General features: G+C 59.8%; 52 protein-coding genes (1 of these 52 running past the window's edge). 44 read left to right on the top strand and 8 right to left on the bottom strand.

Annotated features, from left to right (window positions below; translation table 11 throughout):
- Both J7E24_RS09390 and J7E24_RS09385 read left to right on the top strand, forming a co-directional pair.
- Window positions 1–2,311: the 3' end of an ATP-binding protein gene (locus tag J7E24_RS09390; RefSeq protein ID WP_215137445.1), read on the top strand. It extends 3,797 nt beyond the left edge of the window; only the last 2,311 of its 6,108 coding nucleotides appear in the window; its start codon lies off the left edge, out of view; its stop codon occupies window positions 2,309–2,311.
- Between the two features lie 61 nt (window positions 2,312–2,372).
- Window positions 2,373–5,738: a hypothetical protein gene (locus J7E24_RS09385; protein ID WP_215137443.1), complete on the top strand. Its 3,366-nt coding sequence runs from the start codon at window positions 2,373–2,375 to the stop codon at window positions 5,736–5,738.
- A gap of 143 nt (window positions 5,739–5,881) precedes the next feature.
- Here J7E24_RS09385 and J7E24_RS09380 read toward each other — a convergent pair whose 3' ends face one another.
- A complete protein-coding gene (locus J7E24_RS09380; RefSeq protein WP_215137441.1) occupies window positions 5,882–6,592 on the bottom strand; it encodes a hypothetical protein in 711 nt (236 codons plus the stop codon).
- A 44-nt stretch (window positions 6,593–6,636) separates the two neighbouring features.
- Complete coding sequence (locus tag J7E24_RS09375) at window positions 6,637–7,191, bottom strand: Tn3 family transposase (RefSeq protein WP_215137439.1); 555 nt, start codon at window positions 7,189–7,191, stop codon at window positions 6,637–6,639.
- 12 nt (window positions 7,192–7,203) lie between these two features.
- Between J7E24_RS09375 and J7E24_RS09370 the strand changes: the two genes are divergently transcribed.
- The 34 genes from J7E24_RS09370 (at window position 7,204) to J7E24_RS09205 (ending at window position 44,822) form a co-directional block, all read left to right on the top strand.
- On the top strand, window positions 7,204–7,758 hold the full coding sequence (locus tag J7E24_RS09370) for a TolC family protein (RefSeq protein WP_215137437.1): 555 nt from the start codon (window positions 7,204–7,206) through the stop codon (window positions 7,756–7,758).
- Window position 7,759: 1 nt separating this feature from the next.
- On the top strand, window positions 7,760–8,374 hold the full coding sequence (locus J7E24_RS09365; protein WP_019949136.1) for a hypothetical protein: 615 nt from the start codon (window positions 7,760–7,762) through the stop codon (window positions 8,372–8,374).
- Complete coding sequence (locus J7E24_RS09360; protein ID WP_215137435.1) at window positions 8,358–9,503, top strand: efflux RND transporter periplasmic adaptor subunit; 1,146 nt, start codon at window positions 8,358–8,360, stop codon at window positions 9,501–9,503. The genes J7E24_RS09365 and J7E24_RS09360 overlap by 17 nt, the downstream gene beginning before the upstream one ends.
- 107 nt (window positions 9,504–9,610) lie before the next feature.
- Entirely contained in the window at window positions 9,611–12,832 is a 3,222-nt protein-coding gene (locus J7E24_RS09355; protein WP_215137428.1) for an efflux RND transporter permease subunit, read from the top strand.
- An 11-nt stretch (window positions 12,833–12,843) separates the two neighbouring features.
- A complete protein-coding gene (locus J7E24_RS09350) occupies window positions 12,844–13,473 on the top strand; it encodes a helix-turn-helix domain-containing protein (protein WP_215137427.1) in 630 nt (209 codons plus the stop codon).
- Between the two features lie 79 nt (window positions 13,474–13,552).
- Window positions 13,553–13,885 carry a four-helix bundle copper-binding protein gene (locus J7E24_RS09345; RefSeq protein ID WP_019949140.1) on the top strand — a complete coding sequence of 111 codons (333 nt, stop codon included), beginning with the start codon at window positions 13,553–13,555 and terminating at the stop codon, window positions 13,883–13,885.
- Between the two features lie 229 nt (window positions 13,886–14,114).
- Window positions 14,115–14,894, top strand: coding sequence for a succinate dehydrogenase/fumarate reductase iron-sulfur subunit (locus J7E24_RS09340; protein WP_019949141.1), 780 nt, complete (start codon window positions 14,115–14,117; stop codon window positions 14,892–14,894).
- Between the two features lie 46 nt (window positions 14,895–14,940).
- Window positions 14,941–15,291 carry a phosphoribosylpyrophosphate synthetase gene (locus tag J7E24_RS09335; protein ID WP_251047122.1) on the top strand — a complete coding sequence of 117 codons (351 nt, stop codon included), beginning with the start codon at window positions 14,941–14,943 and terminating at the stop codon, window positions 15,289–15,291.
- A 174-nt stretch (window positions 15,292–15,465) separates the two neighbouring features.
- Window positions 15,466–15,852, top strand: a complete 387-nt coding sequence (locus J7E24_RS09330) for a DUF6799 domain-containing protein (RefSeq protein WP_019949144.1) — start codon at window positions 15,466–15,468, stop codon at window positions 15,850–15,852.
- 198 nt (window positions 15,853–16,050) lie between these two features.
- Window positions 16,051–16,260, top strand: coding sequence for a heavy-metal-associated domain-containing protein (locus J7E24_RS09325; protein WP_019949145.1), 210 nt, complete (start codon window positions 16,051–16,053; stop codon window positions 16,258–16,260).
- Window positions 16,261–16,498: 238 nt separating this feature from the next.
- Window positions 16,499–19,015, top strand: coding sequence for a multicopper oxidase domain-containing protein (locus J7E24_RS09320; RefSeq protein ID WP_019949146.1), 2,517 nt, complete (start codon window positions 16,499–16,501; stop codon window positions 19,013–19,015).
- Between the two features lie 74 nt (window positions 19,016–19,089).
- Window positions 19,090–19,611: a hypothetical protein gene (locus J7E24_RS09315; RefSeq protein WP_019949147.1), complete on the top strand. Its 522-nt coding sequence runs from the start codon at window positions 19,090–19,092 to the stop codon at window positions 19,609–19,611.
- A 163-nt stretch (window positions 19,612–19,774) separates the two neighbouring features.
- Window positions 19,775–20,245 carry a DUF305 domain-containing protein gene (locus J7E24_RS09310; protein WP_019949148.1) on the top strand — a complete coding sequence of 157 codons (471 nt, stop codon included), beginning with the start codon at window positions 19,775–19,777 and terminating at the stop codon, window positions 20,243–20,245.
- A gap of 205 nt (window positions 20,246–20,450) precedes the next feature.
- On the top strand, window positions 20,451–20,777 hold the full coding sequence (locus tag J7E24_RS09305) for a DUF6660 family protein (RefSeq protein ID WP_215137426.1): 327 nt from the start codon (window positions 20,451–20,453) through the stop codon (window positions 20,775–20,777).
- Between the two features lie 182 nt (window positions 20,778–20,959).
- Entirely contained in the window at window positions 20,960–25,426 is a 4,467-nt protein-coding gene (locus J7E24_RS09300) for a CusA/CzcA family heavy metal efflux RND transporter (protein WP_019949149.1), read from the top strand.
- Window positions 25,427–25,453: 27 nt separating this feature from the next.
- Entirely contained in the window at window positions 25,454–26,650 is a 1,197-nt protein-coding gene (locus J7E24_RS09295) for an efflux RND transporter periplasmic adaptor subunit (RefSeq protein WP_083937814.1), read from the top strand.
- 58 nt (window positions 26,651–26,708) lie between these two features.
- A complete protein-coding gene (locus J7E24_RS09290; protein ID WP_215137425.1) occupies window positions 26,709–28,838 on the top strand; it encodes a heavy metal translocating P-type ATPase in 2,130 nt (709 codons plus the stop codon).
- Complete coding sequence (locus tag J7E24_RS09285; protein ID WP_019949152.1) at window positions 28,835–29,731, top strand: cation diffusion facilitator family transporter; 897 nt, start codon at window positions 28,835–28,837, stop codon at window positions 29,729–29,731. The genes J7E24_RS09290 and J7E24_RS09285 overlap by 4 nt, the downstream gene beginning before the upstream one ends.
- A 35-nt stretch (window positions 29,732–29,766) precedes the next feature.
- Entirely contained in the window at window positions 29,767–31,170 is a 1,404-nt protein-coding gene (gene lpdA, locus J7E24_RS09280; protein WP_019949153.1) for a dihydrolipoyl dehydrogenase, read from the top strand.
- A gap of 10 nt (window positions 31,171–31,180) precedes the next feature.
- On the top strand, window positions 31,181–32,011 hold the full coding sequence (locus tag J7E24_RS09275) for a ZIP family metal transporter (protein WP_071595219.1): 831 nt from the start codon (window positions 31,181–31,183) through the stop codon (window positions 32,009–32,011).
- Window positions 32,012–32,118: 107 nt separating this feature from the next.
- The gene (locus J7E24_RS09270) at window positions 32,119–32,385 is read left to right on the top strand and encodes a hypothetical protein (RefSeq protein ID WP_019949155.1); all 267 of its coding nucleotides are present in this window, start codon (window positions 32,119–32,121) and stop codon (window positions 32,383–32,385) included.
- Between the two features lie 71 nt (window positions 32,386–32,456).
- Complete coding sequence (locus J7E24_RS09265; RefSeq protein ID WP_019949156.1) at window positions 32,457–32,792, top strand: DUF4158 domain-containing protein; 336 nt, start codon at window positions 32,457–32,459, stop codon at window positions 32,790–32,792.
- Window positions 32,793–33,004: 212 nt separating this feature from the next.
- The gene (locus J7E24_RS09260) at window positions 33,005–33,412 is read left to right on the top strand and encodes an HYC_CC_PP family protein (protein ID WP_215137420.1); all 408 of its coding nucleotides are present in this window, start codon (window positions 33,005–33,007) and stop codon (window positions 33,410–33,412) included.
- Window positions 33,413–33,598: 186 nt separating this feature from the next.
- On the top strand, window positions 33,599–34,924 hold the full coding sequence (locus J7E24_RS09255; protein WP_019949158.1) for an efflux RND transporter permease subunit: 1,326 nt from the start codon (window positions 33,599–33,601) through the stop codon (window positions 34,922–34,924).
- A complete protein-coding gene (locus tag J7E24_RS09250) occupies window positions 34,921–36,813 on the top strand; it encodes an efflux RND transporter permease subunit (RefSeq protein WP_019949159.1) in 1,893 nt (630 codons plus the stop codon). Before J7E24_RS09255 ends, J7E24_RS09250 begins: the two co-directional genes overlap by 4 nt.
- Window positions 36,814–36,995: 182 nt before the next feature.
- Window positions 36,996–38,234, top strand: coding sequence for a TolC family protein (locus tag J7E24_RS09245; RefSeq protein ID WP_019949160.1), 1,239 nt, complete (start codon window positions 36,996–36,998; stop codon window positions 38,232–38,234).
- A gap of 136 nt (window positions 38,235–38,370) precedes the next feature.
- Entirely contained in the window at window positions 38,371–39,714 is a 1,344-nt protein-coding gene (locus J7E24_RS09240; RefSeq protein ID WP_019949161.1) for an efflux RND transporter periplasmic adaptor subunit, read from the top strand.
- Window positions 39,686–41,269, top strand: coding sequence for an efflux RND transporter periplasmic adaptor subunit (locus tag J7E24_RS09235; protein WP_083937816.1), 1,584 nt, complete (start codon window positions 39,686–39,688; stop codon window positions 41,267–41,269). The genes J7E24_RS09240 and J7E24_RS09235 overlap by 29 nt, the downstream gene beginning before the upstream one ends.
- 73 nt (window positions 41,270–41,342) lie before the next feature.
- Window positions 41,343–41,618 carry a heavy metal-binding domain-containing protein gene (locus tag J7E24_RS09230; RefSeq protein WP_026351565.1) on the top strand — a complete coding sequence of 92 codons (276 nt, stop codon included), beginning with the start codon at window positions 41,343–41,345 and terminating at the stop codon, window positions 41,616–41,618.
- Window positions 41,619–42,059: 441 nt separating this feature from the next.
- Entirely contained in the window at window positions 42,060–42,353 is a 294-nt protein-coding gene (locus J7E24_RS09225; protein ID WP_019949163.1) for a type II toxin-antitoxin system HigB family toxin, read from the top strand.
- 39 nt (window positions 42,354–42,392) lie between these two features.
- Window positions 42,393–42,740: a transcriptional regulator gene (locus J7E24_RS09220; protein ID WP_019949164.1), complete on the top strand. Its 348-nt coding sequence runs from the start codon at window positions 42,393–42,395 to the stop codon at window positions 42,738–42,740.
- Between the two features lie 495 nt (window positions 42,741–43,235).
- Window positions 43,236–43,409, top strand: coding sequence for a hypothetical protein (locus tag J7E24_RS09215; protein ID WP_215137417.1), 174 nt, complete (start codon window positions 43,236–43,238; stop codon window positions 43,407–43,409).
- A 365-nt stretch (window positions 43,410–43,774) separates the two neighbouring features.
- Window positions 43,775–44,431 carry an AAA family ATPase gene (locus tag J7E24_RS09210; RefSeq protein ID WP_215137415.1) on the top strand — a complete coding sequence of 219 codons (657 nt, stop codon included), beginning with the start codon at window positions 43,775–43,777 and terminating at the stop codon, window positions 44,429–44,431.
- A 79-nt stretch (window positions 44,432–44,510) separates the two neighbouring features.
- Window positions 44,511–44,822: a hypothetical protein gene (locus J7E24_RS09205; RefSeq protein WP_215137413.1), complete on the top strand. Its 312-nt coding sequence runs from the start codon at window positions 44,511–44,513 to the stop codon at window positions 44,820–44,822.
- Window positions 44,823–44,948: 126 nt separating this feature from the next.
- Here the strand turns inward: J7E24_RS09205 and J7E24_RS09200 are convergent, their stop codons facing one another.
- The 4 genes from J7E24_RS09200 to J7E24_RS17985 all read right to left on the bottom strand — a co-directional run bounded on the left by J7E24_RS09200 (window position 44,949) and on the right by J7E24_RS17985 (window position 48,396).
- Window positions 44,949–45,719 (bottom strand): Fic family protein, encoded by a 771-nt coding sequence (locus tag J7E24_RS09200; RefSeq protein ID WP_215137411.1) that lies wholly within the window; start codon window positions 45,717–45,719, stop codon window positions 44,949–44,951.
- Entirely contained in the window at window positions 45,716–45,949 is a 234-nt protein-coding gene (locus tag J7E24_RS09195) for a hypothetical protein (protein ID WP_251047121.1), read from the bottom strand. Before J7E24_RS09195 ends, J7E24_RS09200 begins: the two co-directional genes overlap by 4 nt.
- 83 nt (window positions 45,950–46,032) lie before the next feature.
- Window positions 46,033–46,971: a replication initiation protein gene (locus J7E24_RS09190; RefSeq protein WP_215137406.1), complete on the bottom strand. Its 939-nt coding sequence runs from the start codon at window positions 46,969–46,971 to the stop codon at window positions 46,033–46,035.
- Window positions 46,972–48,156: 1,185 nt separating this feature from the next.
- Window positions 48,157–48,396: a helix-turn-helix domain-containing protein gene (locus J7E24_RS17985; protein WP_215137404.1), complete on the bottom strand. Its 240-nt coding sequence runs from the start codon at window positions 48,394–48,396 to the stop codon at window positions 48,157–48,159.
- A 162-nt stretch (window positions 48,397–48,558) separates the two neighbouring features.
- Between J7E24_RS17985 and J7E24_RS09180 the strand changes: the two genes are divergently transcribed.
- The 5 genes from J7E24_RS09180 to J7E24_RS09160 all read left to right on the top strand — a co-directional run bounded on the left by J7E24_RS09180 (window position 48,559) and on the right by J7E24_RS09160 (window position 54,655).
- Window positions 48,559–49,644 carry a hypothetical protein gene (locus J7E24_RS09180; RefSeq protein WP_215137402.1) on the top strand — a complete coding sequence of 362 codons (1,086 nt, stop codon included), beginning with the start codon at window positions 48,559–48,561 and terminating at the stop codon, window positions 49,642–49,644.
- A 1,810-nt stretch (window positions 49,645–51,454) separates the two neighbouring features.
- Window positions 51,455–51,832 carry a plasmid mobilization protein gene (locus J7E24_RS09175; RefSeq protein WP_215137400.1) on the top strand — a complete coding sequence of 126 codons (378 nt, stop codon included), beginning with the start codon at window positions 51,455–51,457 and terminating at the stop codon, window positions 51,830–51,832.
- A complete protein-coding gene (locus J7E24_RS09170; protein WP_215137398.1) occupies window positions 51,829–53,379 on the top strand; it encodes a relaxase/mobilization nuclease domain-containing protein in 1,551 nt (516 codons plus the stop codon). The genes J7E24_RS09175 and J7E24_RS09170 overlap by 4 nt, the downstream gene beginning before the upstream one ends.
- An 89-nt stretch (window positions 53,380–53,468) precedes the next feature.
- Window positions 53,469–53,756 (top strand): transposase, encoded by a 288-nt coding sequence (locus J7E24_RS09165; protein ID WP_215137396.1) that lies wholly within the window; start codon window positions 53,469–53,471, stop codon window positions 53,754–53,756.
- The gene (locus J7E24_RS09160; RefSeq protein ID WP_215137394.1) at window positions 53,753–54,655 is read left to right on the top strand and encodes an IS3 family transposase; all 903 of its coding nucleotides are present in this window, start codon (window positions 53,753–53,755) and stop codon (window positions 54,653–54,655) included. Before J7E24_RS09165 ends, J7E24_RS09160 begins: the two co-directional genes overlap by 4 nt.
- Window positions 54,656–54,860: 205 nt before the next feature.
- Here J7E24_RS09160 and J7E24_RS09155 read toward each other — a convergent pair whose 3' ends face one another.
- Window positions 54,861–55,004: a hypothetical protein gene (locus J7E24_RS09155; protein WP_215137393.1), complete on the bottom strand. Its 144-nt coding sequence runs from the start codon at window positions 55,002–55,004 to the stop codon at window positions 54,861–54,863.
- 196 nt (window positions 55,005–55,200) lie between these two features.
- Complete coding sequence (locus J7E24_RS09150) at window positions 55,201–55,554, bottom strand: hypothetical protein (RefSeq protein ID WP_215137390.1); 354 nt, start codon at window positions 55,552–55,554, stop codon at window positions 55,201–55,203.
- A gap of 185 nt (window positions 55,555–55,739) precedes the next feature.
- Between J7E24_RS09150 and J7E24_RS09145 the strand changes: the two genes are divergently transcribed.
- The 3 genes from J7E24_RS09145 to J7E24_RS17770 all read left to right on the top strand — a co-directional run bounded on the left by J7E24_RS09145 (window position 55,740) and on the right by J7E24_RS17770 (window position 57,516).
- Window positions 55,740–56,411: a recombinase family protein gene (locus J7E24_RS09145; RefSeq protein WP_251047120.1), complete on the top strand. Its 672-nt coding sequence runs from the start codon at window positions 55,740–55,742 to the stop codon at window positions 56,409–56,411.
- 208 nt (window positions 56,412–56,619) lie between these two features.
- Window positions 56,620–57,108, top strand: coding sequence for an SMI1/KNR4 family protein (locus J7E24_RS09140; protein WP_215137386.1), 489 nt, complete (start codon window positions 56,620–56,622; stop codon window positions 57,106–57,108).
- A gap of 144 nt (window positions 57,109–57,252) precedes the next feature.
- Window positions 57,253–57,516: a recombinase family protein gene (locus J7E24_RS17770; protein ID WP_317195630.1), complete on the top strand. Its 264-nt coding sequence runs from the start codon at window positions 57,253–57,255 to the stop codon at window positions 57,514–57,516.
- Window positions 57,517–57,671: the final 155 nt, after the last annotated feature.

The raw sequence follows: 57,671 nt of genomic DNA, 5'->3' as shown, positions 1-57,671 counted from the left end.
AACCGAACTGCTGAGCCAGTTGCTAACCGCGGGCTGGTCCTTGCTGGGGGAGCGCCTGTTCAGCCAGCACCTGCCGGCCCTGCTGGAAACCATCGAGCGCCGCGCCCTCGAAGAGACGCGCCCGGACTTGTTGGGCGTACTGGATGATTTTGTGACCGGGCGCGGCCACCGCACCAGCGACTACTGCCCGGCTTTCGTGCGTCCCCCGGCCAAGGTTCCCGAGGGCCGCCCGGCGGGCAATGTGCTGGTCCGGCAAGGGCTGGTCCGGTTATCGGAAGCCGAGGTGCTGGCGCAAGCGGCTTCGGGTTACGAAGCGCTGGTCGAGCTGCTGGGGCAGGAAGACCGCCAGAACTCGTATTTCAAGTGGGCACCCGTCCTGCAGCAACAGGGGAGTCGCCTCACCCGGGAGCAGTGGGCCGCGGTGGCGGAACTACCCCCGCCGGTCAATCGGCAAGCCGAGTATTATAGTGCCCTGAGCGAGTGTGCACTGGCGGCCGGTGACCGGCCCCTGGCACAGCGGCTGGCCCACGCCGCTTTGCAGCTAGCCGGCGAGGGAGGCTGGCTTCGTCGCCACGACGGAGGCTCGCGCCTGCAGGCTGTAGCCGCCCTGCGGGCGCTCGACCCGGCCCAAGCGGCCAGCAAAGCGTTTGAGGTGTTTGCCCACGACGCCGTCAGCGGCGACTGGGCTGGGCTGTATGCGCAAGAGCTGGATACCATCCTGCCCTGCCTCACCCAAGAGTATCAGGTCGAGCACGTCTGGCCCGAAATATTCGCCTACCTGCAACGGCTGATGGCCACCAGCCAACCCCTTACCGACCTGCCGGACTTGGCCCCCGGGGACAGTAGCCCCGCCGTGGTGCTGGCCCGGCTGCTGAGCTACCTGACCCAGCACCCAGTGGCGCTGGTGCAGCAGCGGGCCCGGCACGTGCTGGCCGACCTCGTGGAGCTTGATGAGGCGGCCGGCACCGAGGCCGTGCGGGCGCTGGGCGAAGGGACAGTCCCGGCCGCCGAGGCGTTCAGTGAAGTTCTGGGGCTGCTGCCCGCGACGACCCGCCGGGCCCTGGCAACCCACGCCTTTCGGGAATTGCTGCTGGAACAGGCCGTCTCCGCCGATTACTGGCTGCGCCGACAGGCCCGGGGGATTCTTGCCGAGGCCGGCGTAGTGCTGCCCGATCCCCCCGTGCGGCGCCTGCCCGCTCTGTACACACTCTCGCTGCAGCCGCCCGGGTTACTGGGCCGAAGCCGGCCGGCCCCGGCGGTTTTGAGTGCGCCCTCCACCCGGGCCGATGCCGCGGCGCTCATCCGCCCATTTGGCTTCTGGATGCGAGCACTGGCCGAGCAAACCGGGTTCGACCAGGCCACGCTGACGCACCGGGCCGCGGCCCTGATGCTGGCCGCCGGGGATCCAACCCAGTGGACCAACGCCGCGGAGCGCGCGCTGCAGCAGCACCTAGAGGACCAGCGATTGAAGTATTCGCACCCCCGGCCCCGGGTGGAGGCCGCCCGCCGGGCCATCATGCAGCAGGTCACGGAGTTGCTGGACGCGGGGGCGCTGCCGGAAGCGCCCATTGCGCCCTTGCTCACCATGCGCGACTACCAGCCCTACGGGTTCCCGGAGCGGCCGCGGCCCGCGTTTATCGAGCGGCTGCGAGGCGCGGACGTCCCCCAGGACCGTCAGCAGTGGCTGGCTGCCGTCTCCCAGCACCCCCGCCGCGAGCAATGCTTGCTCGCCTACGGCCCGGACCAGTGGGTGATCGGCGAATACTCACTGCTACGCGGCATGACCCGGGAGCGGAGCACGGAAACCTACCAGTTCCAGCTCACGGTGGATGTGCCTCCTGACGACACAGATGGAGACGAGGACGAAGCCGATGGGATTTTCGGTTCTGTGTTCCACCGGTTAACCGAGCAGTACCACGCGCTCCCCTCGACTGGCCCGCACGTGATCGTGCTCCGCAACCACCGCTACCACCAGTTTGATTTCAAGTCGCGCTGGCTGGCGCTCAACCCAGCCCTGGCGCGGCACCTGGGCTGGCAGCCTGCCCCCGCCAAGCTGTTCGCCTGGCAGGATGAGCACGGGGCGCTGCTCGTGGAGTCGGTGTACTGGGTGGACGGCCAGCCGGAAGCGTGGTCCTACCACCCCGACAGCGAGGCCGGCGAAGGATGGCTGGTGCTGGCTTCCGCGGAGGCGTTGCGGCAGTTGGGGACGCTGGACGAAAGCTTGGTTCTGGAAAGGCACATTACGCGCGAACAACAGCACGACGGCGAAGCGATCCAGCAAGAAACCTACCACCGGAGCGCATTAAACTGATCGACATCGCCCTGTGCGAGCCGGTGCCAGCGTCGCACTTGTGGGCCACTTGCTGGCCGCTATGCGCAAGATTGCGCGTTCGGTCAGCTTAACCTTTTACTGCGCAATGAGCATTTCTAAACTCTTCCTGTTTGCAAAAAACTCCGATGCCAGCGCTTCCATGCGTGGTTATCAGTACCAAGTGTTCAAAACCGTTGAAACGTGGCTTGAAAACTATCTGGACCAAGTTGACGAAGCAATTTATTGCGACTATGAAGAGGATATTTTTCAGCACAACGAGTTAACGCAAGTTGCTACGTTTCGCCAACTGAAGCTGTACTCCACTCCTTTTTCCTTTCGTAGCGAGGAAATACAAAAGGCGGTAGCGCACTTCTTCATGCTGCACGTGAAGACGGATTATGCAGCTAAGGACAAAGAGTTTGTTTTTGAAGCCAGCAGCCGCATTGCTGAGCACCGCGAGGGCAATGAGTCGGATTTGCTGCGCCGCTGGGTGGCCAGCCAAGGAGCTCTTCCTGAGGCCCTGCTCACCGAATGTGCTACAAAGGTAAAGGCACTCGTCACGTCCTATGTTCAGGAGCGCGCCACGCAACTAGCCGATCAACTGGCCGAAAGGCGGAAGAAGAAAGCGGAGAACGCGCCAGCTATTCTGGTGATAGAGGCCGAAGAGCAGGTAGTACAGGAGGCAGTTGCTGTTTTTCAAAAGCTGACTGACCAGGATTGGGATGACTTTACGCGCCGTATTAAATGGCGCTTTGATGGTCTGAGCCCGGACGAGGCCTTCAAGGGTACCATTGCCCGCCTCGAAGAGCTCGTGGCGCAGCTGCCGGATATGCCGAGGGAGCGGCGCAGGGGCTTTTTAGGCATCCTATGCATGCGGGTGGACATCAAGGCCTCTGAACAGGCACCGGAAGACCGTAAGCTACTAAACCAGGAGCTCACGAACCTGCTGCTCCAGGCAGGCACCTTGGAAGACCTGTGGTACCACGACGTATTTATCAAGTGGAATGAGATCGGTCAGCCGGCTGATTTCCGCCTCGGCGAATTTTACGAGGTACTGCAGGCTGTTTCCTACTGCCGTGCCGCCAAGAATTTGCAGTCCCACGACGCGTTCTGGATTGGCTTGCTTACCTGGTACATTACGCAACTGGAGTCGCAGCCCGAATTTCGGAAGAAGGGACTCTACGAACTACTCTGGCTGCGTATGCGGCCCACAGAGTATCTGGTGCCCGCTCTAGGCGATTTGTTCGGGTTGGAAGAATACATCCGGGAGTATTTCAGCGACTTCTCTGCCTTTACCGCCGCCGGGGACTTCGAAGATATTCAAAGCCTGCTCTTCCTGGTGATGGCCTCGGCGTTGAACGAAAAGTCCGCGCTAACCCCGGAAGAAACCGTAGGGTGGCTTCAACAATTTAAGCTGCAACTAGACCAGCTTCTGGGCCAAACAAGCAATCCTTCGGACTTGTGCCGGCTATTGGAGTGCTCCGCTAATCTGTACTTCTTTGCCGGGAGCCAAGACCGAAATGAGGAGAATGTGACCAAAATTATGGCGCCTTTAGAGCAGTTGTTGGCGAATCTGGGTCAGGCCCGACTCTACAATGCTACGCAGTTGAGCAACCGTCTCCACACGCACATTCGCCTGTTGATACAGATGGATGAGGAGGAAAACGAGTTTCTCATTGATGCTTTCAAAGAGTTTGTCGACCGACTTGATGACGTGGTCGAAAAGAAGCGGGGCGCGCATGAGCGCGCCCGCCGTCTGGTCGCTTCCGGTGTCGCTTACTTGGAGGCGAAAACGCCCACTGCCCTACTCAAAGCGCTCCGAGATTTTCACGAGGCCAAAGCGTTGTGGCTGCAGGATGAAACGTTCGAGGGCTACACCCTGGCTTTGCTTAACATTGCCCAGGTCTACGGCGCACTGGACATGCACTTCGCTGCGAAATACTATGGGCTGTGGGCCACGTGGGTCAGCTGGCAGAAAGGCAGCCGGAAACTACTCAAGCGAATTGCTCAGGGAATTGGTATGGTTTTCCACGCTGATTTCATGCAAGGGGCTTGGTTCAGCGCCCTGCTGGACTTTGAGCTGTACATGATGATGCGGCACGAGTTCGACCCCGAGCCTATCGACGCGGACGGAGCCGAGATGCCCCAGAAAAGCATTCTGAACTATGGCTTCCTGTTATATGCCGTGTCCCTTCTGGCCCCGGAGTTACAGGGGATGGCCCAAGCCAAATTAGCCGAGGCCGGGTACTTAAAAGAAGAATACCTGGATGAGCTGCTGGCCGTACTGCAGACGGACTTGCCGGAGTCTAAACTACGGGCTGGCCTTACCAAGAATTTTGCGGATGTGCCGCTTAACGACATGGGACCCGAGCGGACTGTGCGGTTTCATGCTTTGGGAATAGAATGGCACGTGCATTTTGCTAACTCGTTAGAAATGAACGCCATGGGCGAGGATTTCTGCGCCATGCTTCAGGTGTTGCTGGTGGAAATAGCGCTTTCAAAGGTGGATTTCCATTTGCCCAGCAGCCTGGTTGACCTCACCCTGAAACATACTGATGCCCCTAGCGAGCCCGAACAGTTACCGGACAATGAGAAAGCCAGATGGAAGGCCTTTGTGCAGCGGGTTGACAGCTCGGACTATGAAGTAGTAAAAATGGGGGTTGCCTTCGTTAGCGTTGCACTCAAAGCCATTCTCCAGGACATCAGCTTACTGCCCGCAGCCGAGTACAACGAGGCTTTTTGGGGCCTCTTCACGGAAAGTAGATTAGGGGCTAAATCCATGCAGGCAACTTCCTACCAGCGCATGTACCGGTCGCTGTTTTCCGAAAAAGCGTTCGGGGCGTTTGGTCGTGATACGTTCTCGGCCCCGCCTGATGTATCCGGGTTCCCCATGAATAATCTGTTCATGCAGCCCAAAGCCGGCCTTAGCAAGAAATACAATCCTTCGAGTGCCGTCCAGAACATTGGGAACCGCTTTCAGAAGGCAGTACGCAACATTTATCAGACGCTCGCCAGCCTCAAGCAGGATGCCGGCTACGGTCCCTGGCTGCACGCCCTGCGGGAAGAAGGTTGGCCGGACTGGCAAATTGTTGTCGCCATGATGAACTTCATGCTCTCTTACAAAGTCAACGGAATAGTTGACGGGCGGAAGTTCGCGACGCCAGCGGAACACCAAACTGCCTTGAAAGCGGAGTTTCAGCGCATCCTGAGGCGAGATGAAGTGGAACTGCAGATGGAGTTTCCTCTAGAGGCATTTCAATCGGCTGAATTTAGAATGAGCTTGGAGCAAATGCCCCTGGTTTCACTGGGCGCTTTCGGGCTGGAGAACAATGCCCGCTTTCCCAATCCCGGCGCGGTGAGGAAGTTCATGAATGAGAGGTTTAACGTGCAGGCTGATGCCAACGACGAGCACAATCCCTTGTTATGATATTCCCAGTACAGGTTTCTCATCACGAAAGTAGGATTCATTGTACTTTGATTGCTGAACAAGTTTTTTGAACGGATTTCGCTGAATTTGACAAACATTTCTTCCCCACTGCCCAGTGGTTGAGTTGTACAGAAAAAGGAGCGTTAAGAAACAGAACGGGCAATCTTCAACATGGCCGCCGGCGAGTCGCCAAACTTGCACAGGGCCTCGCAGTGCTGGCGCAGTTCCGAGAACCGAACGTAACGAATGGTGGCTCCGGCGGCCCGGATAGCGGGACGCGTGAGCTGCGCTTGCACTTCCTTTTCACGGGCATCGGGTACTACCAAATACAAATCGGTTTCGTGCTCGGGCATGGAAAAGGCTAAATCCGTCAGGCGCAGGATGCCGCTGTAGATGCTAGTGCTTTTCTCTACTTCGAAGGCCGCTACTACGCGGCTGGTGCCGGGCGCGAACCACACAATGTCAATCAGGCGAATGGTGCTGGCCACGTCGGCCGGCACGGGTAGTTCGGGGTGCTGGTCGAGGCACAGAAACGAAAGTTTCTGGCCCCCGCAAAGACGGTTGCGGTCGTTGATAGCCGTGGTTACGTCGCAGCCCAGGGCTTTGCCAATCCGCAGTAAGTGGTGCTGCATCTCGGTGTGCTGGTTTTCCTCCTGAACTTCGTTCTGGACTTCTTTGTGGCGCTTCTGGGCCTGCTGCTGGTACTTGTCACGGTCTTCATCGGTGGCAAATTGCTGGTCGCCCACAATCAGCTTCTTAACACCCACGTCGAAGAGCAGGCCGCTCAGAGCGCCATAATCCAGACTCAGATGCTGGCGGTGTTCTTGATTGAGGTCGCGCAGCCGAGCACGCATTCGCAGGTATTGGGGTTCTCGTTACAACGGGGCGAAAAATTACGCTAAGCTGTTGCCGCCGTCGGCGCGACCACCTGTCCGGGTTGGCGCAAGGGGCGTAAGCCGTTGCGCAGCAAGGTTTCCTGCTCGGCGAAGGTGTATTTGCCCAGCCGGTTGATATGCTCGAAGCGGGCCGGGGAGAGATGGGCCAGGTCCTCGTCTTGTACGGGGTAGCCTTCGGCCCGCAGCTGGGTAATTACTTCCTGCATATAGACCGTGTTCCAGACGACCACGGCGTTGGTGAGCAGGTTGAGGCAGCCCACGACCTCCTGCTGGGCTTCTTCCTGCTTGCGGCGCAGCACTCCGTCACCGCCGAACCAAAGCCAGCTGCGCAGCGCGTGCAGTTGCTCGCCTTTGTTGAGCTGGGTATTGATTTTGCGGCGCAGGGGCTGGTGCAGCAGGTAGCGCAGGATGAAAATGGTTTTGACCAGCCGCCCGTATTCCTGCAAGCCGTAGGTGAGCTGGTGCTGCCGGGGGTAGGCCTGCAGCTTGCGGATAAACAACGAGGCCGTCACGTAGCCCAGCTTCAGCGAGCCGGCGACGGACCCGAGCTGGTGCAAACCGGCGGGGCATTGCTCAGCGTCCTGCCCGCCGAAGACAGCGCGGCCCTGGTGCGCAGCCCCACGCTGGCGGCCGCTACCCAGAACGTGGCCCTGAGCCAGTCGGGTATCAGTCTGGTGCGGGCCCGGCGCACGCCGGCCCTCACGGTGGGGTACCAGAATCAGGCCTTTGAGAACTCGGCGCTCCGCTACCGCTTCCAGTTTGGCGTGTCGGTGCCTGTCTGGTTCTGGACCTACCGCTCGCAGCTGCAGGCGGCCACGGCCCGCAGCGAGGCGGCCGGCTACCAGCTGCAGGCCCAGCGCCTGGAGCTGAGCAGCCTCTACCAGCAGGCGCTGGCCGATACGCGCAAGTTCTCGGCCGCACTGAGCTACTACGAGCAGACCGGCGTGCCGCAGTCGGGCGCCATCATCAGCCAGTCGCAGCGCCTGTTTAGGGCCGGCGAAATCAGCTACCTGGTCCTAATTCAGAGCCTCAACCAGGCCTTTACCATCCAAAATACTTACCTGACCACCATCCGCGACTACCGTCAGGCCCTCATCGAACTTAACTACCTGCGGGGTGAATAACATGAAACAACTCCTGATTTTGCTGCTGGGCCTGTTGCTGCTGAGCGGGACAGCCCGCGCCCACGGGGGCGAGGACCACGGCGACGGCGCCAAAGCGGGCACGGCGGCCGGCGCGACATCGTTTTCCGTGGCGGCGCTCTCGGAACAGTTCGAGGTGCTGCTGCGCTACGAGCCGCTGGAAGGCGGCCAGCCCGCCGACCTGCGCCTGTTCCTCTCCGACTACGCCACCAACGTGCCCATCAAGGGGGCCAAGCTCACGCTCACCACGCCGGAAGACGCCAGCCTGCAGTGGGCCGTAACGGAGCAGGAGCCGGGCATCTACCTGGTCGAAGGCCAGTTTCCGGCCGACAAGACCTACAGTTTCACGGCCAACATCGTGGCCGGCGACAAGGCCGATTTGCTGCTGCTCGAAGGTATTAAGGTGGGGGAGAAACTGCCCGTGGCTACCACGGCTCCGGCGGCCGCCGTCTCGCTTTTTTCCTCCTGGAAAACCATTATGGCCCTGATCGGGGCCTTCGTACTCGGCATCGGCCTGACGGCCCTGCTGCTGCGCCGCCGCCGCCCTGCCGCGCCGGTTTCCACCCCTAATTCTGCCGTTTATGAAAACCAAGCATAAGTTTCTGGCCCTTACGGCTGCCACCGGTCTGGTGCTGAGCGTGCTGCTGCCGCCCCCGGGCCTGGTGCAGGCCCACGGCGGCGAAGACCACGGCGGCGAGGCCAAGGCCAGCACCGGTGTGGCCCTCACCGACGAGGTACTGCTGCCCAAGGAAAGCCAGTTCCTGTTTCAGGTGCAGACCAACCTGGCCGCCTACTCCACTACATACAGCCGGGCCACGCTCTACGGCACGGTGTCGGCGGCGGCGGGCGGCGAGGGCCGCGTGGTGGTGCCCCAGGGCGGCCGTATCGTAAGCCTGGCCGCGCGGGTGGGCCAGCAGGTGCGCGCCGGCCAGACGCTGGCCGTTATCGAGCAGACGCTCGATGCCACCCAGCAAATTGGGCTCAGCACCGAGCGGGCCAACGCCCAGGCCGAGCTGCGCGCGGCCCAGCAGGACTATGCCCGCCTGCAGAGCATTGCCGACATCGCCGCCCGCAAAGACGTGGTGGCGGCCGAGCTGCGCCTGCGCCAGGCCCGCCAGAACGCTGGTATTCAGAACGGCCAGGCGGGCCAGCGCCGCGTCAGCATCAGCGCGCCGGTAAGCGGCACCGTGGACGTGTTCAGCCTCGCCGTGGGCCAGCAGGTCAGCCAGGGCGACGAGCTGTTCCGGGTCATCAACCCCGGCAAGCTGCGCGTGGAGGCCCAGGTATTTGCCCAGGATTTGGCCAAGGTGACGCCGGGGGCCGCTTTCCGGGTGGAGGGCCTGCAGGGCCAGGCGGGCGTGCCGGCCCGCCTCGTGGTGTTCAGCAACGTGGTCAATCCCGTCAACCAGGCCCGCCAGCTGGTGCTGGAGCTTGATGCCACTGAAGGCAGCGCCTACCGGGCCGGCCAGGCCGTGAACGTGCAGGTGGTGGGCCAGACTGGCGGCGGCAAGCCCCAGCTGGTGGTGCCCACTTCGGCCATCACCGACCTCAACGGCAAGCCCGTGGTGTTCGTGCACACCGAGCCCGAGCGCTTCAAAATTCGCTACGTGCAGCCGGGGGCCGTCAGCGGCCAGCAAACCGTGCTGGTGCAGGGCGAGGTGAACGAGAATGACCGGGTCGTGACGGCCGGCACCTACCAGCTCAAGTCCATTTACCTCAACCAGTGATTTGAAGCTATTAGCTGATGGCTATTGGCTGTCAGCTTTTTTCTGAACGAGAGCTATCAGCTAAGGGCCGAATTGAGGCCCCTGCTGTGAGCTAACAGCTAAAAAAGATGCTTGACAAGATAATCCGCTTTGCCCTGCAGAACCGCCTGCTGATGCTGGCCTTTGCCCTGGGCCTCATCATTGCGGGCACCTACACGGCGCGCCAGCTGCCGGTGGATGTGCTGCCCGACCTGGACCGCCCCCGGGTAACCGTGTTTCTGGAAGCGCCCGGCATGGCCCCCGAGGAAGTGGAGGCCCTGATAACGCTGCCCGTGGAAACGGCCCTGAATGGGGCCACCGGCGTGTCGGCGGTGCGCTCCAATTCGGCCATCGGCCTGGGCATGGTGTTCGTGGAGTTCGACTACGGCACCGATATTTTTACGGCCCGCCAGATTGTGAGCGAGAAGCTGCAGACCACCGCCGGGCAACTGCCGATGGGCATCACGCCGGTACTGGGACCCATTTCGTCGGTGATGGGCCAGATAATGCTCGTGGGCCTGTCGGGCGGTAAGGAAACCAACGCCGCCGATTTGCGCACGCTGGCCAACTACACCGTGCGCCAGCGCCTGCTCAGCATCCCCGGCATTGCCCAGGTAATCCCCATCGGCGGCGACAATTTGCAGTATCAGGTATTGCTGGATATGCCGCGCCTGAATGCCACCGGCCTCACGGCCAACCAAGTGGAAGAGGCCCTGCGCAAGTCGAACCTGAACACCACCGGCAACTTCTTCGACCGCAACGGCTCGGAGGTGCTCATTCGTAACCTGGGCCGGTTGCGCTCGGTCGAAGACATTGAAAACATCGTGGTGGGCTACCGCGAGCAGTCGCCCATCCGGGTGGCCGATGTCGCCAACGTGGAGTTTGGGGCCCGCTTCAAGCGCGGCGACGGCAGCGTGAACGGCCAGCCAGCCGTGATTCTGAGCATCGAGAAGCAGCCCGGCGCCGCCACCGTGGGTTTGACGGAAGCCGTGGAAAAGGCCCTGGTGGAGCTGCAGCCCTCTTTGCCCCCCGACGTAAAAGTGAACACGCGCCTGTTCAAGCAGTCGGAGTTTATCGAGTCGTCGATTACCAACGTGGAGGAAGCTTTGCGCGACGGGGCCATTCTGGTGGTTATCGTGCTGTTTGCCTTCCTGCTGAACGTGCGGACCACCTTTATTTCGCTGGTCGCCATTCCGCTCTCGCTGCTGGTTACGGCGCTGGTGTTCAAGGCGGCCGGCATCAGCATCAACACCATGACGCTGGGCGGGCTGGCCATTGCCATTGGCGAGCTGGTGGATGACGCCATCGTGGACGTGGAAAACGTGTACCGGCGCCTGCGCGAAAACAAGCAGCGGCCCGACCCGCAACCGGTGCTGCGCGTCGTGTATTCGGCCTCGTCGGAGGTGCGCAACTCCATCGTGTACGCCACCATTATCGTGGTGCTGGTGTTTTTGCCGCTGTTCGCCCTGGAAGGCATGGAGGGCCGGATTTTCGCGCCGCTGGGCGTGGCCTACATCACCAGCATCGTGGCCTCGCTGTTCGTTTCGCTCACCGTGACGCCGGTGCTCTGCTACTACCTGCTGCCCAAGATGAAGCAGATGGACCACGCCGAAACCGACGGCGGGCTGGTGCGCTGGCTCAAGAAAAAGGATACCCGGCTGCTGGGCTGGGGCCTGGCTCATCCTAAAACGGTGCTGGGAGTTACCGGCGCGCTGTTGGTTGGGGCCCTCGCCTTTATTCCCTTCTTCGGCACCGAGTTTCTGCCGCCCTTCAACGAAGGCTCCCTGACGGTGAATTTCTCGGCCCCGGCCGGCACCTCGCTCACCGAGAGCAACCGCCTGGGCACGCTGGGCGAGCAGCAGATGCTCAAGATTCCGGAAGTGGCCTTTACGGCCCGCCGCACCGGCCGCGCCGAGCTTGATGAGCACGCCGAAGCGGTGAACAACTCGGAAATCGAGGTGGCCTTCAAGACCGAAGCCGAGCTGGAAAAAGAGGGCAAAACCATGCGTAGCCGCGACGAGATTCTGGCCGACATGCGCGAAAAGCTCAGCCTGATAACGGGCGTGAACGTGAACATCGGTCAGCCCATTTCCCACCGCCTCGACCACCTGTTGAGCGGGGTACGGGCCCAGGTGGCCATTAAGGTATTCGGCAACGACTTGCTGGAGCTGCGCCGCTACGCCAACGAGGTGCGGGCCGCCGCCAGCACCGTGCCCGGCGTGGTAGACCTGCAGGTGGAAAAGCAGGTGCAGATTCCGCAGCTGCTGATTCGGCCCAAGGACGACGCCCTGCGCGCCTACGGCATGGGCCGCGGCGAGCTGGTGCGCGACCTGGAAACGCTGTTTCAGGGCACCGTGGTCTCGCAGATGGTCGACGGCCAGAAGCGCTTTGATTTGGTGGTGAAGCTGCCCGAAGCCCAGCGCAACGACATGGCCGCCATCAGCCAGACCCGCATCGAAACCCCCAGCGGCGCGCTGATACCCGTGAGCCAGGTGGCGGAGGTGATTTTTGAGCCGGGGCCCAACACCATCAACCACGAAAACACCCAGCGCCGCATCACCATCTCACTCAACGTGGCCGAGCGCGACCTGGGCTCCACCGTCAAAGAAATTCAGGCTAAAGTGAATCAGCAGGTGAAGCTGCCGCCGGGCTACTACCTCACCTACGGCGGGCAGTTCGAGAGCCAGCAATCGGCCTCGCAGAAGATTCTGTGGCTGAGCTTGTTTTCGCTGGCCGGCATCTTTCTGGTGCTGTTCTCGCACTTCAAGTCCAGCTACATGGTGGGGCAGATTATGCTCAACATCCCGCTGGCCCTCATCGGCTCGGTGGTGGCCGTGCTGCTCACGGGCGGCACGTTCAGCATTGCCTCGCTGGTGGGCTTTATCACGCTCACCGGCATTGCCTCGCGCAACGGCATCATGATGATTTCGCACTACATCCACCTCGTGGAGCACGAGGGCGAGAAGTTCGGCATGCCCATGATTATCCGCGGCTCGCTGGAACGGCTCGTGCCGGTGCTGATGACGGCCCTGGTGGCCGCGCTGGCTCTGGTGCCGCTCACGCTGGCCAAGGACGCGCCGGGCAAGGAAATCCTCTATCCCGTCGCCACTGTGATTCTGGGCGGCCTACTCTCCTCCACTTTTCTCGACATCATCGTGACGCCGGTGGTTTTCTGGCTGGTAGGCGAAAAAGCGTTGGCCCAGTACTTCGCCTCCCACCAGGAAGTGAGCCTCGACGCGCACCCGCAGGAGCTGGACGCGCCGCCCTTCACGCCCCCGGCCGACCAGAATACCATTCAGCCAGTTGCCTAACGTCTTAGTTCGTGTCGTTTCCCTTTAAACATTCGCCCATCGAAGCCGGCTGCACACTGTACGTCAAGCATATGGTGTGCGCGCGCGGTAATCGAGTGGTATGGCGGGAATTGGAAAAGCTAGGCCTGACGGTACATGATGTGCGCCTGGGAGCCGTCACGGTGGCCCAGCCGGCCACGGAGCTGGATTGGGGCCGCATCCGCGAAGCGCTGGCTAGAGCGGGATTCGATTTGCTGGAAGACCCGCAGTATGTGCTGGCGGCGCAAGTAAGGCAGACGGTGGCCAAGCTGCTACGTGGCCCCAACCCGATAGAGCACCGCGACTTTGTTCCGGCCCTGGCGCAGGTCGTGGGCCTGAGTGTCCGCCAGCTGCACCGCCTGTTTACCCAACTGCCCGACCACGAGCGCCTGCCCGGCTACGTTACCCGGCAGCGGCTGCGCTACGCCCAGGAGCTGCTGGCGGCGGCGGCTAGCCCTGGTATCGGCCAGGTTGCCCGGCAGCTGGGCTACCGCAGTCTGGCGCACTTCTCGGGGCAGTTTCGACGATTTATGCACTGCGCACCCTCTGTTTATCGCCAGCAGCTCCACGCCGTGGAAGAGGCGGCGACCAGTAAAGCAGCAACACCAAATGATGCAAGCTGAAGGGTAGCCAGCGCAAAACCAGCCGCGTAGCACAGAGTATACCATGGAAGATTCCACTAACCCTTTTAAGCCGTTTCCTATGCATAACAAGAACCAATCCCTGCTCGATGCCCTGAATGCTTGTGTCGCTTCTTGCGAGCACTGCGCCACCGCCTGCCTGCAGGAAGATGACATTAAGATGATGGTGCGCTGTATTCAGCTCGACCGTGACTGCGCCGACATCTGCGCCCTGACGGCCCGCTACGTGGCCCGCGGCTCGGACCATGCCAAGCATCTGCTGAGCCTATGCGCCGACATCTGCAAAGCCTGCGGCGACGAGTGCGCTAAGCACACGCACATGCAGCACTGCCAGGAGTGCGCCGACGCCTGCCGCCGCTGCGAAGAAGCCTGCCGGGCAGGTATGGCTGCTTAACCGCGGGGCCTCCTTCGTTCTCAGCAAAGCCCGGTCGTTTAGCGACCGGGCTTTGTCGTTTCTACGCTGCACAATTCTTTGCCGGCCATGAATGACGAAAATCGTGCGTCTGCCTGCTGCTTATCATGGTAGCGCCCCCGGAAACGCCGGAAATTAGGATAGTGAAAACCAACGGCGTTTCTGGCCCATCATTTCCACTGCCGGCGTTAACCCTTTTACTGGACGACATATGGCTGCTACTGAGAACACCCTGCTGCACTTTACGCTCCGCATCTGGCGGCAGAAAAACCGGCAGGCCCAGGGGGCGATGATGGAGTATGTAGTTGAGGGTATTTCTGCCGAAATGTCGTTTCTGGAAATGCTCGATGTACTCAATGAAGACCTGCTGCACGCCGGCCACGACCCGGTGGCTTTTGACTACGACTGCCGGGAAGGCATCTGCGGCTCGTGCTCCCTGTTTATTAACGGACGCGCCCATGGCCCGCAATTTAACACGGCCAGCTGCCAGCTGTACATGCGCACGTTCACCGACGGCTCCACCATCACCATTGAGCCCTGGCGGGCCCGGGCCTTCCCCCTCAACAAAGACCTGAGCTGCGACCGGTCGGCGTTCGACCGCATCATGCAGGCCGGCGGCTACGTGAGCGTGAATACGGGCGGCGCGCCCGACGGCAACGAAATCCTGATTTCGAAGGCCATTGCTGAGCGGGCGTTTGAGTCGGCGACGTGCATTGGGTGCGGGGCCTGCGTGGCGGCTTGCAAGAATTCGTCGGCCGTACTTTTTGTGGGGGCTAAAGTGAGTGAGCTGGCGCTGTTGCCCCAGGGCCAGCCCGAACGCCAGAGCCGCGTGGAGAACATGGTGGCTCAAATGAACCGGGAGGGGTTCGGCTCCTGCTCCAATATTGGCTCGTGCGCGGCCGAATGCCCGGCGGGCATCACGCTGGCCGACATTGCCACCCTCAACCACGAGTACCTAATGGCCAAGGCCACGTCCGAAATGCTGGCTTAACGGTGGTGGCCAGCCGGCTACTGCCCGATTTTACCCTTACCACCCAATGCAAATGATACCCATGACCACTGTTTCCGAGGTGCTGAACCATCTGAATCGAGAAGGCTATACCGTCGACTTCAACCTCCACGCCAACTGCCTGGTCTGCCACGGCAATGCCCTGCAGATTTCTCCGAACGATTTCCTGGTCGATAAGCACTACCGCTTCGAAGGCATGTCGGACCCCGGCGACGAGGCGGTGGTGTACGCCATTTCCTCGGTCCGGCACGGCGTGAAAGGCACGCTGGTGGACGGTTACGGCATTTCAAGCGAGGCCCTGAGTTCGGAGATGGTTCAGGCCCTGCGAGAAAACCCCGCCTTCTCCGCCTCGCACGATGAAACGGTGGCCCCAGCCTAAAAATCAAGGGCAATCCTTTCCAGCCGAAGCCCACTCGGTTGGTAGTTGGGCTTTGCCGTTTTGGCCTCCTCCTTTCCTGCTGCTTCCTTGATACTGCCGAAACTGGACGATTCGGCCAGTGATAACACTTTGTTTATCAACGATTTTCTCACCAACACTACTTCCCCCTTCCCCATGAAAAACGCACTGAAACCATTGCCCGCGCTGCTACTGCTGCTCAGTGGCGCTTGCCTGCAAGCCCAGGCCCAGACCACCCCCGCCACCAAGCCGATGAGCGGCCAGATGTCCAAAGACCAGATGGCCAAGGACGGTTGCACGATGAAAGACGGCAAAATGATGACGATGATGGATGGCAAAATGATGCCCATGACCAAAGACATGACCATGAGCGACGGTAGCGTCTGCAAAACCGATGGTACCTGCACCATGAAAGACGGCACCACCATGACGATGAAGGACGGCCAGTGCATGATGATGGACGGCAAGATGACCACGATGGAAGAGATGCACAAAAATGGTAAAATGAAGCGGGGCGCCAAGATGGGCAACATGAAAATGTAGCTGCCGCATCTACCCTGAAAAGGGGCGCGCTGGTGGCGGCGCGGCCCTTTTGCATTTAGCTGTCTTGCCAGCCTCCTGGTCGCAGAATCATGCAAGCTCTAAGCTTAATCCTGCACCCTTACCACGGCACTGGCCGCGTACCTTGTTTGTTATAAACCCGTAGCCTGACGTGCTCAGCTACCCTAGCTTTTACTTACCATGCAAACCCTGAAATTCAAAACTAATATCAATTGTGGCGGCTGCATTAAGTCGGTAACGCCCACGCTGAACCAGGAAGCCGGAGCCGGCAATTGGCAAGTGGATACGGCCAACCCCGACAAGCTACTCACGGTCAGTTCCGACAAACTAACGGCCGAGCAGGTAGTGCGGGCCGTGGAGGATGCCGGATTCAAGATTCAGACGGTATAAGCGGTGAACTCGCAGAACGAAAAAGGCCCGGCAAGACCGGGCTTTTTTGTTTTCAGACGCTGGCATTCAGGCGACCTAGCTGGGTTAAAAGGCGCTCGAAATTATGCAACAGTCCGTGGAAACAGCAACCAAACGGCCCCCACGCTACGGTCGTAAACCAAGCGCTTTCCAACTAGCCGCCCTCTTGAATTCAATTCTGGCAGGCCAATTACCCAACGGGTATCTTAACAACATCGACATGAAATTTAATCTGCTACTCCTTCTTCCACTGCTGACGCTGCTGCTGGCTGGCCCGCCGGCCCGGGCCCAGACGGACACGACCGTGTACACCCTGACCATGCGCCAGGAGGCGGTGAACAAGGCCGGTAAGCTGGTGCCAGCCATGACGGTGAACGGCGGTATTCCCAGCCCTACCATTCGGTTCAAGGAGGGTGGCTACGCCGTTATCTACGTCAAGAACGAGATGGACGTGGAAACGTCGGTGCACTGGCACGGGCTGTTGGTGCCCAATTTCTACGACGGCGTGCCTTACCTCAACACGCCCCCCATCCAGCCGGGCCAGACGCTGAAATACGAGTTTCCGCTCAAGCAAGCCGGCACCTACTGGTACCACTCGCACACTATGCTGCAGGAGCAGAGTGGCGTGTACGGCTCCATTGTGATTGAGCCCAAGCAGGAGCGCCTGACCTACGATAAGGACCTGGTGCTGGTGCTCTCGGACTGGACCAATCAGAAGCCTAAAAACGTGTTGCGCTTCCTGAAGCGGGGCACCGAGTGGTACAACATCCGCAAGGGCACGGCCACGCCGCTCAACCGCGTAATTGCCTGCGGGGCCCTGGGGGCCCAGCTCAACTTCTGGAAGCAGCGCATGGAAGGCTTCGATATTGCCGACGTGTACTACGATGCGTTCCTGGTGAACGGCCAGCCGGTGCAGCACTACCCCGAGTTCAAGCCCGGCGAGCGGGTGCGGCTGCGCATTATCAACGGTTCGGCCTCGACTCAGTTCTGGATGACATTTGGGGGCGAGGACCCGCTGCTGGTGGCCGCCGACGGCCAGGACGTGGTGCCAGTGAAGCACAACAAAACCTTTATCGCGGTGGCCGAAACCTACGATTTCCTGGTTACCGTGCCGGCCAATGGTCAGCTGGAGCTCCGGGCCATGGCTCAGGACGGCTCCGGCACTACCTCGGCTTACATTGGTGCGGGCCCGGTGCTGGCCTCCCCGGTGCTGGCCAAACCCGACAAAATCGGGCTCATGCAGCAGATGGCTAAAATGAAGATGCGCATGGGCGCGCCGGCCCTTAAGTTCCGGCCTAACCACGTCGACCCCCAGCAGATGAAGGAGAACTGGGGGATGCAGATGGATATGAAGGGGAAAAGCGGAAAGATGGGTGGTATGGATATGGGCAGCAACAAGATGGGCGCTGACAAGCCGATGGCTGGCATGGACATGGGCAGCGGCGACAAGATGGACGGCATGAAGATGAACGACCAGCCCGCGCAACCCAAGCCCGCTATGGCCGGCATGCCAATGAAGGATACCCAGAAGATGGAGGGCATGAACATGCCCGCCGACACGGCCCACGCCGGGCACCAGATGCCGATGAGCGGCATGAAAAAGGGTGCCGACAAGCCGATGGCTGGCATGGACATGGGCGGCGGTCAGAAAAAGGGAGGCATGAGCGGCATGGCTATGGGCGGTATGGACATGTTCTCGGAGTACGGCTACGACTACCTGCGCGCCCCGCAGAAAACGGCCTACGCCGACAGTCTGCCCGTGCGTGAAATCCTGCTCAACCTCACCGGCAACATGCAGCGCTACATCTGGAGCATGAACGGCGTGCCGTTGTCGTCGGCCGATAAAATCCCGATTCGGGACCACCAGGTTACGCGCATCACCTACAACAACCTGACGATGATGCACCACCCCATGCACCTGCACGGGCACTTTTTTCGGGTCATCAACGAAAACGGCGAGTACTCACCCCTCAAGCACACGGTGAATGTGCCGCCCATGAAGCAGGTCACAATTGAGGTGCTCGGCGATACGTATGGAGACTGGTTTCTGCACTGCCACATCCTCTACCACCTCACTGGCGGCATGGCCCGCATCGTGAGCTACGACACGCCCCGCGACCCGCGCCTGAAGGGCTCCCCGGTGAGCAAGCTGCTACGCGAAACCAACCGCTACTACACCTGGGGCCGGCTTGATGTGGCCTCGCACATGAGCAGCCTGAACCTGATGTCGTCGGATATCCGCAACCAGTTCAACCTGAGCGTGGAGTACGGCTGGAACCGCAATATGGAAACGGAGGCCACCTACGAGCGTTACCTCTACGATTACCTGCGCGTGTTCGGGGGCGTGAACGTGGAAAACACCCGTCGCCGGGCCGCCCCGGCTCCCACCGAGCAGGGCCCGGGCCGGATGATGACCGAGACTTCCACCACGGCCGTGGCCGGCCTGCGTTTTCTCACGCCCTACCTGTTCAGCCTCGACGCCCGCATCGATAATAAGTTGCGCCCCCGCCTGAGCCTAGGCCGCGAAATCATGGTTTTCCCCCGCCTGCTGGCGTTCGGCTACTATGAGTTTCAGGCCGACTTCGGCTGGGTGAACAAGCTGGAAAACAACCGGAGCTTCACGAAGGAAGTGGTTTGGAACACCGGGTTGGAGTACATGCTTTCCCGCAATTTCTCGCTCATGGGCAGCTACGACAACCGCTTCGGCGGCGGCGGCGGCCTGAGCGTCCGGTTTTAATTCTGGCCCGGCGGTTTTGCCGCCTGCTTGATAAATGACTCATAATTAGCGTCTTTCATTGTTTGTTTGCTCACATGACTATTACCCGTCAAACTTTGCTGCTGTGGTGGGGCCTCACTGTTACGGTGTCCTACCTGATAACCGAGTACATCGGCCGCACGATGGAAGAAGGTCACAGTGCCGTACTCTGGACCTGGATACTGGCTATGCTGATTCCGGTAGGCATGACGCTACTGCTCGACAAGCGCAATGCCTTGGTGTGGGTGTGGGCCGGGGCCACGGTGCTGGCCACGGCCGAGAACTACTGGGCGCACGCGGCCGAGGCCAAATCCATTATGCCTTTCAGCTTCCATACGCTCTGGTTTCTGTTCGGGGCCCTGGGCTTCGCCTACACTGCCACGGCTGCAGAGGGCACCCGCCGCAAACAGCTCTACGGCCTGGCCGCCCTGCTCAATTTGGTGGGGGCCGTGGCCCTGTTCTTCAACCACGAGCTGCTCGAAGGCTACCAGTATATCATCCTGGCCGTAATCCAGGGTTTGCCCATGCTGCTCGATGTGCCCCTGCGTCGGCAGCAACATCAGGCGAAGCCGGCTTAGCACGGCCCTTCACTGCTTCGCCTCCGGGCGGAGCAATACCTGCTCCGAGGCAAACCGTCGGTGCATTCATACATTCAGCACAACCGCCTGTTTTCGAGCAGTAACTCCAACAGCTGGCGGTTAAGCACTCACTTCTTTTTTTCTTCCTAATCCCGCCCTCTATATGGAGCACAAAACCCCCTATTCCCGCTTTTTTCTGATGCTGGGCGCCTCGCTGGTAGCCATGTATGTGGTGATGTACCTGAACGTGTACGAGTGGGACCACGTGTATTTCAGCCTCACCCGCCTGTACATGGCCCTGCTGATGCTGGTGCCGATGACCCTGGTTATGATGGGCTTCATGTGGAAAATGTACCCCAACAAGCAGCGCAATGCCCTGATTATGGGCGGCAGCCTGGTGGCGTTCGTTATCGTCACGTTTATGGTGCGCTCCCAGACCTTCGTGGGCGACACGCTGTGGATGAAGGCCATGATTCCGCATCACTCCATTGCCATCATGGTCAGCAAGCGGGCCGATATCCGGGACCCGGAGGTACGGAAGCTGGCCGATGAGATTATCGAGGCCCAGGAGCGCGAAATCAAGCAGATGAAGGAGATGATCGGCCGGTTGGAGCGCGAGCGGGCGGCCCGATAGCTGGCCCGCCTGTGCCAGTCAGGGAACGTTGGACAACAGGGCGGTACGCTGCTATTTTCTGTAGTGGGGGTAGCACAATAGTAGGAACAGAAATTCCCGGTAAGCATGGAATTGCTTTGAGGTATGCGGACCCTGATGCCCTGGACGGGCTTCCGGCTCGCCTTAGGCTCAACAGAACCCACTAGAGTTGCGTACCTTTATCCCAATGCGCCTGCTCACGTTGCTGTTCTCATTTTATATCACCTGCCTGTCCTGCCTGCCGTGCATGGACGAGGCTGTGGGGTGCGTGGAACAGGTGGGGCAGACAACCGTAGCGGCGCATTCCGACCTGGACGGGGCCAGCCGCGCCGACTGGTGCTCCCCATTATGCCAGTGTCACTGCTGCGCTGGCGTTGTAGCCCCGGCTGCCCCCGCCCCGTTGTGGACCGCCGCCCCGGCCCCGGCCTGGAACGTAGGCCCGCATCGGGCCCGGCTGGTGAAACAAGCGCCGACCCGGATGCCGGGCGGCGTGTGGCAGCCACCCTGGGTTTAACCCTTTCTTTTTTTCCTGCTGACCCCACTGGGCCGCCGGACGCTTTATGCTGTCCGGCTGGTCAGGCTTAGCGCGTATTCGTGCTGGGTCGGGTCATGTCGCCGCCGCTCCCGCCCGTTGGGCCGGGGCCGCCGCGCCGCAGGGTTTCACTGAAAGCGTTAGACCTAACCCCCCAGCAACGGATGTTCGACCGGCTGATTCATTTTTCCATTCACAACAAACTTATTATCGGGATTTTGACCCTGGCCCTGATGGCCTGGGGCAGCTACTCGCTCTACCGTCTGCCCATCGACGCGGTGCCCGATATCACCAACAACCAGATTGTCGTGTACACGGTGGCCCCTTCGCTGGCGGCCGGCGACATCGAGCGGCTGGTTTCTTTTCCCATCGAGCAGAGCGTGGCTACGATTCCAGGCGAGCTGGAAGTGCGCTCGTTTTCCCGCTTCGGACTCTCGGTCGTTACTATCATCTTCGAGGATGGTATTGATATCTACTGGGCCCGCCAGCAGATTTCGGAGCGCCTACGCGAGGCCGAGAGCCAGATTCCGGCCGGCGTGGGCCGGCCCGAAATGGCCCCGGTTTCGACCGGGCTGGGCGAAGTCTACCAGTACCTGGTGCGGGCCAAGCCCGGCTACGAGAGCCAGTACGATGCCCGCCAGCTGCGCACGATTCAGGACTGGATTGTGCGCCGGCAGCTGCTGGGTACGCCCGGCGTGGCCGACGTGAGCTCCTTCGGGGGGCTGCTCAAGCAGTACGAAGTATCACTTACCCCGGAACGGCTGCGCTCGTTGAACATCACCATTGAGGAGGTGTATCAGGCCGTTTCGCGCAACAACCAGAACACGGGCGGGGCCTACCTCGACCGCAACCCCACGGCCTACTTTATTCGCACCGAGGGGCTGGTGACTAGCCCGGAGGACATCGGCAATATCGTGGTGAAGAACACGGCGGCCGGGCTGCCCATCCTGGTGCGCGACGTGGCCAGCATCCGCCTGGGTTCGGCCGTGCGCTACGGGGCCATGACCCGCAACGGCGAGGGCGAGGTGACGGGTGGTATCGTGCTCATGCTCACGGGCGCCAATGCCAACGAGGTTATCAAGGCCGTGAAACAGCGCATGGAAACCGTGCGCAAAAGCCTGCCCGAGGGCGTAACCGTGGACGTGTACCTGGACCGCTCCGATTTGGTGGGCCGGGCCATGAGTACCGTCACTAAAAACCTGATTGAGGGGGCGTTAATTGTAATTTTCGTGCTCATCCTGTTTCTAGGTAACTGGCGGGCGGGCCTGGTGGTGGCCTCGGTGATTCCGCTGGCCATGCTGTTTGCCATTGCCATGATGCGACTGTTTGGCGTATCGGGCAACCTGATGAGCCTGGGCGCCATTGACTTCGGGCTGATTGTGGACGGGGCCGTCATTATCGTGGAGGCCATCGTGCACCGGCTGCACGGCGGCGGGCTCCGGGTGCCCGGCAACCGCCTGAGCGCCGGCCAGATGAACGCCGAAACCTACCAGGCAGCCAGCAAAATCCGGAATTCGGCCGCCTTTGGCGAAATCATCATCCTCATTGTGTACCTGCCGCTGCTGGCGCTGGGGGGCATTGAGGGCAAGATGTTCCGGCCAATGGCCGAGACCGTCATGTTCGCCATCCTGGGCGCTTTTATTCTGAGCCTGACCTACGTGCCCATGATGTCGGCGCTGGCCCTGAGTCGCAATACGCAACACAAGCCGAACTTCTCCGACAAAATGATGCGCTGGCTGGAGGCCCGCTACCAGCCCGTAATCAGCTGGGCCCTGCGGAGCAAAACGGTGGTCCTGAGCACGGCCGGAGCCCTGCTGGTTGGCACTATTCTATTGTTTCGCACGCTGGGCGGCGAGTTTATTCCCCAGTTGTCAGAGGGCGACTTCGCCATCGAAATGCGGGTGCTCACGGGCTCGTCGCTGAGCTATACCATTGAAAAGGCCACTCAGGTCGGGGGTATTTTGAAGGAGCAGTTTCCGGAGGTGAAGGAAGTGGTGGCCAAGATTGGGGCCGCCGAGATTCCCACCGACCCCATGCCGGTGGAAGCGGCCGACGTCATCGTGACGCTGAAGGACCGCCAGGAGTGGACTTCGGCCAAAACCCAACCGGAGCTGGCCGAAAAGATGGCCCAGGCCCTGAGCGTGATTCCGGGCGTAACCTTTGGCTTTCAACAACCTATCCAGATGCGCTTCAACGAGCTGATTTCCGGGGCTAAGCAGGATGTGGTGCTGAAGATTTACGGCGAGGACCTCACCCAGCTCGGCGACTACGCCGCCCGCACGGCCGCGCTCGTGCGGCAGGTGCCGGGGGCCGAGGACGTGTACGTGGAGCAGGTAACGGGCCTGCCCCAGATTGTGGTGCAGTTCGACCGCGGCAAGCTGGCCCAGTTCGGCCTGAACGTGGAGGACGTGAACCGCACGGTGCAGACGGCTTTTGCCGGGCAGGTGGCCGGGCAGGTCTTCGAGCAGGAGCGCCGCTTCGACCTGGTGCTGCGCCTGCCCCCCGACCTGCGCCAGGACATCAACAGCGTCCGTCAGCTGTTCGTGGCCACCCCAAGGGGCGAGCAGATTCCGCTGGAGCAGGTGGCCGACGTGGCCCTGCGCGAAGGGCCCAACCAGATTCAGCGCGACGACGCCAAGCGCCGCATTACCGTGGCCTTTAACGTGCGGGGCCGCGACGTGGAAAGCGTGGTAGAAGAGTTGCAGGCCAAGGTTGACCAGCAGCTGAAGCTGGCCCCCGGCTACTACGTGGCCTACGGCGGGCAGTTTGAGAACCTGCGCCAGGCCTCGCAACGGCTGGGCATTGCCGTGCCGGTGGCTTTGCTGCTGATTTTTGCTTTGCTGTATTTCACCTTCCGCTCCGTGCTCCAGGCCACCATCATTTTCACGGCTATTCCGTTGTCGGCCATTGGCGGGGTGCTCTCGCTGTGGCTGCGCGACATGCCTTTCAGCATCTCGGCCGGGGTGGGCTTTATTGCCCTGTTCGGCGTCGCGGTGCTCAATGGAGTAGTCTTGATTGGCTACTTCAACCAGTTGAAGCAGGAAGGCGTGGCCGACCTCACCGAGCGCATTATGCAAGGCACTGCTACCCGTCTGCGCCCGGTGCTGATGACGGCCGCCGTGGCCTCGCTGGGCTTTTTGCCGATGGCGCTGGCCACCTCGGCCGGGGCCGAAGTGCAGCGTCCGCTGGCGACGGTGGTGATTGGCGGGCTGGTAACGGCCACGCTGCTCACGCTGCTGGTGCTGCCCGTGCTGTACGCGCTGGTGGAAAGCCGCCGACGGGCCGCCACCCCGGCTACCCCGGCGGATGAGCCCGGCCAAGGGCTGTCGGGAACTGCTCCGGCGGCTCCGCTGCTGGCGGGAGTCGTGTTGCTGCTACTGTTGGCCGTCCCGCTTACCGGTCGGGCGCAACAAGCCCAGCTGTCAGTGGGCGGCGCGCCGTTTACGGCCCAGCAAGCCGTGGCCCAGGCGCTGCAAACCAACGGCACCGTGCAAGGAGCCCAGCGGGCGCTGGAAGCCCAGCAGGCCCTACGGCGCACGGCTACCGACCTGGGGCGCACGACCATCGGCGTTACCTACGGGCAGTATAATACCTACCGCAAGGACAACCAGTTTAACCTTAGTCAGACCTTCGCGCTGCCGGGCGTGTACCGCCGCCAGGCCCAGCTGCTCGATGCCCAGACCGGCGGCCAGCAGCTCCAGCTGGCCCAAGCGCAGGCGGAATTGCGCCGGCAGGTGCGCCTCAACTACGAGCAGGCCGTGTATGCCCGCCACCGCCTGCGCATCCTTCAGGGCCAGGACAGCCTCTACACGGAGTTTTTGCGCTACGCCCAGCTCCGGTTTAAAACCGGCGAAACGGCCCGGCTCGAACCGGCCACGGCCCTGGTGCGGCAGGGCGAAACCCAGGCGCTGATTCGGCAGGCGCGGACGGGCTACCAAGTGGCCCAGCGCCAGTTGCAGGCCCTGCTCCAGCAAGCCCAGGCCGTAGCCGTGGCCGACAGCCTGCTGCGCCCCCTTGAACCGGTGGTGCTACCGGCCTTGGGTGACACCACTCGCCTGGCGCAAAACCCGGAGGCGCAGGTGCTGCGCCAGCTAATTGCCCAGCGGCAGGCGGCCATCCGCGCCGAGCAGGCCCAGGGCCTGCCCAACATTACGCTGGGTTATTTCAACCAGTCGCTCATCGGCCCGCAGACCATTGGCGGCATTGGCGGGGCCGAACGCTACTACGCGGCCGGCCAGCGGTTCCAGGGGGTGCAGGGCTCGGTGGGCATTCCCCTTTTGCGGGGTCCGCAAAAGGGCCGGGTGCAGGCCGCCCGGCTCCAGGCGCAGGTGGCGACGGTGGCCTACCGCCGCCAGCTGGCCGAGCTGGCCGGCCGGCAGGACGAGCTGATTGCCCGGCACGCCGAGCAGCAGCAGCGCCTGAGCTTCTACCAGCAAACGGCCTTGCCGCAGGCCACCATCATCGTCCGGCTTAGCACGCTCGCTTTCAAAGCCGGCGAAACCGGCTACAGCGAGTACCTGCTCAACCTGGATAGGGCCCTGAGCCTGCGCACGGCCTATCTGGAGGTGCTGCTGGAACACAACCAAACCGTTATCGAATTGGACTACCTGCTCGGCGGACCGGCCCAATAAATTTCTCTTTCTCTTTGACTTCTTCTCATGCATAAGATAGCAATGCTGCTGCTGCTGGCCCTGGCCGGGTGCGGCAACGATACGCCCGAAAACACCTCTGACGCCACTACGCCACCCGGAACTCCGGCGGGCACCCAGGCGGCCACGCCCGCGGCGGACGAGGATAAAGCACCGACCGACGTGACGCTTTCCCCCGCCGAGCAGCGCGCGGGCGGTATCCGGCTGGGCCAAGTGCAGGACCAGGTGCTGAGCGGCGGGCTGAAAGTGAACGGCACGCTCGACGCGCCGCCCGAAAACCAGGTGGCCGTCAGTGCCCTGCTCGGGGGCATCGTGGAGCGAACCACCCTGCTACAGGGCTCGCGCGTGCGGGCCGGCCAGGTGCTGGCCACCATCCGCAACCCCGAATTCCTGACCCTGCAGCAGAACTATATGGAAACCCGGAGTCAGCTTGAATTTGCCCGGGCCGAGTATGAGCGCCAAGCCGAGCTGTACCGGCAAGAAGTGGCTCCGCAGAAAAACTTCCAGCGGGCCCGCGCCGAGTACCGGGCCCTGCAGGCCCAGGCGGCGGGCCAGGTGGCGTACCTACGCCTGGCCGGACTGCCCGTGGGGGGTAAGCTTACGGCCTCGGCCCCGGTTACGGCCCCGCGCGCGGGCTACCTGAAAGCCGTTCGGGTAAGTGCCGGACAAAATGTAACCCCCACCGACGTGCTGTTTGAAATCGTGGACCCCGGCCACCTCGACGTGGTGCTGAACGTGTTTGAGAAAGACGTGCCGCTCCTGCGCCAGGGCCAGACCGTGCGCTACAGCCTCGCCAACGACTCGGCCGGGCAAAGCCACCAGGCCAGCATCTACCTCATTGGCCGGACGGTGGACCAGGACCGCACCGTGCGCGTGTATGCGCACCTGCGCCGGGAAGATGCCAGCCGCCTGCCCGGCACCTACGTGCGGGCCGTCATCGAAACCAACACGGCCACTGTACCCGCCCTGCCCGATAAAGCCCTGGTGCAGTTCGAAGGTCGCTCCTACATCTTTCTGGCCACCGGCCAGCCCGCCGGCCCGGACGGCAGCACCTACCGCATGACCCCGGTGGAAGCGGGGGTGAGCGAAAACGGCTATACCCAGGTCACCATGCCCGAGGGCCTGAACTCCGCCACGACCCGCGTGGTGGTGGAAGGGGCTTACTCGCTGCTGGCCAAGCTCAAAAACGCCGAAGAGGAAGAATAAGGCGCCACTTCAGCGGCTCATATCATCAGTTGTCTCCCTTTCTCCTACTCAACTTACTATGCCCGATTCATCTTCTGACAACCTCAACGAGGAGTTGAACACTGCCAAACAGGTAAACCCCGAAAACGTGGGGGCCCTTACCCGCGAGCAACTCACGCCCGAAGCCGCCACCGCCCCCCGCGGCCAGGACCACGCGCCTACCAATACGGCCGACCACGACGACCATGACGGGCACGACCACGGCCCGGCCGGTGCCCACCCCTACCTAGTGCCCAGCATCAGTCTGGCGCTGCTGCTAGCCGGCATTGCGCTGGATTACTTTGATGTTCCCTTTTTCGTAGGTGCCGTGCGACTCGTCTGGTACGGGGTAGCGTTCCTACTGGTGGGCTGGAAGGTGCTGAAAGCGGCCGTGCTCAGTATTCCCAGCGGCAACGTGTTCAACGAGTTTCTGCTCATGAGCATCGCCACGCTCGGCGCGTTTGCTATTGGCGAGTACCCCGAGGGCGTGGCCGTGATGCTGTTTTATACCGTGGGTGAGCTGTTTCAGGATGCGGCCGTGAACCGGGCCAAGCGTAGCATCCGGGCCCTGCTCGAAATTCAGGCCACCGAGGTGACAGTGGTGCGCGACGGCCGGCCGTTGGTACTGGACCCCAAACAGGTGCAGGTGGGCGACGTGATGGAGGTGCGCCCCGGCGAGAAAGTGGCCCTCGACGGCACACTCAACGGCGTGGCGGCCAGCTTCAATACGGCCGCCCTCACCGGCGAGTCGGCCCCCCAGACCAAGCAGCCCGGTGAGGCCGTGCTGGCCGGCATGCTAAACGAGGGGAGCCTCGTGCAAATCACTGTCACGGCGGCTTTTGCCGACACCAAGCTGAGTAAGATTCTGGCTATGGTGCAGGACGCGGTGGGGCGCAAGGCCAAAACCCAGCAGTTCATTACCAAGTTTGCCCGCATTTACACGCCCATCGTGGTGGCGCTGGCCGTGCTGCTGGTGCTGGTGCCGTTCTTTGTCGTAGATGATTACGTGTTCCGCGAGTGGCTGTACCGGGCGCTGGTATTCCTGGTGATTTCCTGCCCCTGTGCGCTGGTTATCAGTATTCCGCTGGGCTACTTCGGCGGCATTGGGGCGGCCTCCAAAAACGGCATCCTGTTCAAGGGCTCCAACTTTTTGGATGTGCTGCGCGACATTGATACCGTGGTGATGGACAAAACCGGCACGCTCACCGAGGGCGTGTTTGCCGTGCGCCAGGTGCAGCCCGCCGCCGGCACCGATGCGCCCGACTTGCTGCGGCTGGTAGGGGCGCTGGAAACCAAATCGACCCACCCCATTGCCAAAGCCGTGGTAAAATACGCGGCCGAAGCGGTGCACGGCGTACCGGTGGAAAGTGTATCGGAAATTGCCGGCCACGGCCTGCGCGGTCGGGTGGATGGGCGCGACGTGCTGGCCGGCAACACCAAGCTGCTGCGCAAGTTCGACGTGACGTATCCGCCGGAAGTGGATGAAGTCGTGGACAGCATCGTGGTGGTAGCCGTGGATGGAAAATACGCCGGCTACCTCACCGTGGCCGATGCCCCTAAAGCCGACGCCGCCCAGGCCGTGCGCGAGTTGCGGGCCGACGGTATCACCAAGCTGGTCATGCTCTCGGGCGACAAGGACAGCATCGTGCAGCGCGTAGCCGCTGAGCTGGGCATTACCGAAGCCCACGGCGGCCTGCTGCCCGAAGATAAGGCCCGCTACGTGCAGCAGTACCTGGATGCCGGCCGCAAGCTGGCCTTTGTGGGCGACGGCGTGAACGACGCCCCCGTGGTGGCCCTGGCCGACGTGGGCATTGCGATGGGCGGGCTGGGCTCCGACGCGACCATCGAAACCGCCGACGTGGTTATCCAGACCGACCACCCGAGCAAAATTGCCACCGCCCGCCGTATCGCCCGCGCTACCCACACGGTGGTGTGGCAGAATATCTGGCTGGCGTTCATCGTGAAAGGCGTGGTGCTGGCGCTGGGCGCGGGGGGGCTGGCCACCATGTGGGAGGCCGTGTTTGCCGACGTAGGCGTGGCCCTGCTTGCCATCCTGAACGCCGTGCGGATTCAGCGGATGAATTTCCGCTCATCCGCTGACTCACTGGTGGCAAAGCCAGCTAGCGAACTGAGCGACAAGCCTAACCATCCTAACAACCAAGCGACATGAGTGGCAACCACGGACTAAGCGGTAGCGCCGCCGGCCGCAACAAGCGGCAGCTCACCGTCGTCTTCTTCCTGACCCTGACTTACCTAGTGGCCGAGGTCGTGGGCGGATTCTGGACCGGCAGCCTGGCTTTGCTGGCCGACGCTGGCCACATGCTCACCGACGTGGCGGGCGTGGGGCTGGCGCTGCTGGCCATCCGCTTCGCCGAGAAGCCGGCTACGCCCCAGCGGACCTACGGCTACTACCGTTTCGAAATTCTGGCCGCTCTGACCAACGCGGTAGTACTGATTCTGATTTCGATTTACATTCTTTATGAAGCCTACTTCCGCTTCCGCAATCCGGTTCAGGTAGAAAGCACGGGCATGTTATGGATAGCGGGCATTGGTCTGGTCATTAATCTATATAGCATGTACCTGCTACGCGAGGGCAAGGAGGAGAGCCTGAACATGAAGGGCGCCTATTTTGAGGTGCTCAGCGATATGCTCACCTCCATCGGGGTCATTGCCGCCGGCATCATCATGCTCACTACGGGCTGGTATTACGCCGACCCGCTGCTCTCGGCCGGCATTGGGCTGTTCATTCTACCCCGCACCTGGACGCTGCTCAAGGAGGCTGTGAACATCTTATTGGAAGGGACCCCGGCCGATGTGAACCTGGAGGAACTGCGGCAGGGCCTACTGCAGGTGCCGGGCGTGGCAGCCGTCCACGACCTGCACGCCTGGGTGCTCACCTCCGGTGTTAACGCCCTCAGCGGCCACGTGGTGCTTGCCGACGGAGCCACCCACGACGACGTGCTCACCCGCGCCCACGCCTACGTCACCACCAAGCACGCCGTGCAGCACGCCACCATTCAGGTGGAGCGCGGCGACTTCACGAAGCACGAAACCCACCTATAAATTCTACAAGCCTTTTCCCAACTAAAATCTACCCCATGACTACCTACGACGTTATTATCATCGGCTCTGGCCCCGGCGGCTACATCGCGGCCGTACGCTGCGGCCAGTTGGGCCTGAAAACGGCCATCATCGAGAAGTACGACACGCTGGGCGGCACCTGCCTCAACGTGGGCTGCATCCCGAGCAAAGCCGTGCTCGAATCCACTGAGTACTACCACAAGGCGGCCCACCAGTTTGCCGAGCACGGCATCGACCTCGACAACCTGCGCGCCGATTTGCCCCGCCTGATGGACCGTAAGGACCGGGTGGTGCAAAAGGTGTGCGACGGGGTGGTACATCTGATGAAGAAAAACAAGGCCGATGTCATCCACGGCGTAGCAGCCTTCGTGGATGCTCACACGCTTACCGTCACGGCCGCTGACGGCAGCACCCAGCAGCTCACGGCCAAGAACATCATCATCGCCACCGGCTCCAAGCCCAGCACTTTGCCTTTCGTGACGCTCGACAAGGAGCGCATCATTACCAGCACCGAGGCGCTGACCCTGCGCACACTGCCCAAGCACCTGATTATCATCGGCGGGGGCGTCATCGGCTTGGAGCTGGGCTCGGTGTACGCCCGGCTGGGCAGCAAAGTGTCGGTGGTGGAATACACCGACGGCATCATCCCCACAATGGACCGCGCCCTGGGCAAAGAGCTGCTCAAGTCGCTGAAGAAAACCGGCCTGGAATTTTACCTGAGCCACAAAGTAACCGCCGTCACTCGCGTGGGCGATAAGGTGAGCCTGGTGGCCCAGGGCGGGCCATCGGCCGAGCTGCAGCTGGAGGGCGACTACTGCTTGGTATCGGTGGGCCGCCGTCCCTACACTGACGGGCTGAACCTGGCCGCGGCGGGCGTAGCCGTGGATGAGAAGGGCCGGGTGCAGGTTAATGAGGATTTGCAGACCACCGTGCCCGGCATCTGGGCCATCGGCGACGTGGTGCGCGGGGCCATGCTGGCCCATAAGGCTTCTGATGAGGGCGTGTACGTGGCCGAGCTGATTGCCGGCAAGTTTCCCGAAATCAATTATTTACTCATTCCTAACGTGGTGTACACCTGGCCCGAAGTGGCTGGCGTGGGTTATACCGAGGAGCAGCTAAAAGAACAAGGGCTGGCGTATAAAGTAGGGTCCTTCTCGTACTCGGCCTCGGGCCGGGCGGTGGCCGGCGGCGAAACGGAAGGCTTAGTAAAGGTGCTGACCCAGGCCGGGACCGATGAGATTTTAGGGGTGCATATGATTGGTCCCCGTATTGCCGATATTATCGCTGAGGCCGTGAGCATCATGCACTTCCGCGGGGCGGCTGAAGACGTGGGCCTGATGTCGCACGCCCACCCCACGTACGCCGAAGCCTTCAAGGAAGCCTGCCTCAATGCCGCTGGCATCGGGGCGCTGAACATGTAATTCCGACATCATGCCTTTTCTGCTCTCCGCTGCGCCCGCCGTTACGCCTTCCTGGTCCCAAGTACTACTCTACGCGCTGGTGCCCGCCGCCGTCATGGTCGTGGGAGCCGTAATTGCTGTTCTCCGCACGCCGGGCGCAGCCATCCGTAGCGCCATTCTGCATTTTGCCGCCGGGGTAGTTTTCTCCGTGGTCGCCGTCGAGTTGCTGCCCGATATTGTGGCCCGGCACCGGCCGCTGGAAGTAGGCCTGGGCTTCGCCATTGGGGTCGTGGTAATGCTGGCGTTGCGCTATTTCACCCGCAAGGCAGCTAAGCAGGAAGAAGCCGCTCCCACCCCGACCCGGCCTTCGGAAGGGCTGCCGTCCTCCGAAAATGAAGTCGATAAGGCGGTAGCGGTCAGTCCCGCAACGCTGCCGATGGGCTTACTTACTGGGGTAGGTATCGATATCCTTATCGATGGTCTGCTACTGGGCATTGGCTTTGCGGCTGGAGCCGAAGAAGGGCTGTTACTGGCCGTTGCGCTAACCATCGAAGTGCTGTCGTTAGGCTTGGCCACGGCCGTAGAACTGCGGCAGCAGGGCCAGGGTAAGGCCCGTTCCGTAGGCATTGTGGCAGCGTTGTCGGCGCTGCTGGTGGTTGGGGCCGGCGTTGGCATTGCCGTGCTGAAAGGAGCCTCTGATAACGTTATGGAGCTGGTGCTCTCCTTCGGGCTGGCGGCGCTGCTGTTCCTGGTAACGGAGGAGCTGCTGACCGAGGCCCACGAGGAGCCCGAGTCGCCCTGGCTGACGGCCATGTTCTTCGTGGGATTTCTCGTGTTTCTACTGCTGGGCATGGTTGCCTAGTAGCTATTTAGCAGTTCCTTATGCTCTTACGAAGGCTGCGCTCTGGTTCAACGCTGCCCTTCGCTTTTTTTCGAACCATTTATTTTTCACCTTTTCCCTTTACGACGATGGCCGACCATCACGAAGAACACCAGAAAATCATTGAGGCCCACCAGAAGGCCGCCCACTACTTCGAGCACGCGGTGCAAAACCACCGCGCCGCCGTGGAGCACCTGAAAAAAGGGGACCACGAGAAGGCCGCTCACCACGGCTACACCGCCTACGGCTTCGCCTCGCACGCCCAGAAGCACGCCGAGGAAGCCGCCCTGCAACACTCGCACGAGCACGGCGACCACGAGCCCCTGCACGCTCACGAGCAGGGTGGGGTCCAATAGCTTTCACTGAAGAAAGGCCCTTTTCCGGCTGGAAACGGGCCTTTTTATGGCAATTTGTTCCCCTTTTTAGTATGCCGGTCGAATTTCTCAGCGACGAGCAGGCGGCCCGCTACGGGCGCTTCCACACCGACCCGAGCCCGGAACAGTTGGCCCGCTTCTTTTATCTGAGCCCCGATGACTTGGTGTTCGTGGCCCGACGGCGGCGGCGGCCTTCATCAACGGACAAGCAGGAGTGCAAAGGGCATTCGCAAAACTACTGTTTCTCGGATGAGTTTGCCACCCGCCTTCTCCGCCCCGAGAAGGGCGTTTTGGCGGGTTATTTTCGGGAGGGTTTTTCGAACGCTTTTTTCAGTACCTACGCCGGGTGCTTTTCCGTACCAGTCCTCAGATTATTAGAGATGTCATAACTCTTAGCGGGAATTTCTGTTCCTACTATTGTGCTACCCCTAGTGTTGCGTAAAGCGCCCACTTGGAGCTTGACCCGAGTGGGCGCGTTTGTAGCGGCTGCCAAAGCTTCTGGTGTTGTTGCGAATTCTGTACGCCGGCCGCCGAATTGTATAAGCCCGGGACCGAGGTATTTACGTACCTTTATGATAATACCCATCCACTTCCTGCCCTTTTGAAACGCCTCGCCGGCCTCCTAATGCTTTTGCTGTATCTGTGTTCCAGCCCTGGGCTGGTGTACAGCCTGCACCTGTGCGGCGAGCTAGTGACGGATGTGCGGCTGAGTGGCGTTGGGGAGCCCGCCGGCTGCTGCGCTAAATCAGCCAGGCCGGTGAAGGGGATGAAGAAGGACTGCTGCCACGACCAGAAAGTGAGCAGCCCGCTCAAGGACGTGAAGCTGACCACTGCCCAGCTGAAACTGGTGGCCCCCGTGGCCCTGCCGACGCCACCCGCCGTGCGCTTCGTGCGCCACCTGGCCCTTACTTACCCGGCCGACGAGCCGGCCCCGCGCCCGCGCATCACTTCCGGGCCGCCCCCGCCCGCCTGCCCTGCCTACGTGCGCGGCCACGCCTTCCTGATTTAGCTTCCTGGCTTTCCCCACTGCCCCCGGCCCCAAGCCGTGGGCTTTAGCGCGTGTGTTTTTAAGCTGTTAGCTGACAGCCATTAGCTGTTAGCTCTCCGTTCAGAAAACGCCGCCAGCCAGGATTTCGACCCGTCCTGAATCCGGTCGAAAAAAAGCTAACAGCTAATAGCTAAAAGCTCAGGTAAAATGATTGAACGGCTTATTTCCCTTTCCCTGCGCAACCGCGGGCTGGTACTGCTGCTAGCCACCGGCCTGTTCATCTGGGGCGTGTTTTCGGTGCGGGCCAGCAAGATTGACGCCATCCCCGACCTGTCGGAAAACCAGGTAATCGTGTTTACCGAGTGGGCCGGGCGCGGGCCCCAGATTATCGAGGACCAGGTAACCTACCCGCTCGTAACCAACCTGCAGGGCCTGGCCCAGGTGCGGGCCGTGCGGGCCGCCTCCATGTTCGGCATGAGCTTCGTGTACGTCATTTTTGAGGACGATACCGACGTGTATTGGGCCCGCGAGCGGGTGCTGGAGCGCCTCAATTACGCCCAGCGCCTGCTGCCGGCCGGCCTCACGCCCACCCTCGGCCCCGACGGTACCGGCGTGGGCCACGTGCTCTGGTACGTGCTTAAGGCCCCCAAGCTCGACCTGGGCGAGCAGCGCGCGTTGCAGGACTGGTACGTGAAGTTCGGCCTGCAAACCGTGCCCGGCGTGAGCGAGGTGGCCAGCTTCGGCGGCTTCCAGCCCGAATACCAGGTGACGGTCGACCCCACCAAGCTTACCTACTACAACGTGAGCCTGCCCGAGGTGCTGGCGGCCGTGCGCAGCAACAACAACGAGGCCGGGGGCCGCAAGTTCGAGCAGGCGGGGGTAGGCTACATCATCAAAACCAGCGGCTACATCCAGGATGTGGCCACGCTCGAAAACGTGCCCGTGCGCACCCGCGCCGGCGGCGTGCCGCTCCGCCTGGCCGACCTAGGCACAGTGCAGATGACGGGCGAAAGCCGTTTGGGCATCTTCGACCATAACGGCCAGGGCGAGGCCGTGGGCGGCATCGTGGTGATGCGCTACGGCGAAAACGCCGACGAGGTCATCAAGCGGGTGAAAACCAAGATGCAGGACGTAGCCAAGGGCCTGCCCGCCGGCGTGTCGTTCGATATCGTCTACGACCGCAGCGGGCTGATTGAAGAGTCGGTGACCAACATTCAGCACACGCTGCTGGAGGAAATGGCCGTCGTGTCGGTGGTCGTGCTGCTGTTTTTGTTCCACTGGCGCAGCGCCCTGAGCATCCTGCTCCAGATTCCGATTACCATCGCCACGAGCTTCATCCTGCTCAACGCCTTCGACATCTCGTCCAACATCATGTCGCTCACCGGCATCGCGCTGGCCATCGGCGTCATCGTCGACAACGGCATCGTGATGACCGAAAACGCCTACCGCAGTCTGGCCCTGCACCAGGCCGCCGAAGAAGCGGGTACCCTACCTGACGACGGCCCGCCAGCCCCCAAAACCCCCACCACATGACCAACGAAGAGCGCCTCGCCATTATCGAGAAGTCCAGTAAGCAGGTGTCGCGGGGGATATTTTTCTCCACCATCATCATCGTTACCTCGTTTCTGCCGGTGTTTCTGCTCACCGGGCAGGAGGGCAAGCTGTTTCATCCGCTGGCCTACACCAAAACGTTTATTTTGATGATTGACGCCATTTTGGCCGTCACGCTGGGGCCGGTGCTGCTGTCCTTTTTCATGAAGGGCAAGTTCAAAACCGAGGAGCAGAACCCCATCAACCGGGGACTGGAGCGGGTGTACGCGCCCATGATTAACTGGTGCCTGACCTGGCGCAAAACCACCATCGGCATCAACCTGGCGCTGCTGCTCATCAGCATTCCGCTGTTGCGTAGCCTGGGCACCGAGTTCATGCCCCCGCTCGATGAGGGCTCGATTCTGTTCATGCCCATCACCCAGCCCGACGTGTCGAACACGGAGGTAAAGCGCATTCTGCAGGTCCAGGACCGCATTATTATGCAGGTGCCGGAGGTGAAAAGCGTGCTCGGTAAGGCCGGCCGGGCCAGCACGGCCACCGACAACTCCCCGCTGAGCATGATTGAAACCATCATCCAGCTCAAGCCCCGCAGCGAGTGGCGGGCGGGTATGACCAAAGCCAAGCTCATTGCCGAGCTCAACCAGAAACTGCAGATTCCGGGCGTGGTCAACGGCTGGACCCAGCCCATTATCAACCGCATCAACATGCTCGCCACCGGCATCCGCACCGACGTGGGCGTGAAGGTGTACGGCCAGCAGCTCGACACGATTTTCCAGGTGTCGCAGCGGGTGCGGGCGGCCCTAACCGGCGTGGCGGGCGTTGAGGATTTGTACGTGGACCCGATTACCGGCGGCAAGTACCTGCAGATTGACCTGAAGCGCGACCAGCTGGCCCGCTACGGCCTGAGCGTGGACCAAGTGAACGAGCTGGTGGAAACGGCCATCGGGGGCGCCCCGGTGGCCACCACCGTGGAGGGCCGCCGCCGCTTCGCCATTGCCGTGCGCCTGGCCGAGGACTACCGCAACAGCCTGGCCGCGCTGGGCCGCATTCCCATCCAGACCACCGACTATGGCCCGGTGCCGCTCTCGGCGGTGGCCGAGCTGCGCTTCGAGAACGGGCCGCCCATGATTAACTCCGAAAACGCCCAGCTCCGGGGGGCGGTGCTGTTTAACGTGCGGGGGCGCGATTTGGGCAGCACCGTGGAGGAGGCCATGCAGCGGGTGCAGGAGCGGGGCGGCCAGCTGCCGGCCGGCTACTACCTGGAGTGGAGCGGGCAGTACGAGAACCTCATCAGCTCGCAACGGACGCTGCTCTTCATTCTGCCCATCGTGCTGGTCGTGATTTTCGGCTGCCTGTACTTCGCCTTCCACTCGGTGCGCGAGGCGCTGCTGAGCCTAGTCACGATTCCGTTCGCGCTTATTGGCGGGGCCTACCTGGTATACTTCTACGGGGTGCATTTGTCGGTGGCGGTGGCCGTGGGCTTCATTGCTTTGTTTGGGCTGGCCGTCGAAACGGGCGTCATCATGGTAATTTACCTCAACGACGCCATGCAGCAGCTGGTGGCCCGCAAGGGCAACTCCCGCGAAACCATCACGAAGCAGGATTTGCGCGACGCCGTGTTCCACGGGGCCGCCAAGCGCCTGCGGCCCAAGCTGATGACCGTCTCGGTGGCTTTGTTCGGCCTCGTGCCGGTGCTCTGGGCCACGGGCACGGGCTCCGACGTGATGCTGCCCATCGTGCTGCCCATGATTGGCGGCGTGTTCACGTCCTCGACCCATATTCTGCTCGTCACGCCGCTTATCTTCCTGATGACCAAGGAGTACGAGTTGCGCAAATTCGGCAAGATTGACGTGCTGGAGGTGACGCATTAGTTCACCCCACCCCCGGCCCCTCCCCTCCGGGAGAGGGGGAACCAGCCGCCCATACTACTGATTATAACTACTGACCACAACTTGATTAGCCGAACCACAGCCCGAAAAACCACGTCGCCGTGGCTCCCCCTCTCCCCCTAGAGAGGGGGCCGGGGGGTGAGGCCACCATCAGCACGAAAATTATGAACCGCTACCTTCTCCTGCTACTTCTCCTCACCAGCGCCCCGCTGCACGCCCAGCAGCAGCTGCCGCTGGATTCGGTGCTGAGCGCCGTGCAGCGGGCCAACCCGGCTTTGCGCCAGTACGACTACCGGGCCCGCGCCAAAGCGGCGGCCGTGGCGGGGGCCACCAGTTGGGAAGCGCCCCGCATCAGCGCCGGCTACTTCATGAAGCCCTACAGCTCGCCCCGGACTGCCGAAATGGCCGGCGAGCGGGGCATGCGCATGGTGGGCGTGGAGCAGATGATTCCGAACCCGGCCCGGCAGCGGGCCAAGCGGGCCTACCTGAGCGGGCAGGCCGCCGTGGAGCAGGCCGACCAGGGGGCCTTGTTCAACACGTTGCGTAGCCAGGCCCGCGGGCTGTACTTCAACCAGGTGATTCTGGAAAAGAAACAGCGGGTGCTCAGCCGGAGCCAGCAGTTGCTGGAGTTCCTGCTCAAGATTGCCCAGGCCCGCTACCCGTATAACCAGAGTAGCCTGGCCGATATCTACCAGGTGCAGTCGCGGGTGGCCCTGCTGGGCAACGACCACGCCGAGCTGGCCGGCCAGCTGCGCCAGAACCGCATCGCCCTCAACACCCTGATGGCCCGCGACCCGGCCGCCGAATTCGCCGTCGATACGCTGCTACCCACCACTGCTGCCGCGTTGCTGCCCGCCGACACGGCCGCGCTGGCCGCCGCCCGTAGCGACGTACGCGGCCTGAATGAGCAGCTCAACGTGCTGCGCCTGGGCCGCGACGTGGAGGTCAACCGCCGCCGCCCCGAGTTTGCTATTCGCTACGACCACATGAACGGCATCGGCCCCCGGCCCAACCAGTTCACGCTAATGGGCATGGTTACGCTGCCCTTCGCGCCGTGGTCGGCCCGCGAGTACAAGGCCAGCACCGCCGCGCTGGGCCTGGAGGCCCAGGCCGTGCAGCAGCAGCGGGCCAGCCTGCTCAACGACGCCACCGGCCGGCTGCGCACGCTGCAGTCCAACCTGCAAACCCGGCAGCAGCAGGTGGCCAACTTCGAGAAGAGCATCCTGCCCGCCCTGCACAAAAGCTACCAGGTAACGCTGCTGGCCTACGAGCAGAACACGGCCCAGCTGCCGGCCGTGGTGGAGGCCCTCGACAGCTGGCTGCGCATGCGCCTCACTTACCTCGACACCCAGAATGAACTCCTCACCCTGCGCGTGCAATACGACCAGGAACTTGAGCAATAAGGGCATGGACAGACAACATCGACATCAGAAAACGAGGAACGCCCTGCTTCATCCGGCATCCGCTTTGCCTAAGCAGGCCCACGGCTTCGCCGGACTGCTGAAAAGCATTTGTGGGGGTTGGGGGGTGAGGGGCGCTGTGCTGCTCCTGCTGCTGGCCGGCTGCCAGGGCAAGGCCCACGGCCCCGAATCGACGGCCCCGGCCCAGCCGCTGGCTACCTCGGCGGCCCAGCAGTACACCTGCCCGATGCACCCGCAAATCATCCGCGCGGAGCCCGGCAGCTGCCCCATCTGCAACATGGATTTGGTGCCTAAGGTGATGAGCAACGTCGCCGCGGCAGCCGCCCCTGAAGTGGGCCTCGACAACGTACTGGCCGAGCCCAACGCGGCCGTGCTCAGCAGCATAGCCACCGTACGGCCGGCGCCCGTGGGGGCCGCTGCCGCCGCGGATGCTACCGGAGCCGGGATAATTGTCTCGGATACGTTGAGCCTGCCCGGCGTGGTGGCCTACGACCCGCGCCGGAGCCGGGTGGTGGCCGCCCGTTTCGGCGGGCGCATCGAGCGGCTGCTGGTGCGCTCCAACTACCAGCCTGTGCGCCGGGGCGAGAAGCTGCTCGACCTCTACAGCCCCGAACTGGTAACGGCCCAGCAGGAGTATATTTTCGTGCTGGAAAATGACGCCGACAACGCCGCGCTGGTCGGTGGCGCCCGCCACAAGCTGGCCCTGCTGGGCCTTACCGAAACCCAGCTGCAGGGCCTGGCCCGCACCCGCCACCCCACCTACCGGGTGGCCGTGTTCAGCCCCTACGATGGCTACGTGGTTGAAACGCCCGCTGGTGCAGGTAGTAGCGCCAGCCCAGCGGCCGCCTCGCCCGCCAGCCAGCTAAGCCTTACCGAAGGAGCCTACGTAACGACCGGCCAGGCCCTGTTTCAGGTAATAAACACCAGTCAGGTCTGGGGCCTGTTTCAGCCCACGCCGGCCGAGCTGGCCCGGTTGCGGCCCGGCCAGCAGCTGCAAATAGCGGTGGAAGGCCAGGCCAAGCGGCTAACTGCCCGCCTCGATTTCGTGGAGCCCGAGTTCCGGACCGGCGAAAGCACGGCCGCCGTGCGGGTGTACCTACCCAACCCTCAGGGCGAATTGCGCCGGGGCCAGCGCCTCACTGCCCGAATCGTAGCCGGGGCCGCTGCTGCTACCAACGCTACCGCCTCATCCGGCGCAACGGCCCCGGCGAATCCCGGCGCGTTCTGGCTGCCCCGGGCGGCCGTCGTGGACCTGGGCACCCGCCAGATTGCCTTCGTGCAGCGTGGGGCCACCTTCGTGCCGGTGCTGGTGCAGGTAGGCCCGCGCACCGCCACCCAGGTGCAGGTGCTGAGCGGCTTGCGGGGCGATGAAAACGTGGCGGCCAACGGCCAGTATCTGATTGACAGTGAAGGTTTCATTCAAGCAACTACCCATGATGTACCCGCCGCTAACCGCCGCTAAGGCCCCGCTGCCCCGCCTCCCGGCCCGGCACGGGGGACAACCCGGCCGGCTGTGGCTGCTGGCCCTGCTGTTGATGCTGCTGGGCGCGGCCGCCTGCCAGAAAAGCCCGCCCGACACCACGGCCGTAGCCTACTACACCTGCCCGATGCACCCGCAAATCCACGATGACGAGCCCGGCAGCTGCCCCATCTGCAAAATGGATTTGGTGGCCGTTGCTCCCACTGAAAAGGGTGGTACGGCCACGTCCGAAACTACCGCGGCAGGCAAGGATACCGAAACAGCAACCCACGCGTCTCACGTCGGTGGCTATACCTGCCCCATGCACCCGCAGGTGCAGTCCGACAAGCCCGGCAGCTGCCCCATCTGTAAAATGGACCTCGTGCCCCGGCCCGCCACGCCGGCCACCGATGCCACCGGTGCGACTACCTCCGCCGACCTCATCCTGACTGCTCAACAAGTAGAGCTGGCGAACATTCAGACCCTGGTAGTGGGGAGCGAGGCCGGAGCAGGTGCGCCCGGAGCCGAAGCTTCCGGCAGCGCCCCAACGGCACCGGGTTTCGCGCAAAACCCACCCCCAGCCGTGCTGACGGGCACCGTGACGATTGATGTCCGGCGCACCACCAGCGTCAGCAGCCGGGTAGCCGGACGCCTCGACCGCCTCTACGTGCGCCAGACTGGCCAGGTGCTGCGCCGGGGGGCGCCGCTGTTTTCGGTGTACAGCGAAGAGCTGCAGGCCTTGCAGAAAGAATACCTGCTGGCCCGGGCCCAAAGCCGCGAGGCGGGTGGCGCGGGCTCCTATGCCCGCTTCGCCGAGGCCACGGCCCAGAAGCTGCGGCTGTTGGGCGTTACGGCCGGCCAGTTGCGGGCGCTGGAAAAGCGCGGCCGGCCCGAGGCCCTGCTCACCTATTTCAGCCCCCAAACCGGTACCGTGCAGGCCCTGGATGTGGTGCAGGGCCAGTACGTAGCCGAGGGCAGCCCGCTACTCACGCTCACAGACCTGGGCCGGGTGTGGGTGGAGGCCCAGGCCTATCCGGCCGAGCTGGCCCGCCTTTCGGTGGGCACCGCCGTGCGGGTGCAGCTGCCCGGCACGGCCGACACCCGCTCCGGCCGGGTAGTATTCCTCAGCCCCGAGCGCACCGGCAGCAGCCCCGTTACGCTGGCCCGCATCGAAGTAGCCAACCCCGACGGCCGCCTGCAGCCCGGCTCCCCGGCCAACGTGCTGCTGCCCTCAAGTGCCGCGCCGGCCCAATCGGCGGCCGTGGCTCCGAAACCAGTTTCCGACCAGGCCGCCACCCCAACTTCGCAACCCACTATCCTCGTGCCCCAGCAGTCCATCATCCACGACGGCGCCCTTAGCTACGTCTGGCTCCAGACTGGGGCCCGGCAGTTTAGGCGGGCGCGCATAACCACCCGAGCCGCCACGGCCAACGCCGTGCCCGTTACGGCGGGCGTCAGCCCCGGCGACCGGGTCGTCACGTCGGGGGCCTACCTGCTGCAGAGTGAATTTATCCTCCGTCAGGGGGCCGACACCGAAATGAGCGGCATGGCTATGTAATCTTGGCCAGCCGCTAATCCGCTGGGTGCTGCGGTTCAACGCCCGTTTTTCCAATCACTTACCCCCTTTTCTCATGTTGAAAATCACCACTTGGGCCCTGGCCCTCACTTGCCTCGGCGCGGCCACCGGCTGCTCCGAAAACAAACCCGCCACCACGGACATGACGCCCGAAACGTCGATGAGCGGTGCCCCGGCCATGACCACCGACACGGCGGCAATGCCGGCCACCGATATGGCCGCCGTCACCTACACCTGTCCCATGCACCCGGAAATCCGCGAAAGCGGCCCCGGCCAGTGTCCCAAGTGCAAAATGGATTTGGTGAAGCTGGAAGCGCCGGCCGCCCAATAGCGGCGGCCGCAGCCCACAGCTACGCAAGGGCACTTGGCTGGACTAGTAGCAGGCTAATTGTCCGAAAAGTAGCAGCAGAATAGTTGGGGCGCCAATTATGCCTCGCTGCTTGGATACTTAAAACGTCTAAACACAGAGAAGCGGCGTTGTGTACCTGCCATAGGTCCACAACGCCGCTTCTATTACTGGCTAATGGCTAACTCGATTCAACAGCAGCAGCCCCCTTTGCTCCGGACCGCATCTGGGGCCGCACCGTGCTCTTTGAGGTAGTATAAGAGTAGAAACAGAAAGTATGGGTAGGAGAAATTTGCGCGGGCGAGTGTCTAAAAATACGGTCGGAACCGCAAAAGTGGATAGGGGTGAACTTAGTTGCCGCATTTATACTTACAGATTATAGGAGAAAATTATCAATTATAGAATTTCGCGCGGTATCTTTGGGGCATGGTCGTCATTTCCCAGAAGCCGCTGCGGGAGTTTTGGGAGCAGCACCCCGACGCGAAAGAAGCGCTGAGTGCCTGGTACGCCTTCGTGCAGGAAAGCGACTGGGCCCGGCACGCAGACGTGGTGCAGGACTACAACACGGCCGACTACACCCGCGACGGGCGCTACGTGTTCAACATCCGGGGCAACCGTTACCGCCTGGTGGCCCGGATGCACTTCGCCACCCGCACCGTGTTCATCCGCTTTGTGGGCACACACCAGCAGTACGACCGCATCAACGCCGACACCATTTAACCAGCCGTACACTCGCTCACGTTTTACCAGCCGATTCCCATGGACATTCGCACCCCCGCCGATTACCAGCAGGCCCTGGACCAGTTCACGGCCTGGATGGACCACGAACCCGCCGACCTGACGCCCATGCTGGCGCTGCGCGACGCCATCAGCGCCTACGAGAAGGGCCAGGGCTACGAACTGCCCGCCCCCCAGACGCTGGTGGGGCGCTTGGAACTGGAGATGTACCGGCGCAAGCTCAACAAGAAAAACCTGGCCGCGCTGCTCGACATTCCGGCCTCGCGCCTGAGCGATGTGTTGCAGGGCCGGCGCATCAATCTAGACCTGGCCAAGCGCCTCTACAAGCGCCTGGGTATTCCCGCCGACTTCATTTTAGAAGCCGCGTAGCAGTCCTGGCTAAGCACCTGTTCACCCAAACGAGCCATTGATTATTATTTACCTTGAAGCTGCTTAGGAAGTAGGTTCGCCGATGTAGCGACGCATCGTTGTTTCTCGTCGTTGAACGAAAATTGCTGGTATCACTCAACGACGAGAAACAACGATGCGTCGCTACGCCGTTTTGGCGACTCTCTTCATAGCTTTTTAGTAATCGAATTCACGTAAATGGCCGTCGCCAACAACACACGCATGTCGTTAAAACAAGTTTTATGGTGCGGGTTATTTATCGTGGCGAGCTGCAAGAAGGCAGCCGTCGACCCCAAGCCGCTCACACCTGAGCAACTGCTGGTAGGAGCCTGGCAGACACAGCGATACGTGAGAACAGAAACTGCCTCAGACGGGCGCATTGTCCGCCAGGACAGCACCCTCTATTCCGCTCAGAATCCAGGGGCTTCCGTGTTTTTCAACGCCGACGGGACCCTTCCACCTCCCAGCCCCTCCGTTGTGGCGACCTATCGGTTTGACCCGCCATTCATTACCTACTTCTACAACAGCCAGCCGATTGGGGCCACCACCACCAACAAGGTGTTACAGCTTACCGCCCAAAAGCTGGTAATAGAAGCTACAACACCAACGACTACGTCGACCATCACGGAAACCCGCTCCTATAACCGATGAGTCTTGGCAATCAACACTTTCCGGTCACGCCGGTACCGCACAAAGAACGGCAGGGTTGCCGCTTCTCCTGAGCGCAAAAACTCAACCACCCAGGCTTCTTGCTCGAACACGCGGGGGGGGGTACCGAAGCACCGACTCGCGAAAGGTGCTCCGCATACATACCTTCAAACTAAAATATACACGGTTCACGAAAAGGGTCCTTTTTCTGAACCTATAGTTAAGCTAATGAGATAGAGTTAAAGAGTAGCGGAGGTTAATGCTTGGTACTGTCCGTTTTAGCTAGACCAATTCAGTGTTGTTTATTCAGTTGTAACAACTAGATTTGCAACTGAATAAACAACCTGTACCAGTTCAAGCACGACAACATGATCTACACGGTAGGTGGCATCAAGGGCGGCAGTGGTAAAACCACTATAGCAACGAATCTGACGATCTATCTGCTACAGCAGGGACGGGATGTTATCCTTATTGATGCTGACGATCAGGAATCTGCCACGGACTTTACCTCCTTCCGCCATCAGTCACTTGATGGAGACCTGGGCTACACGGCTGTTAAGGTTACCGGTCGTGAGCTTAATGCGCAGGTGCAGCGCCTAGCCACTAAGTGCGACGATATTGTAATTGATACCGGTGGTCGGGATACGGTCAGCCAGCGTTCGGCTTTAACTATCTCGCATGTGTACTTGGTGCCTTTCGCTCCACGCTCCCTCGATATCTGGACCCTGCGTAAAGTAGATAACCTGATAGCTGAAGTTGCGCCTTTTAATCCAGGCTTGCGCTCCCTTACCTTCATCAATAAGGCCGATGCGCGGGGCACCAACAGGGAAGAAGCCGCTGAGCTACTACGGGGCTCTGAGTATCTGCACTTCTTAGAGACGTCGGTAGGCAATCGCATCGCCTTTGCAAATGCCGCTGCTGCTGGGCTAGGCGTATTGGAAATCAAGCCGTCAGATGAGAAAGCAGTTGTTGAGATTAACGAGCTGTGCGCAAGCGTTCAGGCTACTGTTTCGACAACCAAATGATAATCTGAAACTACAACTTGTTCCACAACTAAATAAGCTTGTATAAACAGATGTTGTAATACAACATTAAGCGCAACCTATGGCACTCAAAAAACCTAAGTTAGGCCTTCCTCCTACGCCTCCTGCCTCTTTATCGAACGTGGCTATGCAGGAGATGATCAACAAAGGCGGATCCGTGCAGGAACTACCCGTAGTAGCCGATCCTAAGCCTACGTCCGAAGAGGATAAACTTAAGTCCTTTACTTTCAAAATTTACGAAAGCGAACTGGCTCAAATACGTGCAATCCAGGACAGCCTGCCAAAACGAGACCGCATTTCCATCCACGACTTTGTCCTAACTGCTGTGAAAGAGCAGATCAAGAAGATGGAAAAGAAGAACAACTCGAAGTAGTTTATAATTTAGTTGTAAATCCGGTTGTGAGTATTGTACGCTTCATAGCTTGTGCTATTGTCATTCTTAGAGTAAGTAATTGCAACCAATTAAAGAACTTTAAATAGTTGTTTTTTTAGTTGTAAATTAGACTTTCAACAGCTGGTGTTTCAAAGACTTGATATGCTGGTTCTGCATGAAATCGCGGAATATGTTTAAGTCTTCTGCCTGGCGGCTGCTTTCCAGCGCTGCAAAATACTCCTTCTTGTCCTCCCGAAATACAACGGTAAGAGGTTGTCCGAAGTAGTACTGAATGAAGTTCATTAACAGTCGAGACGTGCGACCGTTTCCGTCGTTGAACGGATGGATACTCACTAACTGCTGGTGAGCATCAAAGGCGACGTGCAATTGGTCAGGCAGTGATATAGCTGTGCTCATACGCTGCTGAATCTGCTGGGTAAGCTGCTCGACCAGCGCTAGGACTTTTTGGGCGTTAGGAAACGAACTGGCCCCCATAATCGAAACCTTATCGACTCGGAAGTCGCCGCGGGCGGCATCAGTGCTACCCAGAATGCTATTAGTTCGTAGCCCGGTCGTACGCATCACGGCCCCGGCCAGCTCCTGCAACAGCTTTGGGGAGATAGGGCGCTTCTCGTCAGCCCACTGCAGGGCCAGATCCAATGCCTGAGCATGATCGGCCAGCATATCGTAGCCGTCCCACGGAAGCGTTGGATCGATAACGGCTTCATCACCCACCAAGAAGTCGAAGGCCGATTGTACCGTTACTCGGGAACCCTCAATCATCGTTGAGTGGGCCGATACCATCACATGATTAAACTGCTGACGCGATACCCTGTCCGCCTCAGGCAGTTGTTGGACCAGGGCCGTCAAACGTACAATCTCATCCCACTTATTCATGCGGCCATTGCTTGGCGTAGGCTAGCGACGTCTACGGTGGCCAGTGCCACTGGGTACTCCAGGCCCGAGATATGGATTACCTGATGTGCCCAAGCGGCCAGATCGTGCGCATAGATGATGGGACGGTCAGTGGCATCATGGTAAACGGTCTTACCCTCCATGAAGGCTTCTACGCTTGTACGTAGCGGCGAAGGCACTTCTTCCAGGGCCTTGTCCCGCGGGTTGGTCATTAAGTGCGTCAGATAGGCTCTGAGCGTACGATATGCTTCTTGATTGTAAGGGGTCATGCCAGGGTAGAAGAGAAGAGTCCAGACTAAGTAGTTTTTGCCGACATTTTAAGTCCAAGCACGGTCAACAGTAAGCCTGCCGGATTCCTATCAGCCTTTATCTTATCCGTTTTGAGGCGGTACATAAACTTGAACAGTTCATCTAGGAGTTTCTGATCCCCAATGATCTGGGCAACTAGTTTTACATCTTTGATACCAAGCGACTCCAGATGCCGGCGGGCCATCAGAATCTTCGCCTGCTCAGGTGATTCGTCAAACGGAATCGGCAACTGCTTGGGTTGCTGCTTGGTCACGTAGAAGCGTACGGCGGTAAAGGAGCGCCCCTGTTTGAGCAGAGTATATCCAATCTTGAGTTCCGTATTCTCATTGATTTGACGCACAGCAATGTCAAGCACTTTGGCTTTCAGGTCGCTAATGCGCTGGAATTGCTCCGGTTCTTTTCCTTTTGGATCTTTGAGTCCAAGCATCAGCTTGAACTCGTCTAGGTCATAGGTTTTGGTTTCTCCGATGTCTTTCCACTGCGAAGCCAACTGGTAGATGCGCTTGGCGTACTTGCTCGATATCTTTAGGGCCGAGAATAGCTGGAAGGAAGTGAAGTTGTTCTTCAGCTCAAACAGATAAGGGCGAATATCTTCGGAGAGGCGAATGCGTAGGTAACCCTTGCCCTTAACGTACTCCACTTTTTGGAACATCCACAGCTGCACATATGATTGGTCGTTCTCCACTTCAAACATGCGGGAACCCATGGACTCAGTCGCTTCCCGCAGTTGCTTGTAGTGCCACTCGCGACCCGTCATAGCGACCACCTCATTCATGTGTATCTGGTACTCCTGATTAGGTGCATCCTCTCGGCGCAGTTTAGAGAGTACGAAGAAAAGTAAGTCCAACTGGCAGGCTGTGTAATCATAGCGAGCCGTAGTGATGGCATTGTGCTGTCTGACTTCCAGTGATTCAGATGGATTCATAGCGAAAGGGATAGAGAGCAAATATAGCAAAATAATGAAAAACTACCATGCTTTTAGAAGGGCGTTTTTAACTGATAAAAGGTAGTTCTTACCCCAAAGAATGACTGATAAAAAGTCGTTTTTAACTGATAAAAAGTCGTTTTTAACTGATAAAAAGTCGTTTTTAACTGATAAAAAGTCGTCTATAAAGCTCGTATATGACAATAAACCAACAAGTTACAAGCCCTGCAAATAGACAAATACTTAAAAATACACAAGTTGTTGATACGCACGCGAGTCTAAAAGTGGGCTTTTAAAGGGAAAGGATATAGACCAAATGGGCGAGAGGAAGCAGCAAAAAAGGGAGCACAAAGAAGTTCAAAGCCGCGTTGAGTGATTGCACTATTTTTATACTAATTTATACTTATTTAATTATGCCCATTGTTGTGTAGTTCTACTATCTCTCACCTTACGATTTTACAGCCCTTGCCCATGTGCCCAGTACTGCCCTTGATAGGGATAGCGCAAGAGTAAGAACAGAAATTCCCGTTAGAGCTGCGGCGGATTCGGACGCAGGTCGGGGTGTCTCAGGAAACGGGCGTTTTTGCGCTACCGAGGCTATTTTTGAGAACACCCGTTCCGGCTACGCTGGCTTGTAGCTTTTGGTCATCTCACCAATCAAAGGCTCCTTGCAGCTTGGATAGTTGACTTATTGAGACAAATCAGCCTTTTTTTGGTAAGCAAATGGGCTTAACGGGAATTTCTGTTCCAACTCTTGCGCTACCCCTGATACTGAATAACGACTTTTTATCAGCCAACCCATATTCAAGCATGCTCCTAACCCAAATCGAAAGGCGAATAACGTACCCTCGCCACCTTTGACTGATAAAAAGCCGTTTTTAAGATGCCAATTGCTAGTCTTCCTAATGAGAGTACTACCAAGCTTGGAGAAAAGCCCCGACTCAGTTCAGTGGCTATTGATTCGCTGAAGCTTTACAGACTGCTGTCGATAGTTCGTCGAGAGACCATTGGGGCGTCATATTGAGCACATACTTAGAGCAGCCAGTCCAATCGGCGTCAGCAAGGCAAGTCGCATTTGTACTATAGGAGTGAAAAGTGGCCTTCGGGATTTTAGCCACACCTTTGACGCTGAACCCTACTTTTAGCTTAAACTTAGTAGCGAAGCAGTGAAGGGTAGATTCAGAATCAGCTCTCGTTGTCCAAGCATTGCGTGAATTCTACTAGCTCTGGCAGAGTTATCTCTAATGCCCGAGCCAAGGATACGAGTACATCAATTGTGGCAGCACCACGTGCATGCTCAATACGCTGCACGGTCAGTTTCGCTACGTCAGCGTAGTCAGCCAACACCTGCTGACTCCACCCACGTGCATTCCTCAGTTCTTTTAGATGGATGCCAAATGCTTTGACACTGGCCGGATTTTTCACTGTGGCAAACTCGACTCAGAGCCGCAATCAAATGGTATAACATATGTATCCAGGTCGAATTATTTTCTATATTGGCAAGTAATGAGGGTAAGTTTTTCTAAACGACCCTATGCCACAAGCTATCCTTGGGGTGAGGCTTTAAACCAGTTAAAGATTGAACGTATGGCTACCGAATCCACACCAGAAATGTCTCGCCGGGGAGGTAAAGGCAAACCAGCTAAGGGGCTACCTAAGCCGTCAGGACTGACACTGAAAGAGCTCATTTCAAAAGTTCAACGGCCGGAGCAAAAGCCGGGTCTGCGCGCGCGTGAAATAGCACTGGCCACACATACATCAGCCGAAACATTTCGGAGCGCTATCGATAATCCGGAGCGTCTCTCGCTGGCCAGCATTCATGGGCTGGCTGTCCTGATGGGAGTTGACTTCATGCAACTAGTGGCCGATATTAGCCACCAGGTCAGCCTCAAGGCCGCATCCGGGTTCGACACGACGCCTGCAGGAGGGGCACCCCGCGTGTACCGTCGTCGCCCAGCGGCTACTATTAAGGTAGCCGTCGATGCGACTGGTAACAGCGAGCATCTAGCGGAACGCGAAGAGCAGAAAGCATCTGCTGCCAATGTGCACGCCGACCAGGTAGAGGACTTGCCCGCACGTTTCCTAGACGAAAAGGATGAACTGGAGTTCCCCGTCGCTGCGGTTGAGGCTTCTCAAATCCGCTATGCAGACGCTACCCTTGCGCAGCGAACGTTAGCATTGGCCAGTGTGCAGCAGGAGCTAAAGCACCACTTCCCCGACTTGAACTGGCTGAAATGGGCCGCCGTAATGGATGCGCTACAGCCCGACCTGTGGCTGGAGGGGGAGATAGTAGCGATTGCCTATGAGGACCTGACCAGATTGACGCAGCGCCTGGCCTGGGCAGTGGTGGGCGAGCGGAAGGTTTCGCTTGATCCCCCCATCTATTGCATGCAGGCGTTCACCTTGGCGCGGCGCTTGTCTCAACTAGCCTACCATGCGGTATTAGCGTTAGCAGAGATGGAACAGGATCCCACTGCTTATGGGCTGTACACTCGTGGTATCATCCTAAAACTGGCATCTGGCAACACTACTGCGGAGCAAGTGCTGCAGGCCATGAGCGACTATCACTTTAAGGGAAACGGATTCAATAAAATGGTGCCAATAGATCAGATGCCTGGCAGCCCCGAGGTACAGGATCGTATTTTTGACTTGACTCAATACAAGGCAAGTTGAAGTGATGTGGGCCAAGTTAAGCCAGCAGGGTAAGTAGATAACTCGTGTAGGCAGCACTCCTATCCCCACTCGCTTCAACCTGTTTTCTCTCTACTACCCGTCTGTTTTTTTGCGGCAGCTCTACGCCTGGCGGGTCAGTAATCACAACGACTGTACTGTCAATAGGTACTTAGGAGGACGCCGGCGCTGCTACTCAAATAGGCAGCGCCAGCACTATTATCAAGGACCAGCATCCACTACTTACAAGACGCCTAGAACGATAGGCACACGACAGAATTCAGCGCTACTGTTGGACTTGGAGCCGGGGATGCGTTGGGTCTGACTTGGTCTGCTCGTAAGAGGGCAGATGCATCTGATTTTGCTCTTCACCGTGCTCCTGTTTTTGATTCAGAGAGCGAAATCGTTGCTGGGTTCACCGGCAGAAAATCCACTAAAAAAGGATGGGAGAGGGAGATAAACGATGAGTAGCGTCATCAGGCGAGGCATCAATGGTAACTCCCTGGAGCATGGTTTGTTGTCTGCTATTGAGTGAGCAGTCAGAGAAAAACAAGCGATACTCGAACCCTGATTTTCTGTTCCTGAGTCGGCCAGACCTGTTCAATGATCGGGTTTGGCCGACCTATGTTCTACCGCGGAAAGGTGCGTTGAAGAGAGCAGGCCAGCGCGTAAGTTGCTGGCTGTTTTTCAGTAGCTATTACCCTTAAATCCAATGACTGCCCGCACTCAAAACGTTCCTTTGCGATGTTGATGCGGGCCGTATAAAGTACCCAAAGAACGTGGTACTTGAGCGCGAAGATTAGGCTTCGACAGTTGCTTTGGATGGGGAATGATAGAAGGATATTTGCGCTGGTTGACGGGCTTGATCCACATAAAAATTCCGACTAAGGCTGAAAGTCCGAGAGCGTATTAACCGATGGAAATTAGACGGCTGCTTCCCATAAAAAGAGCGGTTTTTAGATGCGGTCTGCTAGGAGGGTAGCAGTGAAGGAGCCAGCTAACTTTTGTGCAGAATAGAGCGCGAGGCTAGGGAAAATGCGCGCCTACCAGTCACCATTCTTGGTGTGTTCGGCACGAGTTGAGTAGATATCAGCCAGTGAAAAAAAAGGACAGTGGGGGACGCTTGAAGACCTAAGAAAAAGGTGTAGCTTACGATGAAGCGAGGGTCAGTTCACCGTTCGCAAAACGAAAAGCATCTGCTCGATGGCGATCTGCTTAAGGTGTGAAAAGGAGTATAGGCCTCAGCGGTCAGGCGGGTTTTATTGCTCTGACAGATGCCGGGTGTATGCGCACAATCAAAAGAAACGGCTCCAAAAATTACCGTCTCCAACGCTCCCCACACCGTCTGACTCAGCGCAACTGCAGCAGGTTGTACTGCTTGCCAAGCTTACCCAGACAGCACTTCGGGGCAGAGAAATCCAGGCCAATGAAATCATGTCAACAGAGGTAGTGGCTTTTGTCAAATACTGTACTTCTTTACAGGAGTCAACTGTAGAGGAAAGAGAAAACGTACACGCTTTCCTTCTCAAGCAAGCAGCCTTCTGGAGCATTGATGAGTTGTAGAGGCCAACGTAAATCGTCCATATGATCTCCCATCAGTTACTACTTAGCATAATGTCTAAGCGTAATAAACAAGCTGCTAATCCTAAGTTCAGTCATTGCTCGCCAATGGATGGGTTATGCATAAGCGTAATATTAGCGTAATAGTGTTAGAAGCAAGAAGTGTTTTTGCAATGCAAAAACCCCGGTCGGCCGTTGGCCTCCCTCTTCTTGCTGCTGCCGCAGAGTCCTAGCCACCTAACGAATAAAGTCTATGTCAACGGATAACCTCGCCCCAGACCCAGCCAGGCAGAAGCGTGGTCCGGGCCGTCCCAAGTCAGCCCACCCTCACAGTGCAACTATTCAAATCCGACTTGATAGGGAGCAGCTGTCCACGCTCACGGAGCAGGCAGAAGCGGCCGGCTGCAGCCGCTCAACCATCGTTCGCCAAGCGCTTGCTGGCGTCCGGGTTTTGCAGGCCGCGCCTACGCTGGAGCAGCGCGAGCAGAACCGCCAGCTGGCGCGACTAGGGGCCAACCTGAATCAACTGGTGGTGCAGGGGCGTTTAGGCCAAGAAGTGCAGGCGCAGGTCCTGGCTACGCTCACAGAAGTGCAGCAATTACTTGCCAGACTTCACCAGGAGAAAGCATGATCGGGAAGGTAAAAATCGGCAAGAGTTTCGTTGGGATCTGCCGCTATGTGCTGCAGCAAAACCGGCAAGCCCAGGTGCTGGAGGCGGAGGGTGTGCGCACGGATAGCGCAGCGCATATGGCCCAGGATTTTCACTACCAGCAGCGGGGACGACCGGGGTTAGGCAATGCCGTAATGCACGTGGCACTGGCCCTGCCAGTAGCGGATACTGAGCGCCGTACAGCGGAGGAAGTGAGCGAACTATTGCGGCAGATAGGCAAGGCCTACGTGCGGGAAATGAAGCTGGAAAATACCCAGTGGGTACTGGTGCAGCACACCGATAAAGCACATGCCCATGCACACTTAATTGTGAACCGGGTTGACAATAATGGCCAAGCCATTTCAGACAAATTTGTTGGCCAGCAAAGCCGTCGGGTATGTCAGCAACTGGAGCAGCAGCTGGGGCTGACGGTGGCCGAGCAGCGGGGGCGCGAGCAGGCGCGGGAAGCGGGCAAAACCCATCGGCAGCAGGTGGCCATTACACCCCAGCAAATACGCACAGCGGACTGGCAGCGTGCCCGGCACGAAGTAGCCAACGCTTTGAAAGACGTAGCCTCCAACTCGGGTAGCTTCGAGGAGTTGAAAATGAAATTGGCCCCTAAAGGAATTGCTTTGGAGCAGAGTACTCACCAAAAGAAAAACGCACCAACAATGTTCGGTGTTGTCTTTGAAAAGAACGGTCACCGCATGAAGGGCAGTGAGGTAGGCAAGCAGTACAGTGCGGGCAATCTGGAAAAGGGATTTGCCCAAGCCCCGAGAGCATCTCAACCGATTGCTGAGAAGGGAGAAACTAGGACACCAGCAGAGGGAGATATCGTCACTCAAGTACCCAATGTGGAACGCGTACAAGGCAGCATAAGTGTGCCAATTAATCCCCGCACTGGCGTTGGAGCTGAGAAGCGGGCCGGGCTAATGAAAGAGTTTCTGGATAAGAATGGCTTTACGACGCAGGAAATTATTCCCCCAGCTCCCGGTCTTTCCAGCCCCTACATGGTACTCTTTTCCTACAGTCCAACTGATACGCAACTGGATAAAATTAACAAAATACTGCACGTGGTGCAGCAGTCTGGTATAGACACGATCAGGGAGGCGCCACACCTTGCCTTGACCCTTGACCGAGCTAAGCCCGTGGAGCAAGCCATGGCCGATTGGGAAGAGCGCGAGGGCCAGCACAACCAAGCTTGTATTGTCGTTAATGATACCACCAAAAAAGGCCAGGAGAAGGCTGAGCGAATTCAGCAGGAACTGAAAAAAGTCGGGGTAGGCAAGGTTGGGGAAATCATAAACGATGGCTACGGGCAGTTGAAAATAGACGTTCATTATCATACCCACGCACCTACTATAAAGATGATAAACCACACACTTGATGGAGCAGCACTCATGGACGGCGTACAGGTGCAGGAATCAGATAATGCACTTCGCGCACGTAAATTAGGTCAGGACTGCGTGCGTGAAAAGAACGAGGCGCTTCTTAAAGAGATTACAAAGGATGGACCCACATTAGGGTAAAAAATGCTGTGGCTAAACGAACAGTTGAGGTAGCAATGTGGTATGGTCGGGTAAATCAGGAGAGAATTGGGTGCTAACTTCCCGAACCCATGGAAAAAGCTTCTCCCACCAAACGGCCACGTTATGATGCGGCCTTCCGCGCCGAAGCGCTGCGGCTGGCCAGCGAAAGCCGCTCGACGCGGGCCGCCGCCCGCGCCCTAAACATTGACGTCAAACGCCTGTATGCCTGGCAGAAAGCGGCCCAGCCGTCCGTGTCCACTGACCCGGTGGAGGCGGCCGAAGTGCGGGCCCTGCGGGCGGCCAATAAACGGCTGGCGCAGGAGTTAGAGATTTTAAAAAAAGCCATCGCCATCTTTTCGCAGCCCCCAACCCTGTGAGCACGTTTCAATTCATTGACCAGCAGCGCACTTGCTGTCCCGTCCAGCAGCTCTGTCAGGTGATGGGCGTGGTGCCCAGTCGCTACTATGCCTGGCGAATGGCACAGACGAGCGCCGTGCGGCAGCCAGCTGAGCCGGCCTGGGAAACGGAGATGGTGGCCGTTTTTAATCACCATAAACGCCGCTACGGCACGCGCCGGCTGCGGATCGAACTGCAGGAAAAAGGCTACCGCGTCGGGCGTCAGGCCCTGCGCACGGGGCTGCGCCGAAACGGACTCCAGGCCCTGCAGCCCAAGTCGTTCGTGCCGCGCACCACCGATTCGACCCACGGACAGCGCTGCGCCCCTAACTTATTGCTCTACCAGCCCAAGCCCACCCAGGTCAACCGGGTCTGGGTCAGTGATATCACGTATTTGCCGCTGGCCAACGGCAACTGGGCCTATCTGTGCGCTTTTCAGGACGTGTGCAGCAAGCAGGTGGTGGGCTGGCAGGTGCGGGCCGACATGCCCGAAGCGCTGGTCACCAGCGCCTTACAGCGGGCCCTGCTGGCCCAGCGCCCCGCCCCCGGCCTGCTGGTCCACTCCGACCGGGGCGGGCAGTACGTGGGCAACGCCTACAAGGCCCTGCTGCACGAGGCCGGCGCCCGGCTCTCGCACAGCCGCCGCGGCGAGTGCTACGACAACGCCCAGGCCGAGAGCCTGTGGGCGCGCCTCAAAACGGAAGAGCTCGAAGCCCGCGACTGGCCCGTGTTTGCCGACCTGGCCGATGCGCAGGCCAGCGTGGCCAACTATTTTGACTACTACAATCACGACCGACGGCACTCAAGCATCGGCTATTTTAAGCCGTATAAGTTTCACCAACAACAACTTAACAATATCACCCAACTCTCTCCTGCTTAACTAGACCACCCCAATGTTGCAGTGCAATGAGTGGGGGTATAGAGGACATCAAGCAGCGATTACCAGATGGGTGTGGATAGCTGTCTATTTCCCAATGCCCGTTAAACGCTACTTTAGTAAAGCAAATAATCAGTAGTAACAGCCACAAAAAAGCCCTAATTCCTTTGAGCCAGGGCTTTTGACATAATCCGCACTACAGTGCTGTCTATTCAGCCAGTGCTTCGTTATCATCTTCCGGCTCGCGCGGCAATACCTTGCCAGTTTGGATGCGCGCGACGACGCTTCTAACGGTTTCATCATAGTCCGCCTGATCCTTAAAGATGCCAGCCGCAAACAAGGCGGGGTCCACGTAAGCTGGTACGCGCGCTGGAGCGGGTACGGCCACATGACGCATAGGCGAGCCTGGCAAGGCCGCGCCAGCGCGCACTTGCTTGCTCGGTGGGGTCTGCCCCGGACCAGTCTGTGTGAACTGCCCGGGCTGTGGCACCCGTGGCCGGCTATCACCAGGATAGGCAGCGGAGTCGGGAAGTTTGGTTGTGGCCATTTTATGCAGGGAGTTCAGGCGTAAACAAGGCCCGGTATTCCGGGTGGTTGCTTTTAAAACAGGTAATAACTACACAACGCGCTGGCCAGCCGTCAAGTTCAGGCACGAGGTGGACGTAGGTTTCATATACTACGCCTTGGTAGATCGTGAGGCAGACATGCACGTAAGGCTTGCGCAGGCCCCGGCCAGACTTAGCTACAATATAACGGGCTCGCTTGAGAATGCGGGAGATGGTCGTATGGTCGACAGCATGGCCTGGGTCCGGATAGTTCTCCAGCACGTGCTGTGCCCATTGGCTGGTCCAATAAATGGAATATTGCTGGTTGTTGTGGGTGAGGTAACTATTGAGGTACATGCCGTACAGGAATCGGATCAGCAGATAAGTAGGGGCCGAAGGTACAAGCGAGAGGCGAGTGTTTGTCAGCTCCGCGCTAGACAGCTAGCGGCTGGAAAAGCTATTGTCACGTTTGTTGAACGGTCGTTTAACAAATGTGACAAAGGCGTATCTTGCCCCGATTTCCTCCTGAACCTGCCTTCTCCTTGACGCGCTACGTCGCCTACTTCCGCGTGAGCACCGCCCGCCAAGGCCAGTCCGGCCTCGGGTTGGAAGCCCAGCAGGCCGCCGTGCGGACCTTCGTAGGATCCGACGCCCACATCGTGGCCGAGTACGTCGAAATCGAAAGTGGCCGCAAGAACAGCCGGCCCCAGTTGCAGGCGGCCATCGCGCACGCCAAGCAGGAGGGAGGGGTACTGCTCGTGGCTAAGCTAGATCGACTAGCGCGCAACGTGGCCTTTCTGGCCACGCTCATGGAGAGCCACGTGCGCTTCAAAGCCGTCGACCTACCCGCGGCCGATGAGTTTACCCTCCACATCCTGGCCGCCGTAGCCCAGAAAGAGGCCACCGCCATTTCCACCCGGACCCGCGATGCGCTGGCGGCCAAGAAGGCGCGGGGGTTCCAGTTGGGGACGCCGGCGAATTTGACATCGGCCTCACGGGAGAGGGCCTTGGAATCCCTGCAGCGCAATGCCCAGCAAAGCCTGGCCAACCGGCAGGCCGCGCAGCTGGCGGGGCTGTTGCGGGCTATTGGGATGAGTTTGCGAAGTATTGCCGCCCGGCTCAACGAATCGGGGTATCGAACGAGAAGAGGCAAGGCCTTTCATCCCATGGGCGTCAAGCGACTTCTACCTCATGGTGCTACTGCCATGTCCTGAGCGGGATAGGTTTTGTGTAGGTGATTGGGTACGTTCACATAAATGCTCCGCTCGGGCCTCAGCTAACACTCGCCCCACCCATTGGAATAGGGCTTGAAACCCAACATACCTCAGCGCACTGTCCGTTTGCAATAAACCACCTCAATGGCGGAGCTAGCGGAGTTGGCGTAAGGGTGCGATTAGTCAAATTGCGATTAAATGAACCGTAATGAAAGAAATCGTGCTGAACGGCGTGGCAACCGCCGTATGTTTGGAGGTGTACCCGACGACGCTGCCGAGCGAAGCGCAGGTGCAGGCCTTTGAGCAGGCGCTGGGCTACCGGCTGCCGGATGACTACCGCGCCTTTTTGCTGACCTACAATGGCGGCGTCTGCGATTTTGAGCGGATGCTCATGCCCATTGAGGTCACTATCTGTGACTTGTTTGGCCTGCACCTGGATGGGCCAGATGAGCCCATGCCACCCTTGCTGCCCCCGAACAGCCCACGGCTCACGGAGCTATGGGACGAGCTGCCGGCTAACCTGTTGCCCATCGGGGAAACAGATGGCGGCGATATGGTGGCCATCCGGTTTCTGCCCACGGGCAGCGAAGTAGTGGTGCTGGACCACGAAAGCAACGCACTGCGGGAGATGATGCGGACCAGCACATTCACCGAGCTACTGCTGAGCGCCCGCCCGCCAGAAGACGATAAGGAGTAGCGGGGCGTGCCCGTTTTTGCCTTATACTACGGCGGGCATCCACTCTTCCACGGTTTCTTTGGACTCGCCGGCCACGCCGGTGGGGGTGGCCGTGTCGATGCCTAGGTTCAAGGCCACGATACGGCGACCCCGGCCGGCCGGCTGGTGCTGGGCATCTTCGCCGCGCTGGCCGAATACGACCGCGAGAGCATCCGCGAGCGGGCGATGGCCGGTATTGCCCTGGCCAAAGCACAAGGCAAATACCTGGGCCGTCGCCCGGGCGTAGACGCTGGCAAGTTGGGTAAGGTGCAGGCTTGCTTGGCCGCCGGCATGTCCGTGCACCAGACGGTGGCCACCACGGGCGTAGGCGAGTCCAGCGTCAAGCGCTACCGCCGTCAGGTGGAGTTTGGTAATCCAGACACAGAATGAGGCAAGGCAATTCCGCTTATCGAGTTTCGCGCTCGATACCGACCCATTCTGTCCAGCCCAAATAGACCACCTCAGTCCAGCTTAGCTAGACCACCTCATTCATTGTGCCGAAGGCGTTTGTCGGGCGGTCGCATGGGCAGTAAATGAGGTGGTCT

Source organism: Hymenobacter sp. ISL-91, assembly GCF_018613725.1.
In the GTDB taxonomy this organism is placed as follows: Bacteria; Bacteroidota; Bacteroidia; order Cytophagales; family Hymenobacteraceae; genus Hymenobacter.
This window is presented reverse-complemented; position numbering and strand designations above follow the sequence as displayed.

Bases quoted from the DNA above. Each gene is read 5' to 3' on its own strand.
- J7E24_RS09265 (WP_019949156.1), top strand. From the start codon at position 32,457: ATGCCGGTCGAATTTCTCAGCGACGAGCAGGCGGCCCGCTACGGGCGC.
- J7E24_RS09230 (WP_026351565.1), top strand. From the start codon at position 41,343: ATGTTGAAAATCACCACTTGGGCCCTGGCCCTCACTTGCCTCGGCGCG.
- J7E24_RS09355 (WP_215137428.1), top strand. From the start codon at position 9,611: ATGCTTGACAAGATAATCCGCTTTGCCCTGCAGAACCGCCTGCTGATG.
- J7E24_RS09345 (WP_019949140.1), top strand. From the start codon at position 13,553: ATGCATAACAAGAACCAATCCCTGCTCGATGCCCTGAATGCTTGTGTC.
- J7E24_RS09330 (WP_019949144.1), top strand. From the start codon at position 15,466: ATGAAAAACGCACTGAAACCATTGCCCGCGCTGCTACTGCTGCTCAGT.
- J7E24_RS09270 (WP_019949155.1), top strand. From the start codon at position 32,119: ATGGCCGACCATCACGAAGAACACCAGAAAATCATTGAGGCCCACCAG.
- J7E24_RS09150 (WP_215137390.1), bottom strand. From the start codon at position 55,554: ATGTACCTCAATAGTTACCTCACCCACAACAACCAGCAATATTCCATT.
- J7E24_RS09205 (WP_215137413.1), top strand. From the start codon at position 44,511: ATGGCACTCAAAAAACCTAAGTTAGGCCTTCCTCCTACGCCTCCTGCC.
- J7E24_RS09140 (WP_215137386.1), top strand. From the start codon at position 56,620: ATGAAAGAAATCGTGCTGAACGGCGTGGCAACCGCCGTATGTTTGGAG.
- J7E24_RS09200 (WP_215137411.1), bottom strand. From the start codon at position 45,719: ATGAATAAGTGGGATGAGATTGTACGTTTGACGGCCCTGGTCCAACAA.
- J7E24_RS09225 (WP_019949163.1), top strand. From the start codon at position 42,060: ATGGTCGTCATTTCCCAGAAGCCGCTGCGGGAGTTTTGGGAGCAGCAC.
- J7E24_RS09235 (WP_083937816.1), top strand. From the start codon at position 39,686: ATGATGTACCCGCCGCTAACCGCCGCTAAGGCCCCGCTGCCCCGCCTC.
- J7E24_RS09385 (WP_215137443.1), top strand. From the start codon at position 2,373: ATGCGCAAGATTGCGCGTTCGGTCAGCTTAACCTTTTACTGCGCAATG.
- J7E24_RS09290 (WP_215137425.1), top strand. From the start codon at position 26,709: ATGCCCGATTCATCTTCTGACAACCTCAACGAGGAGTTGAACACTGCC.
- J7E24_RS09320 (WP_019949146.1), top strand. From the start codon at position 16,499: ATGAAATTTAATCTGCTACTCCTTCTTCCACTGCTGACGCTGCTGCTG.
- J7E24_RS09275 (WP_071595219.1), top strand. From the start codon at position 31,181: ATGCCTTTTCTGCTCTCCGCTGCGCCCGCCGTTACGCCTTCCTGGTCC.
- J7E24_RS09340 (WP_019949141.1), top strand. From the start codon at position 14,115: ATGGCTGCTACTGAGAACACCCTGCTGCACTTTACGCTCCGCATCTGG.
- J7E24_RS09305 (WP_215137426.1), top strand. From the start codon at position 20,451: ATGCGCCTGCTCACGTTGCTGTTCTCATTTTATATCACCTGCCTGTCC.
- J7E24_RS09295 (WP_083937814.1), top strand. From the start codon at position 25,454: ATGCATAAGATAGCAATGCTGCTGCTGCTGGCCCTGGCCGGGTGCGGC.
- lpdA (WP_019949153.1), top strand. From the start codon at position 29,767: ATGACTACCTACGACGTTATTATCATCGGCTCTGGCCCCGGCGGCTAC.
- J7E24_RS09210 (WP_215137415.1), top strand. From the start codon at position 43,775: ATGATCTACACGGTAGGTGGCATCAAGGGCGGCAGTGGTAAAACCACT.
- J7E24_RS09335 (WP_251047122.1), top strand. From the start codon at position 14,941: ATGCAAATGATACCCATGACCACTGTTTCCGAGGTGCTGAACCATCTG.
- J7E24_RS09360 (WP_215137435.1), top strand. From the start codon at position 8,358: ATGAAAACCAAGCATAAGTTTCTGGCCCTTACGGCTGCCACCGGTCTG.
- J7E24_RS09195 (WP_251047121.1), bottom strand. From the start codon at position 45,949: ATGACCAACCCGCGGGACAAGGCCCTGGAAGAAGTGCCTTCGCCGCTA.
- J7E24_RS09380 (WP_215137441.1), bottom strand. From the start codon at position 6,592: ATGCGTGCTCGGCTGCGCGACCTCAATCAAGAACACCGCCAGCATCTG.
- J7E24_RS09220 (WP_019949164.1), top strand. From the start codon at position 42,393: ATGGACATTCGCACCCCCGCCGATTACCAGCAGGCCCTGGACCAGTTC.
- J7E24_RS09365 (WP_019949136.1), top strand. From the start codon at position 7,760: ATGAAACAACTCCTGATTTTGCTGCTGGGCCTGTTGCTGCTGAGCGGG.
- J7E24_RS09170 (WP_215137398.1), top strand. From the start codon at position 51,829: ATGATCGGGAAGGTAAAAATCGGCAAGAGTTTCGTTGGGATCTGCCGC.
- J7E24_RS09300 (WP_019949149.1), top strand. From the start codon at position 20,960: ATGTTCGACCGGCTGATTCATTTTTCCATTCACAACAAACTTATTATC.
- J7E24_RS09325 (WP_019949145.1), top strand. From the start codon at position 16,051: ATGCAAACCCTGAAATTCAAAACTAATATCAATTGTGGCGGCTGCATT.
- J7E24_RS09255 (WP_019949158.1), top strand. From the start codon at position 33,599: ATGATTGAACGGCTTATTTCCCTTTCCCTGCGCAACCGCGGGCTGGTA.
- J7E24_RS09250 (WP_019949159.1), top strand. From the start codon at position 34,921: ATGACCAACGAAGAGCGCCTCGCCATTATCGAGAAGTCCAGTAAGCAG.
- J7E24_RS09315 (WP_019949147.1), top strand. From the start codon at position 19,090: ATGACTATTACCCGTCAAACTTTGCTGCTGTGGTGGGGCCTCACTGTT.
- J7E24_RS09310 (WP_019949148.1), top strand. From the start codon at position 19,775: ATGGAGCACAAAACCCCCTATTCCCGCTTTTTTCTGATGCTGGGCGCC.
- J7E24_RS09180 (WP_215137402.1), top strand. From the start codon at position 48,559: ATGGCTACCGAATCCACACCAGAAATGTCTCGCCGGGGAGGTAAAGGC.
- J7E24_RS09190 (WP_215137406.1), bottom strand. From the start codon at position 46,971: ATGAATCCATCTGAATCACTGGAAGTCAGACAGCACAATGCCATCACT.
- J7E24_RS09285 (WP_019949152.1), top strand. From the start codon at position 28,835: ATGAGTGGCAACCACGGACTAAGCGGTAGCGCCGCCGGCCGCAACAAG.
- J7E24_RS09175 (WP_215137400.1), top strand. From the start codon at position 51,455: ATGTCAACGGATAACCTCGCCCCAGACCCAGCCAGGCAGAAGCGTGGT.
- J7E24_RS09165 (WP_215137396.1), top strand. From the start codon at position 53,469: ATGGAAAAAGCTTCTCCCACCAAACGGCCACGTTATGATGCGGCCTTC.
- J7E24_RS09245 (WP_019949160.1), top strand. From the start codon at position 36,996: ATGAACCGCTACCTTCTCCTGCTACTTCTCCTCACCAGCGCCCCGCTG.